General features: G+C 64.8%; 60 protein-coding genes, 2 tRNA genes and 1 pseudogene (2 of these 63 only partly in view). 16 read left to right on the top strand and 47 right to left on the bottom strand.

Annotated features, from left to right (window positions below; genetic code table 11):
• The 15 genes from AB7M16_RS22905 to AB7M16_RS22835 form a co-directional block, all read right to left on the bottom strand.
• Positions 1-2,552, bottom strand: partial view of a bifunctional diguanylate cyclase/phosphodiesterase gene (locus tag AB7M16_RS22905; RefSeq protein WP_172785136.1) — the 5' portion only. Its footprint begins 16 nt before the window's first position; the window shows 2,552 of its 2,568 coding nt (coding positions 1-2,552); its start codon is at positions 2,550-2,552; the stop codon falls past the left edge of the window.
• 354 nt (positions 2,553-2,906) lie between these two features.
• Positions 2,907-3,686 carry a DUF2182 domain-containing protein gene (locus tag AB7M16_RS22900; protein ID WP_453945307.1) on the bottom strand — a complete coding sequence of 260 codons (780 nt, stop codon included), beginning with the start codon at positions 3,684-3,686 and terminating at the stop codon, positions 2,907-2,909.
• A gap of 59 nt (positions 3,687-3,745) precedes the next feature.
• Complete coding sequence (locus tag AB7M16_RS22895; RefSeq protein WP_172785138.1) at positions 3,746-4,378, bottom strand: DUF1326 domain-containing protein; 633 nt, start codon at positions 4,376-4,378, stop codon at positions 3,746-3,748.
• A gap of 248 nt (positions 4,379-4,626) precedes the next feature.
• Positions 4,627-4,702: transfer RNA gene (locus tag AB7M16_RS22890), tRNA-Phe, on the bottom strand.
• Positions 4,703-4,888: 186 nt separating this feature from the next.
• Entirely contained in the window at positions 4,889-5,071 is a 183-nt protein-coding gene (yacG, locus tag AB7M16_RS22885) for a DNA gyrase inhibitor YacG (RefSeq protein ID WP_453947247.1), read from the bottom strand.
• Positions 5,072-5,226: 155 nt separating this feature from the next.
• Positions 5,227-5,856 (bottom strand): Maf-like protein, encoded by a 630-nt coding sequence (locus tag AB7M16_RS22880; protein ID WP_172785139.1) that lies wholly within the window; start codon positions 5,854-5,856, stop codon positions 5,227-5,229.
• 274 nt (positions 5,857-6,130) lie between these two features.
• A complete protein-coding gene (locus AB7M16_RS22875) occupies positions 6,131-6,598 on the bottom strand; it encodes an arsenate-mycothiol transferase ArsC (protein WP_172785140.1) in 468 nt (155 codons plus the stop codon).
• Positions 6,599-6,670: 72 nt separating this feature from the next.
• Positions 6,671-7,168 (bottom strand): UPF0262 family protein, encoded by a 498-nt coding sequence (locus AB7M16_RS22870; protein WP_172785141.1) that lies wholly within the window; start codon positions 7,166-7,168, stop codon positions 6,671-6,673.
• Entirely contained in the window at positions 7,165-8,460 is a 1,296-nt protein-coding gene (gene hisD, locus AB7M16_RS22865) for a histidinol dehydrogenase (RefSeq protein WP_453945306.1), read from the bottom strand. The genes AB7M16_RS22870 and hisD overlap by 4 nt, the downstream gene beginning before the upstream one ends.
• A gap of 145 nt (positions 8,461-8,605) precedes the next feature.
• On the bottom strand, positions 8,606-9,049 hold the full coding sequence (locus AB7M16_RS22860; protein WP_453945305.1) for a DUF2948 family protein: 444 nt from the start codon (positions 9,047-9,049) through the stop codon (positions 8,606-8,608).
• Between the two features lie 140 nt (positions 9,050-9,189).
• Positions 9,190-10,014 carry an alpha/beta fold hydrolase gene (locus AB7M16_RS22855; RefSeq protein WP_172785144.1) on the bottom strand — a complete coding sequence of 275 codons (825 nt, stop codon included), beginning with the start codon at positions 10,012-10,014 and terminating at the stop codon, positions 9,190-9,192.
• A 158-nt stretch (positions 10,015-10,172) separates the two neighbouring features.
• The gene (locus AB7M16_RS22850) at positions 10,173-10,682 is read right to left on the bottom strand and encodes a hypothetical protein (RefSeq protein WP_453945304.1); all 510 of its coding nucleotides are present in this window, start codon (positions 10,680-10,682) and stop codon (positions 10,173-10,175) included.
• A gap of 295 nt (positions 10,683-10,977) precedes the next feature.
• Positions 10,978-11,286, bottom strand: coding sequence for an EthD family reductase (locus tag AB7M16_RS22845; protein ID WP_172785146.1), 309 nt, complete (start codon positions 11,284-11,286; stop codon positions 10,978-10,980).
• A gap of 137 nt (positions 11,287-11,423) precedes the next feature.
• Positions 11,424-13,130, bottom strand: a complete 1,707-nt coding sequence (locus AB7M16_RS22840; RefSeq protein ID WP_172785234.1) for an FAD-dependent oxidoreductase — start codon at positions 13,128-13,130, stop codon at positions 11,424-11,426.
• 38 nt (positions 13,131-13,168) lie between these two features.
• On the bottom strand, positions 13,169-13,357 hold the full coding sequence (locus AB7M16_RS22835; RefSeq protein ID WP_172785147.1) for a hypothetical protein: 189 nt from the start codon (positions 13,355-13,357) through the stop codon (positions 13,169-13,171).
• Between the two features lie 314 nt (positions 13,358-13,671).
• Here AB7M16_RS22835 and AB7M16_RS22830 point away from each other — a divergent pair.
• The 5 genes from AB7M16_RS22830 (at position 13,672) to AB7M16_RS22810 (ending at position 18,250) form a co-directional block, all read left to right on the top strand.
• Positions 13,672-13,746: transfer RNA gene (locus AB7M16_RS22830), tRNA-Thr, on the top strand.
• 63 nt (positions 13,747-13,809) lie between these two features.
• Positions 13,810-14,160: a RidA family protein gene (locus tag AB7M16_RS22825; protein WP_212254004.1), complete on the top strand. Its 351-nt coding sequence runs from the start codon at positions 13,810-13,812 to the stop codon at positions 14,158-14,160.
• 848 nt (positions 14,161-15,008) lie between these two features.
• Positions 15,009-15,476 (top strand): nuclear transport factor 2 family protein, encoded by a 468-nt coding sequence (locus tag AB7M16_RS22820; protein WP_453945303.1) that lies wholly within the window; start codon positions 15,009-15,011, stop codon positions 15,474-15,476.
• Between the two features lie 186 nt (positions 15,477-15,662).
• Positions 15,663-16,991, top strand: a complete 1,329-nt coding sequence (locus tag AB7M16_RS22815) for an IS1182 family transposase (RefSeq protein WP_212257604.1) — start codon at positions 15,663-15,665, stop codon at positions 16,989-16,991.
• A 281-nt stretch (positions 16,992-17,272) separates the two neighbouring features.
• Positions 17,273-18,250, top strand: a complete 978-nt coding sequence (locus tag AB7M16_RS22810) for an ABC transporter substrate-binding protein (protein ID WP_453945302.1) — start codon at positions 17,273-17,275, stop codon at positions 18,248-18,250.
• Positions 18,251-18,763: 513 nt separating this feature from the next.
• Here AB7M16_RS22810 and AB7M16_RS22805 read toward each other — a convergent pair.
• From AB7M16_RS22805 to AB7M16_RS22770, 8 genes are all read right to left on the bottom strand, one after another.
• Positions 18,764-19,240, bottom strand: coding sequence for a Crp/Fnr family transcriptional regulator (locus tag AB7M16_RS22805; RefSeq protein ID WP_453945301.1), 477 nt, complete (start codon positions 19,238-19,240; stop codon positions 18,764-18,766).
• A 304-nt stretch (positions 19,241-19,544) separates the two neighbouring features.
• Positions 19,545-20,333, bottom strand: coding sequence for a class I SAM-dependent methyltransferase (locus AB7M16_RS22800; RefSeq protein WP_212259506.1), 789 nt, complete (start codon positions 20,331-20,333; stop codon positions 19,545-19,547).
• A 100-nt stretch (positions 20,334-20,433) separates the two neighbouring features.
• On the bottom strand, positions 20,434-21,072 hold the full coding sequence (locus AB7M16_RS22795; RefSeq protein WP_453945300.1) for a ferric reductase-like transmembrane domain-containing protein: 639 nt from the start codon (positions 21,070-21,072) through the stop codon (positions 20,434-20,436).
• Between the two features lie 13 nt (positions 21,073-21,085).
• The gene (locus AB7M16_RS22790) at positions 21,086-21,589 is read right to left on the bottom strand and encodes a peptidase associated/transthyretin-like domain-containing protein (RefSeq protein ID WP_172785153.1); all 504 of its coding nucleotides are present in this window, start codon (positions 21,587-21,589) and stop codon (positions 21,086-21,088) included.
• Between the two features lie 127 nt (positions 21,590-21,716).
• On the bottom strand, positions 21,717-22,478 hold the full coding sequence (locus AB7M16_RS22785) for a metalloprotease (protein ID WP_453945299.1): 762 nt from the start codon (positions 22,476-22,478) through the stop codon (positions 21,717-21,719).
• Between the two features lie 12 nt (positions 22,479-22,490).
• The gene (locus tag AB7M16_RS22780) at positions 22,491-23,036 is read right to left on the bottom strand and encodes a hypothetical protein (RefSeq protein ID WP_212259508.1); all 546 of its coding nucleotides are present in this window, start codon (positions 23,034-23,036) and stop codon (positions 22,491-22,493) included.
• 70 nt (positions 23,037-23,106) lie between these two features.
• Entirely contained in the window at positions 23,107-23,391 is a 285-nt protein-coding gene (locus AB7M16_RS22775; RefSeq protein ID WP_453945298.1) for a hypothetical protein, read from the bottom strand.
• Between the two features lie 3 nt (positions 23,392-23,394).
• The gene (locus AB7M16_RS22770) at positions 23,395-24,624 is read right to left on the bottom strand and encodes a hypothetical protein (RefSeq protein WP_453945297.1); all 1,230 of its coding nucleotides are present in this window, start codon (positions 24,622-24,624) and stop codon (positions 23,395-23,397) included.
• Between the two features lie 453 nt (positions 24,625-25,077).
• Here AB7M16_RS22770 and AB7M16_RS22765 point away from each other — a divergent pair, with 453 nt between their 5' ends.
• Positions 25,078-26,085: an LLM class flavin-dependent oxidoreductase gene (locus AB7M16_RS22765; protein ID WP_453945296.1), complete on the top strand. Its 1,008-nt coding sequence runs from the start codon at positions 25,078-25,080 to the stop codon at positions 26,083-26,085.
• 141 nt (positions 26,086-26,226) lie between these two features.
• Entirely contained in the window at positions 26,227-26,955 is a 729-nt protein-coding gene (locus tag AB7M16_RS22760; protein ID WP_453945295.1) for a helix-turn-helix transcriptional regulator, read from the top strand.
• A 73-nt stretch (positions 26,956-27,028) separates the two neighbouring features.
• Here the strand turns inward: AB7M16_RS22760 and AB7M16_RS22755 are convergent, their stop codons facing one another.
• Genes AB7M16_RS22755 through AB7M16_RS22730 form a run of 6 tightly spaced genes read right to left on the bottom strand, consistent with a single transcriptional unit; the run spans position 27,029 to position 31,646 of the window.
• Entirely contained in the window at positions 27,029-27,904 is an 876-nt protein-coding gene (locus tag AB7M16_RS22755) for an amidohydrolase family protein (RefSeq protein WP_453945294.1), read from the bottom strand.
• A 13-nt stretch (positions 27,905-27,917) separates the two neighbouring features.
• Positions 27,918-28,313: a RidA family protein gene (locus AB7M16_RS22750; RefSeq protein WP_453945293.1), complete on the bottom strand. Its 396-nt coding sequence runs from the start codon at positions 28,311-28,313 to the stop codon at positions 27,918-27,920.
• A 25-nt stretch (positions 28,314-28,338) separates the two neighbouring features.
• The gene (gene hpaH / locus AB7M16_RS22745) at positions 28,339-29,142 is read right to left on the bottom strand and encodes a 2-oxo-hept-4-ene-1,7-dioate hydratase (protein WP_453947246.1); all 804 of its coding nucleotides are present in this window, start codon (positions 29,140-29,142) and stop codon (positions 28,339-28,341) included.
• A 3-nt stretch (positions 29,143-29,145) separates the two neighbouring features.
• Positions 29,146-30,006, bottom strand: a complete 861-nt coding sequence (locus tag AB7M16_RS22740; RefSeq protein ID WP_453945292.1) for a fumarylacetoacetate hydrolase family protein — start codon at positions 30,004-30,006, stop codon at positions 29,146-29,148.
• Positions 30,007-30,059: 53 nt separating this feature from the next.
• Entirely contained in the window at positions 30,060-30,677 is a 618-nt protein-coding gene (locus AB7M16_RS22735; protein ID WP_453945291.1) for a flavin reductase family protein, read from the bottom strand.
• A gap of 3 nt (positions 30,678-30,680) precedes the next feature.
• Entirely contained in the window at positions 30,681-31,646 is a 966-nt protein-coding gene (locus AB7M16_RS22730) for a Bug family tripartite tricarboxylate transporter substrate binding protein (RefSeq protein WP_212259517.1), read from the bottom strand.
• Between the two features lie 132 nt (positions 31,647-31,778).
• On the opposite strand from AB7M16_RS22730, the gene AB7M16_RS22725 reads away from it, so the two are divergent.
• The 4 genes from AB7M16_RS22725 to AB7M16_RS22710 all read left to right on the top strand — a co-directional run bounded on the left by AB7M16_RS22725 (position 31,779) and on the right by AB7M16_RS22710 (position 35,498).
• Positions 31,779-32,579, top strand: coding sequence for an IclR family transcriptional regulator (locus AB7M16_RS22725; RefSeq protein ID WP_453945290.1), 801 nt, complete (start codon positions 31,779-31,781; stop codon positions 32,577-32,579).
• A 264-nt stretch (positions 32,580-32,843) separates the two neighbouring features.
• Positions 32,844-34,139 (top strand): O-acetylhomoserine aminocarboxypropyltransferase, encoded by a 1,296-nt coding sequence (locus AB7M16_RS22720; RefSeq protein ID WP_453945289.1) that lies wholly within the window; start codon positions 32,844-32,846, stop codon positions 34,137-34,139.
• 4 nt (positions 34,140-34,143) lie between these two features.
• Positions 34,144-34,926: an alpha/beta fold hydrolase gene (locus tag AB7M16_RS22715; protein ID WP_453945288.1), complete on the top strand. Its 783-nt coding sequence runs from the start codon at positions 34,144-34,146 to the stop codon at positions 34,924-34,926.
• Positions 34,927-34,994: 68 nt separating this feature from the next.
• Complete coding sequence (locus AB7M16_RS22710; protein WP_260381904.1) at positions 34,995-35,498, top strand: DUF6496 domain-containing protein; 504 nt, start codon at positions 34,995-34,997, stop codon at positions 35,496-35,498.
• 14 nt (positions 35,499-35,512) lie between these two features.
• On the opposite strand, the gene AB7M16_RS22705 is transcribed toward AB7M16_RS22710, so the two are convergent.
• From AB7M16_RS22705 to AB7M16_RS22695, 3 genes are read right to left on the bottom strand one after another with little or no spacing between them, the layout of a single operon-like run.
• Positions 35,513-36,466 carry an aliphatic sulfonate ABC transporter substrate-binding protein gene (locus AB7M16_RS22705; RefSeq protein ID WP_453945287.1) on the bottom strand — a complete coding sequence of 318 codons (954 nt, stop codon included), beginning with the start codon at positions 36,464-36,466 and terminating at the stop codon, positions 35,513-35,515.
• A gap of 21 nt (positions 36,467-36,487) precedes the next feature.
• On the bottom strand, positions 36,488-36,709 hold the full coding sequence (locus AB7M16_RS22700; RefSeq protein ID WP_260381902.1) for a hypothetical protein: 222 nt from the start codon (positions 36,707-36,709) through the stop codon (positions 36,488-36,490).
• A gap of 59 nt (positions 36,710-36,768) precedes the next feature.
• Positions 36,769-36,942 carry a hypothetical protein gene (locus tag AB7M16_RS22695; RefSeq protein WP_453945286.1) on the bottom strand — a complete coding sequence of 58 codons (174 nt, stop codon included), beginning with the start codon at positions 36,940-36,942 and terminating at the stop codon, positions 36,769-36,771.
• A 150-nt stretch (positions 36,943-37,092) separates the two neighbouring features.
• Here AB7M16_RS22695 and AB7M16_RS22690 point away from each other — a divergent pair, with 150 nt between their 5' ends.
• Positions 37,093-37,824, top strand: coding sequence for an SDR family NAD(P)-dependent oxidoreductase (locus AB7M16_RS22690; RefSeq protein WP_453945285.1), 732 nt, complete (start codon positions 37,093-37,095; stop codon positions 37,822-37,824).
• 233 nt (positions 37,825-38,057) lie between these two features.
• On the opposite strand, the gene AB7M16_RS22685 is transcribed toward AB7M16_RS22690, so the two are convergent.
• From AB7M16_RS22685 to phnG, 9 genes are read right to left on the bottom strand one after another with little or no spacing between them, the layout of a single operon-like run.
• Entirely contained in the window at positions 38,058-38,669 is a 612-nt protein-coding gene (locus AB7M16_RS22685; RefSeq protein WP_212259524.1) for a pyridoxamine 5'-phosphate oxidase family protein, read from the bottom strand.
• A 12-nt stretch (positions 38,670-38,681) separates the two neighbouring features.
• Entirely contained in the window at positions 38,682-39,293 is a 612-nt protein-coding gene (phnN, locus tag AB7M16_RS22680) for a phosphonate metabolism protein/1,5-bisphosphokinase (PRPP-forming) PhnN (RefSeq protein WP_453945284.1), read from the bottom strand.
• Positions 39,290-40,438 carry an alpha-D-ribose 1-methylphosphonate 5-triphosphate diphosphatase gene (locus AB7M16_RS22675; RefSeq protein WP_453945283.1) on the bottom strand — a complete coding sequence of 383 codons (1,149 nt, stop codon included), beginning with the start codon at positions 40,436-40,438 and terminating at the stop codon, positions 39,290-39,292. Before AB7M16_RS22675 ends, phnN begins: the two co-directional genes overlap by 4 nt.
• Positions 40,439-40,450: 12 nt before the next feature.
• Positions 40,451-41,149 carry a phosphonate C-P lyase system protein PhnL gene (gene phnL, locus AB7M16_RS22670; protein ID WP_172785175.1) on the bottom strand — a complete coding sequence of 233 codons (699 nt, stop codon included), beginning with the start codon at positions 41,147-41,149 and terminating at the stop codon, positions 40,451-40,453.
• A gap of 22 nt (positions 41,150-41,171) precedes the next feature.
• Positions 41,172-41,969, bottom strand: coding sequence for a phosphonate C-P lyase system protein PhnK (gene phnK / locus AB7M16_RS22665; protein ID WP_453945282.1), 798 nt, complete (start codon positions 41,967-41,969; stop codon positions 41,172-41,174).
• The gene (locus tag AB7M16_RS22660; RefSeq protein ID WP_453945281.1) at positions 41,962-42,858 is read right to left on the bottom strand and encodes an alpha-D-ribose 1-methylphosphonate 5-phosphate C-P-lyase PhnJ; all 897 of its coding nucleotides are present in this window, start codon (positions 42,856-42,858) and stop codon (positions 41,962-41,964) included. Before AB7M16_RS22660 ends, phnK begins: the two co-directional genes overlap by 8 nt.
• The gene (locus tag AB7M16_RS22655) at positions 42,855-43,970 is read right to left on the bottom strand and encodes a carbon-phosphorus lyase complex subunit PhnI (protein ID WP_453945280.1); all 1,116 of its coding nucleotides are present in this window, start codon (positions 43,968-43,970) and stop codon (positions 42,855-42,857) included. Before AB7M16_RS22655 ends, AB7M16_RS22660 begins: the two co-directional genes overlap by 4 nt.
• Before the next feature lie 4 nt (positions 43,971-43,974).
• Positions 43,975-44,583 (bottom strand): phosphonate C-P lyase system protein PhnH, encoded by a 609-nt coding sequence (gene phnH / locus AB7M16_RS22650; RefSeq protein ID WP_453945279.1) that lies wholly within the window; start codon positions 44,581-44,583, stop codon positions 43,975-43,977.
• 4 nt (positions 44,584-44,587) lie between these two features.
• On the bottom strand, positions 44,588-45,064 hold the full coding sequence (gene phnG / locus AB7M16_RS22645; RefSeq protein ID WP_453947244.1) for a phosphonate C-P lyase system protein PhnG: 477 nt from the start codon (positions 45,062-45,064) through the stop codon (positions 44,588-44,590).
• A gap of 119 nt (positions 45,065-45,183) precedes the next feature.
• Between phnG and phnF the strand changes: the two genes are divergently transcribed.
• Positions 45,184-45,912, top strand: coding sequence for a phosphonate metabolism transcriptional regulator PhnF (gene phnF, locus AB7M16_RS22640; RefSeq protein ID WP_172785180.1), 729 nt, complete (start codon positions 45,184-45,186; stop codon positions 45,910-45,912).
• Positions 45,913-46,034: 122 nt separating this feature from the next.
• On the opposite strand, the gene phnE (AB7M16_RS22635) is transcribed toward phnF, so the two are convergent.
• From phnE (AB7M16_RS22635) to phnC, 4 genes are all read right to left on the bottom strand, one after another.
• Positions 46,035-46,883, bottom strand: a complete 849-nt coding sequence (gene phnE, locus AB7M16_RS22635) for a phosphonate ABC transporter, permease protein PhnE (protein ID WP_212259533.1) — start codon at positions 46,881-46,883, stop codon at positions 46,035-46,037.
• On the bottom strand, positions 46,880-47,764 hold the full coding sequence (gene phnE / locus AB7M16_RS22630; RefSeq protein WP_172785182.1) for a phosphonate ABC transporter, permease protein PhnE: 885 nt from the start codon (positions 47,762-47,764) through the stop codon (positions 46,880-46,882). The genes phnE (AB7M16_RS22635) and phnE (AB7M16_RS22630) overlap by 4 nt, the downstream gene beginning before the upstream one ends.
• A 73-nt stretch (positions 47,765-47,837) precedes the next feature.
• Positions 47,838-48,773: a phosphonate ABC transporter substrate-binding protein gene (gene phnD / locus AB7M16_RS22625; RefSeq protein ID WP_453945278.1), complete on the bottom strand. Its 936-nt coding sequence runs from the start codon at positions 48,771-48,773 to the stop codon at positions 47,838-47,840.
• A 66-nt stretch (positions 48,774-48,839) separates the two neighbouring features.
• Complete coding sequence (gene phnC / locus AB7M16_RS22620) at positions 48,840-49,649, bottom strand: phosphonate ABC transporter ATP-binding protein (RefSeq protein ID WP_172785184.1); 810 nt, start codon at positions 49,647-49,649, stop codon at positions 48,840-48,842.
• Positions 49,650-49,824: 175 nt separating this feature from the next.
• Here phnC and AB7M16_RS22615 point away from each other — a divergent pair, with 175 nt between their 5' ends.
• From AB7M16_RS22615 to AB7M16_RS22605, 3 genes and pseudogenes are all read left to right on the top strand, one after another.
• Entirely contained in the window at positions 49,825-50,496 is a 672-nt protein-coding gene (locus AB7M16_RS22615) for a chloramphenicol acetyltransferase (protein WP_453945277.1), read from the top strand.
• Positions 50,493-51,686, top strand: a pseudogene (locus AB7M16_RS22610) (alpha-D-ribose 1-methylphosphonate 5-triphosphate diphosphatase). Before AB7M16_RS22615 ends, AB7M16_RS22610 begins: the two are co-directional and overlap by 4 nt.
• Before the next feature lie 18 nt (positions 51,687-51,704).
• On the top strand, positions 51,705-52,403 hold the full coding sequence (locus tag AB7M16_RS22605) for a DUF1045 domain-containing protein (RefSeq protein WP_453945276.1): 699 nt from the start codon (positions 51,705-51,707) through the stop codon (positions 52,401-52,403).
• Positions 52,404-52,532: 129 nt separating this feature from the next.
• On the opposite strand, the gene AB7M16_RS22600 is transcribed toward AB7M16_RS22605, so the two are convergent.
• Both AB7M16_RS22600 and AB7M16_RS22595 read right to left on the bottom strand, forming a co-directional pair.
• On the bottom strand, positions 52,533-53,120 hold the full coding sequence (locus AB7M16_RS22600) for a hypothetical protein (RefSeq protein ID WP_453945275.1): 588 nt from the start codon (positions 53,118-53,120) through the stop codon (positions 52,533-52,535).
• Between the two features lie 83 nt (positions 53,121-53,203).
• Positions 53,204-54,408 carry the 3' portion of a selenium-binding family protein gene (locus AB7M16_RS22595; RefSeq protein ID WP_260381885.1) on the bottom strand. Its footprint extends 196 nt past the window's final position, so only the last 1,205 of its 1,401 coding nucleotides appear in the window; its start codon lies beyond the right edge, outside the window; its stop codon occupies positions 53,204-53,206.

Below are 54,408 nucleotides of genomic sequence, written 5' to 3'. Positions count from 1 at the left end.
TTCCGGCGCGCCGTCGGGGCTTGCCAGGAGAGGTTTGCAACCGGCACGGGCTTGCTGAAGTGAAATCCCTGGCCGAGCGGTATACCGAGTGATTGGAGCAGCCTGACCTGTTCGGAGGACTCGACCCCCTCGGCGACGATCGACAGCTTCAGCGTCTTTGCGAGCTGCACGATGGATTTCAGCACGGCGACGGTCTCGCAGCGATCGATCCTGTCGATGAAGGATTTGTCGATCTTGACCTTGTCGAAAGGAAAGGCCGTCAAATAGGACAAGGACGAGTATCCGACGCCGAAATCGTCGAGGGCGATGGAGACGCCGAGCGCCTTGAGGCGCTGGAGCGTCCTGAGGTTCTCCTCGGTGTCGGCGAGAAATACGCTCTCGGTGATCTCGAGCTCGAGCCGGGTTTGCGGAAGCCCGCTCTGCGTCAACGCAAACGTCACGGTGTCGACGAGATTGGCGCTGGCAAATTGCAGGGCGGAGAGATTGACGGCGACCTTGACGTCGGCCGGCATGCTCATCGCATCGCGACAGGCTCTGGCGAGCACCTGTTGGCCGAGCTCGACGATCAATCCCCCCGCCTCCGCAACCGCAATGAACTCTGCCGGAGGGATGTAGCCCCTGGTGGCGTGATGCCAGCGCGCCAGGGCCTCGACCGATTTGACCTGACCGGTGCCAAGCTCGATCACAGGCTGATAATAGAGCTCTATCTCCTCGCGCCAGATCGCTTCACGCAGCTCGATCTCGAGCACGTTGCGCTGATCCGCTTCCGCCTTGAGCTCCGCTGAATAGACGTGGAAGCAACTTCGGCCGGCATTCTTCGACCTGTAGAGCGCAAGATCGGCATTGCGAAGGATCTCGTCGACCCGCGTGCCGTGCTCGGGCACGAGCGCAACGCCAATGCTACAGCCGATCACGACGGGATGGCCGTCGATGTGATAGGGCTCGGCAATGGCCTGGACCAGCCGCGCGGCCAGGCTTGCAGCGCCGTCGCGCATCGCCGCCCGGCCCGCTGCCACGATCACGGCAAACTCGTCGCCGCCGATTCGCGCCGCCGTATCGGCATCTCGGATCTGCGCCTTGATCCGGTCGGCGACCTGCTTCAGCAACGCGTCGCCGCATTGATGGCCGAGCGCATCATTGACCGACTTGAACTTGTCGAGATCGAGCAGGAGTACGGCGAACGCGGGCTCGATCCGGCGCGAGCGGGCCAGCGCCTCGTCGAGGCGCTCCTTGAACAGGTTGCGATTGGCAAGGCCGGTCAGGCTGTCGTAATGCGCGAGCCGCTCGATGCGGTCCGCCGACGCCTTGCGCTCGGTGATGTCCTCATGCGTGGCAACCCAGCCGCCGCCCTCGCGCCGGCCGTAGGAGATGTAGACGACCCGCCCGTCCGGAAACTGGACGGTGTTCGAGATCTGCTCCGACTGAGCGAGCCGGTTCTTCAAATCGACGAGGTACGTCTCGACGTCGAGCACGGCGGTCTGCTTCGCGAACACCTCCCGGAAGTCCATGCCGATCCGAATGTCTTCCGGCACGAGGCCATAGAGTTCGAGCCATTGCCCGTTGAACGCGATCAGGCGGTCCCGGCCGTCGAACATGCTCAAGCCCTGGGGAAGGTTCCTGAGCGCATCCTCGAACTTGCTGGCGAAATCGCGCCGCTCGCGGTGGGCGCGATCCAGCGCCTGCTGCCGTCGCCAATGGAAGGTCGTCGCGGCGAGGATGATGAACGTAAGCAGCAGCGCGCCACCGAGATAGACCTTCTGCCTGAAGGCGGAGCGGGAATAAATCTCCTGCTCCGAAACGCCGACGGTGAAGATGAGCGGAAACGCGCGCGACCTGCGCGCCGTGATCAGCCGGTCGCTGCGGTTCGGCCGGTTCTCGTTCCAATATTGCGCATAGAAGCCGTCGCCCAGTTCGCTCTCGACGCGGCTCGGCGCGCTTTGTCCCAGCACGGAGCCCTGGTCCACGCCCCGGGCAGCGAGCACGACGTGGTTCGCATTCCTGAGCATCAGCGTTCCTCCGACGCCGAGCTTTGCGGTGTCGTAGAACCTGCCCACGACGTCGACGCTGATCGAGCCGACAACCACGCCGACCGGCTTCCCGGCGAGGTCGAACAGCTTTCTCGCGAGCTGTATCGTCCATTTTTTGGACGCGCGGCCCAGCACCGGCTTCGCCACGTAAAGGCGATCGTCGGCCTGCGACATGGTATGAACGAAGTGCTCGCGATCACCGAGATAGAGCGGCGGACCGGAATAGCCCGCCGTCGTCTCGATCATGTATCCGTCCGATCCGATCAGAGCGAGCTGGACCACGTCGCCGGTGGCGATGCGGGCCTTTTCGGACCAGAACTTCAGGCGGAAGGTCAGCGGATCCTCGGCGTAGAGTGCCCGTACCACCAGCAACGACTGATCCACGCGCTCGAAGATGCGCTCGGTGTTCTCCTCGAACAATTCGGCGACGCTGTTGCCGTGCGACCGCGCTTGCTGGATCGCATCCATCCGCTCAGACGCGGTGATTGCGAAATAGCCGATCCAGACCAGGGGCAGAAAGAACAATGCGATCTGCAGCGGACCATTCCGCAGGATCGTTCTTCCGGCTTTGTGGACTGTTCCTGCGGGAATCACGGCGCGCGCCCCCGCTCCGGCCGCCAGGGCAGAACTGCGCTCGCTCGCAGTATTGGCATCGCCTTGTCTCCGCCTCGACTGCACAGGGACACCCGCGGCCGAAGGCGGCGCGCGGGTGCCGTTCATGGCGCAAAGGTAGCTGAAACAGCCTTAAGTTTCTGTTTGGACGTAGCTCAATTCTTCAGCTCAAATCATCCGTATCATCACGGAGGTCGGCCGGTTTTGAGCAATCAGGCACATGGGCACGTCAAAAGCGGCGCATTTTAACCGTCTTTGGACCGCTTTTCACATCGCGCGCGCAACGACGATCGTGCCGGACAGGATGAGGAGCACGCCTGCCGCATAACTCAGTCGTTGGCCGAACGGCAGCAGTTTCTCGCCGGCGACATAGAGCGCGATGCCGATGATCCAGGCGAGGTTCATCACGCCGCCGACGAACAGCAATACCATCAGAAACCAGCAGCAGCCGACGCAATAGCTGCCGTGGCGAAGTCCCATCCGGAATGCGCCGCGCGTGCCGGGCCGCCAATGTCGGCTGAGAAACAACAGCGGGCTCTCGCAATAGCGCAGGCAGGCCTGTTTGAGCGGCGTGAACTGATAGATCCCTGCTGCAATCAGAACGCCGCCCCCCAGGATCGCGCTGGTGCTCGCCATCGCCATCGACAGCAACCCGAAGCGTTCGAACGCTCCTTGCACAAGGACGGCAGCGAGACTGAACCCGGCCCAGGTCACGAGATAGCCGGCGAGGAAGGTCCAGCTATCGGTTGCGGCGCGGGAGGCAGTCTCTTGCCTGCGCTTGACGGTCGCATACAGGAGAACGGTGGGCACCGCGCTCGGCGCCATCATCGCGACCATCATCACCCACCACATCACGAACAGCAGCACGCCATAGAATGGCGTCCACGGCATCGGCGCCATGTCCGGCATGTCGGCCATCATCTCGGTGTCCATGCCGGCGCCCGCAGCGAGGTAGGCCCAGGCGAGCGCCACCACTGCGGCGGTCCCGATCGCGACGATCAGCCGGTCGCGGTGGAGCAAATGTTCCAGTATCGAGCGCCCCTGCATCGACTTGTCCATAGCGATGAGGAGCTGACACCGAGGTTTGTGTCGGTGTCAGCGCCGCATCATGCCGCAACGCCCTCCGGCGTCTGCACGACATTGGCGAGCGAGCTATGCGTACCGCGGGTCTCGAACGGGATCGCGCCGGTCGAGCGGATGTTGGCGGATGCGACCTCGGCCGCCCGATGTTCGAACCCCTCGGGCATGACCACCTGGATGCGGTGCGGATCACCGGTCACCGGATTCTTGATCGGCTCGACATCGGTCTCGAGCACGCCCCTGGCGAGGAGTCTTGCGATGCGTCCGTCCTTGTCGAAGGAGAACTCGAACGGCACAAACACCGGATCGTGGATCTTGGTGACGATCATGCTGACGATCTGGAAAAGCGTGCCTTCGGCCGAATGCTTGCCGGAAAAGATATCGAACAACGCCTGACGCTGCTCCGCCGTAGCGCGTTCGTCGATGATGGGCTGGATTGTCCCGTTGCCCTCATGCAGCGGCCCAGGGAAATCGACCGTGATCGCAAAGCAGAGACCATCGAGCCTGGTCCCTTCGAAATGTCCCTTGGCGATCCGCATGGCGACCAATCCCTTGCAATAGCCTTGGGTCGGCCGTGCGTTGAAATCGCAGGGGCAGCCAAACGCGCAGCTGCAGTTCTTCATCCATTCGCCTTCGAGACGCCAGTCCGATGCAGCCATGGCACATCTCCTGATGTGAGCGGGGACGCGGCAGCCGTTGACGAATTTGTTCAGCGTTCTTGTCGAGGCAAGGCGAAAGGCGCGAGCGGGATCGAGATCCGATCAGAAGGCCGGCATCGCAGAAAAAGTATGTGGCGAGCTGCCGTTTACCGTCCGAGGATCATATCAGCGGCCACCGGCCACGTATACCGAACGAGGGTAGTGCCTCAGGGGCAGCCACATCTCGGGGAGATCCGACGTCAGAGCCATGGTGCCCAGGGGCGGAATCGAACCACCGACACTGCGATTTTCAGTCGCATGCTCTACCAACTGAGCTACCTGGGCGTGCTCCAAGAGAGGGGCCAAAGCCCATCGAGCGGGCGGTTTATAGTGGGCCGAGAGCGGCCTGTCCACCCGGCTTCGCCAAGTGGCTGCGCCGGGCGCGGCCCTTCTGTGCACAAGATCGGGTGGGGTTGCTGCGGCTGGTGCGGGGCACCTCAGGAAGGCCATTAAGGCATTGATATAGATTGATTATTCGACGTCGTCCGTCTCGTCGTCGCGGCCAGGGATGACGTAGGAGCCCTTCAGCCAGCGGTTCAGATCGACGTCGCGGCAGCGCGAGGAGCAGAACGGACGGGTGGCCTGCGTCTGCGGCTTGCCGCAGATCGGGCAGGTTCTGAGCGAGCCCGTGGGCTTGGTGACCTGGTTGTCCATGGGTGTCGGCAGCTTACGCGGGGTGACGGAGTTCAAGAGTCTGTCGGGAAACGGGTTCCTGGCGCAGCCGCACATACGCCGCTGCGCGGACCGGCCGAGCCATTCTACTGTGCATGGGGTTGTTTTCGAGGTTTTTGTCGGCGCCTCACCGGGGCTCACACCGCGGTGGAGTTGAGCCAGCCGAAACGGATCGGGAAACCCTCGCCGCCGAGCAACGTGGTGGTTTCGTAGAGCGGCAGGCCGACCACGTTGGTGTAGGACCCCACCATCTTGACCACGAAGGATCCGGCGATGCCCTGCACGGCGTAGCCGCCGGCTTTGCCGCGCCATTCGCCCGAGCCGATATAGGCCTGGATGTCGTCCTCGGAGAGGCGCTTGAAGCGAACGCGGGTCTCGACCAGGCGCTGGCGGAACGCTTCGCGCGGCGTGACCAGGCAGATCGCGGTGTAGACGCGATGGTTGCGGCCCGAGAGGAGACGGAGGCACTGCGCGGCTTCGTCGACCAGATTGGCTTTGGGCAGGATGCGGCGGCCGACCGCCACCACCGTGTCGGCGGCGAGGATGAAGGCGCCGCGCAGCTCGTCGTCGAGCTGCACCGACTTCAGCGCGGCGTCGGCCTTGGCCCTGGCCAGCCGGTTGGCGCAGGCGCGCGGCAGCTCGCCGCGCTTCGGCGTCTCGTCGACGTCGGCCGGGCGGAGCGCATCCGGCTCGATGCCGGCCTGGTTGAGCAGCGACAGCCGACGCGGCGAACCGGAGGCAAGTACGAATTTGGGGCGGCCGAGCATCAGGTGATTTGGGGGATGAGGCAGGGGGTGAAATTGCGCGCGGAACCTATCGGAAGGGGGCTGATTTCACAACCCGGGAACCCGGACTTTGCTGATTCGAGGTTTCCGACAAGCGTGTGCCCTCGGTCTGTGACGCTCTCGTGTCCCGGACGCTGGCGCGGCATGAAATGCTGCGACGCTGAGCCGGGACCCACGGTCTTGCACATGCGGTGAGATGGGCCCCGGCTCTGCAGCGCATCGCGAAGGCGCGCTGCACTGCGTCCGGGGCACGAGATCACCCGCTCGCCGCGCCGACCTTGGCGAAGCGCCGGCGGATGCGCATCAGGAGCTGATCGCAGACCTCGCGATAGGCAGCTAACTTCTGGTCGCGGCTGCCTTCGATGGTGGTGGGATCCTGCGTCGGCCAGTATTCGACCTCGGCCGCGAGCGTTCGCGTCAGCTCCAGCGCCTTGTGATGCGCCTCGGGCGAGAGCGTGATGATGAGGTCGAAATTCAGTCCCTCCCAATCCTCCAGCTCCTCGAAGGTCTGAGGCTTGTGGGCCGAGATGTCCTGGCCGAGCTCGCCCATCACGGCGACCGCGAAGGGATCGAGATCGCCCTTCCTGGCGCCGGCCGACTTCACGTAGAGGCCTTGCGGAAACATGTGCTGCAACAGGCTCTCGGCCATCGGCGAGCGCACGCTGTTCATCGCACATGCGAACAGCACCGATTGCGGATCGCGTGCGCGTGGGGGCGCAGCCATCGCTTACGCTCTTTTGTTTTTGCGCATGATCCGATCCGAAAACCGGTTCCCACTTTTCGGGATCATGCGCGCTCACCCCTTCCAATGAAGGACGGTAATGAGCGTGAACAGGCGGCGCGAGGTCTCGAAGTCGACCCGCACCTTGCCTTTCAGCCGCTCCTGCAGCGTGCGCGATCCCTCGTCATGGATGCCGCGGCGGCCCATGTCGATGGCCTCGATCTTGTCCGGCGTCGCGGTGCGGATCGCCTGGTAGTAGCTGTCGCAGATCATGAAATAGTCTTTCACGATCCGCCGGAACGGCGTCAGCGACAACAGATGCGCGACGACAGGCGTGCCGTCCTCGCGGCGGATGTCGAACATCAGCCGGTTGCCGGTGATGCCGATATGCAGCGTGAACGGGCCCTTGCCCTCCGCACCCTCGGGCGCGAACAGGTTCTGCTCGATCAGATCATAGATCGCGATCGCGCGCTCGTGCTCGATGTCGGGCCCGGAACGGCCGATCGAGTCCTCGTCGAGCGTGACGCCGACGATGCGATTGGTCGAGTCGTCCTGTTCGGGCGGCTTTGTCATGACAGATTGAGGCGCAATCCAATCGAGCGCGAATGGGCGTCCAGCCCCTCCGCCTTGCCGAGCGTCATCGCGGCCGGCCCCAGCGCACGCAATTGATCGGGTCCGCATTTCAGGATCGAGGTGCGCTTCATGAAGTCGTGCACCGAGAGGCCGGAGGAAAACCGCGCCGAGCGCGCCGTCGGCAGCACGTGATTGGAGCCGCCGACATAATCGCCGATCGCCTCGGGCGTGTGCGGTCCGAGGAACACCGCGCCGGCATTGCGGATCTTCGCGGCGAGCGCGTCGGGATCGACGGTCATGATCTCGAGATGCTCGGCCGCGATGGCGTCAGCGAGCGGGATGGCGTCGGTGAGGTTCTTCACCATGATGACGGCGCCGAAATCGGCCCAGGACGCGCTGGCAATTGCGGCACGCGGCAGCGTCTTCAGCTGCGCTTCCACCGCCTTTTCGACGTCGGCGGCGAGGCGCGCCGAGTCCGTGATCAGGATCGACTGCGCGCTGGCGTCGTGCTCGGCCTGCGCCAGCAGGTCGGCGGCGATCCAGTCGGCATTGCCGGTGTCGTCGGCGATGACGAGCACCTCCGAGGGGCCGGCGATCATGTCGATGCCGACCTTGCCGAACACCAGCCGTTTGGCGGCAGCGACATAGGCATTGCCCGGGCCGACGATCTTGGCGACCGGCGCGATGGTCGCGGTGCCATGCGCGAGCGCAGCGACGGCCTGCGCACCGCCGACACGGTAGATCTCGGTGACGCCGCCGAGATGGGCGGCCGCCAGGACCAGCGGATTGAGCTTGCCGTCCGGCGAGGGCACCACCATCACGAGGCGCGACACGCCGGCGACTTTCGCCGGCACTGCGTTCATCAGCACCGATGACGGATAGGCGGCCGTGCCGCCCGGCACATAAAGGCCGGCGGATTCGATCGCGGTGTAGCGCCAGCCGAGCTCGACGCCGAGCGGATCGGTGAAGCGCTCGTCTTTCGGCAACTGGCGGCGGTGATAGGTCTCGATGCGGTCGCGCGCGAGCTTGAGCGCATCCAGCGTCGCAGGCTCGCAGGCCTTCACGGCGGCCTCGATCTCGGCGGCGGAGACGCGCAACGAGGACGCATCCAGCCTCAAGCGGTCGAACTTGGCTGTCGCTTCGAGCAGGCCGGCATCGCCGCGCCTGGCCACATCATCGACGATCGCGCGCGCGGCGGCCTCCACATCGGCCGAAGCCTCGCGCTTGGCGGCGAGGAAGGCGGCGAATCGCTGGTCAAAATCGGCGCTGCTGCGGTCGAGGCGAACGGGCATGTTTCGCTTGGCTTCCGGCTGGTCTTGAGGGGCGGGTCGGCGCACCAGGTCCCTGCTCAATGGCGCGGCGGGGAAGCTGCGTCAACCCTCGGGAGATGCCGTTCCGGCCAGGGCCGGAGCCCATTCGGCTGGTATACCGGCCGCTTCACCCCTCCCTTTCGACTCCCGTGCCCAGCGTGTCGGCGCCGAGGTCGGTCAGCTCGCATTCCAGGCACTCGACGTCCAGGCGAATGGCGCCGCCCTGGGCGAACAAAAGCAGGGCGCTGCCGCCGGGCTCCTCGGCGCGGCCATCCTGGGGGTGAAATTCAATGCCGACGAGATCCAGCACCTTGTCCGGCGCGGCGAGGTCGATGTTGCGCGACTTGCAGGCGAGCACACGGTCGAAACGCAGCGCGGCGACCAGCCGGCGCGGCTCGGTCTCGCCCTCCAATGTCTGCTCCCAGTCCAGCCGGCTCATTCCGACCACAAGCCGCTTTTCGCCCTGACGCCAGATGATGTCGGACGCCTGGACACGGGCGTCCTGGACATGGGTCGAGATCACGGCGAGATCGTCGGGGTCGAGCGCAATCAGTTTGAGCTGGGGCGACATCGCCGGCGCTTCTCCTGAAGTGGACGAGGCTCAACGCGCGCGAGCCCCGAAATTTCCACTCAAGTTAAGCCCTCGCCCGTCTCGCCGCTACGCGGCGAGCCACCCTTTCCCACAACAAGGGGGAGAGGGTCCGTGAAGCCTCACTCCTTGAAAAACGCCAGGAGATCCGCGTTGATGGTCTCGGCATGCGTGGTCGGCATACCATGCGGAAAACCCTTGTAGGTCTTCAGGATGCCTTTCTTCAGCAGCTTGGCCGAGAGCGGCGCCGAGTCCGCGTAAGGCACGATCTGGTCGTCGTCGCCGTGCATCACCAGCACCGGCACGTTGATCTTCTTCAGATCCTCGGTGAAATCGGTTTGCGAGAACGCGACGATGCCGTCGTAATGCGCTTTCGCGCCGCCCATCATGCCCTGACGCCACCAGTTTTCGATCACCGCTTCCAGCGGTTTTGCGCCGGGGCGGTTGTAGCCGTAGAACGGGCCGGCGGCGATGTCGCGGTAGAACGCCGAGCGTCCGGCGGCGAGCTGGGCCTGGAAATCGTCGAACACGCTCTTCGGCAGGCCGCCGGGATTGGCCGCGGTCTGCACCATCAGCGGCGGCACCGCCGAGAGGATCGCGGCCTTCGCGACGCGGCTCTCGCCGTGGCGGGCGATGTAGTGCACGACCTCGCCGCCGCCGGTGGAATGGCCGACATGGAGGGCGTTCTTGAGGTCGAGATGCGCGGTGAGCGCGGCGAGATCGTCGGCATAATGATCCATGTCGTGGCCGTCGGCGACCTGCGCCGAGCGGCCGTGGCCGCGGCGGTCGTGCGCGATGACGCGATAGCCGCGTGTGACGAAATACATCATCTGCGCGTCCCAATCGTCCGACGACAGCGGCCAGCCATGGCTGAACACGATCGGCTGGCCCGAACCCCAATCCTTGTAGAAAATCTCGACGCCGTCTTTGGTGGTGATGGTGGGCATGGTGGGGGCTCCTTTTAAGCTCGAGTCATTCCGGGACGCGCGTTTAGCGCGGACCCGGATTCTGGAGATTGTCAAATCGAGATTCTCATGTGCGCGATTGCGCACCTGAGTTCATCGCTGCGCGATGCCCCGGAATGACGAATGGCGCGCACAAACGGTCAGGCAAGCGCCATGGGCTTGTAGCGGCGCCAGGCGCCGATGGTCAGCACGACGAAAAACACCAGCACGATGCCCTGGACGACGGCGAACACCGGACCCGATGGCGGCGCCGGCGGCACGGCGGGCGCCAGCGCGGCAAGCGCGGGCACCTTCAGGAACGACTGGATCACCAGCACGAAGACGTTGAAATAGAGCGAGATCATCGCGGTCACGATGTAGACCGGGCGCCAGACGCCGGCGAGCTTCATGCCGTAGAGCGCAAAGCAGGCGACGGCGAGCAGCAGCAGCGAGATGATGCCGATGATGTGCGAGGGCAGCAGCTCCTTGAACGGAAACAGGAAGCCGGTGGCGCTGGTGAGGATGGTGAACAGCAGGAAGATCGCGGTCAGGCCCGGCATCGGCTTCGAGCCGAGCAGGCCGAACATCACGACGAGCCCGGCGACGATGGCAATCAGGCTGATGATGACATGGATCAGCGTGAGGGCGGGCAGACTCAACCCAAAGATCATGACATCTCTCCTACTCTCCGTTGAGGTGACGAGAGTAGTATTACGATCCTCATGGGATTGCCACCTGCGTTGTCGTCACATGCATGCGCGCAGCCATGCGTGATCGTGCGAAATCGAAGAACGCATGGCTGAACTTTTTGCAGCGCTGTCACAAACGACGGCAGCTTGGTTTTGGGGCCCGTATGGAGCGAAGCGAATTCCGACAATCGTGCCACAAGCAATCGCGGCCCCGGATTGCGCTTCGCGCCATCCGGGCTACGAGCTTGCAGGATTCAACGAAAGTTGAATCGATCCCTCACACGTCCTTGGTGTCGAAGATCAGGATGTCGGCGCCGCCGCTGGCGAATTTCGGCACATCAGCGCCGGTCGCCTTGCCTTCCGGGCTGGCGAAGGCCGCCTGAACGTCGGCCACGCTGTCGAAGGTGAGGATGGCGACGAGATGGATTCCGGAAGGACCCGCGGGAGAGGCGACCGGCCCCTTGCTGACGGCGTAGTTCTTCAGGCCGGGAAGTTTCTTGGCGAGCGGAATGTGGGTCTCGGCATAGTACTTGTCGAAGGCGGCAGCATCCTTGGGTGTCTTGTAGAGCACAACGACTTCAGCCATTTAGTCCTCCCGTTGAATCCTTGTTTTTTCCGCGCGCGATTGGCCTCGCGACGAGGGGATAGTCTGTAGTTGTCGGCAAGATGGCAAGCCGGATTCGGCTTGCCATTCCCTTGTATTGTCCTTGCTCTTATCCTTGCCTAAAGCGCCGGTTTTGCGGCGTCGCCGAGATAGCCGTGCAGCGAGGCGACGACCTGCGCGCCCTCACCGATGGCGCCGCCGACGCGCTTGACCGAGCCGGAGCGGACGTCGCCGACGGCGTAGACGCCGGGCACGGAGGTCTCCAGCGGCGCCACCAGCTTGCCCTGGTTCTGCTCGGACTGCGCGCCGGTCACGACGAAACCGCCGCGATCGAGCGTCACGCCGCAACCGTCGAGCCAGGACGTGGCGGGATCGGCGCCGACGAACAGGAAGAGATTGCGGATGTCGGCGGAATCCTCGTCATCCGACAGCCGGCTCTTCCAGCGGATGCGCCGCAGCAGCGACGCCTCGTCGCCCTCGAGTGCGGTGATCTCGGTGTTGAACATCAATTCGATGTTCGGCGTCGCTTCGATGCGCTCGATGAGATAGCGCGACATGCTGGCACCCAAGCCTCCGCCGCGGATGATCATCAGCACGCGTTTGGCGTGGCCCGACAGGAACACGGCCGCTTGGCCTGCCGAATTGCCCGCACCGACCAGGGCGACTTCCTCGCCCGCGCACAGCCGCGCCTCCACGGGCGATGCCCAGTACCAGACGCCGCGGCCCTCGAACGTGTCGAGGTTGGCGATGTCGGGGCGGCGATAGCGTGCGCCACTCGCGACCACCACCGAACGTGAGCGCAAGGGATCGCTGCCCTCCAACGCCACCGAAAATGCGCCGTCCTTGCGCGTGCAGTCGAGCGACTTCACCGTGACGGGAATCATGATGTCGGCGCCGAACTTCTGCGCCTGGGTGAAGGCACGCGCGGTCAAGGCCTGGCCGGAAATGCCGGTCGGAAAGCCCAGATAGTTCTCGATGCGCGCGCTGGCGCCGGCCTGGCCGCCGAAGGCGCGGGTATCGAGCACGGCGACCGACAGCCCTTCGGACGCTGCATAGACGGCGGTGGCGAGCCCGGCCGGTCCGCAGCCGACGACGGCAACGTCGTAGATGCGGTCGCCCTTGGCGCCGCCGATCATGCCGATGGCGCGCGCAAGCTCGGTCTCATTGGGGTTGCGCAGCACCGCGCCATCGGCGGTGACGACCAGCGGCCAGTCTTCGGGCTTGGGCGAATAACGCGCGATCAATTCGGCGCCGCCGCGTTCGCGATCGGGATCGAGCAGATGATGCGGCTGGCCGTTGCGGGTGAGAAAGCCCTGCAGCCGCACCAGGCCGACGGAGTTCGACGGTCCGATCAGCACGGGACCGCCGACGCCGCCCTGGATCAGATTGACCCGGCGCAGGATCAGCGCCCGCATGATGCGCTCGCCGAGGTCGGCCTCGGCGACCAAGAGCGCGCGCAGCCGGTCCGGCGGCAGCAGCAGCGTCTCGACCTCGCCCTCGGCGCGGCCGTCGACCAGCGCCGGCTGTCCCGAGAGCTGGCTGAGCTCGGCCAGGAATTGCCCCGGCCCCTGGTCGATCACCGGGATGACGTGACCAAGGCCGTCGCGCTGGCTGATGGCGACATGGCCCTTGAGCACGACGAACATGCCGGGCCCGGGCTTGCCGGTCTCGAACAGCAACTCGCCGTCCACATAGGTGCGGATTTCGCCGAAGTGTCTGATCCGTTCGATCTCGGCAGGCGTCAGCGCCGGAAAGGTCTGCTCGGGGCGGGTGAACCGCACCAGCTGCGCTTCACGGTCGGTTCGTTGTGTCTCGTCCTGCCCCATGGTCACTGCATGCACTCCAAATTTCCAGCCGCCGGCTTTCAACGACGGATCTTGCCGGCGGCCCCCTCATTTAGGGAACCATCCTCATTCTGCGAGGGGTCGGTGCTTGCGGCGCGTTCGCGCGCCTGCACCTTCCGCCGCTTCAGGTTTTCGCGGAGCGCCGATTTCAGCCGGTCGTCCCGGGACGCCCTCGCCTGCCTCGCGCTCTTGTCAGTCTCGTCAGCCATCGCGGCTCCATCACAGCAACCGGCAGCAGGATGCCATCGAAGTGTGGCAGCTCAAGAGGCAACGCGATACGCCCATGTGAGACGCGAGATGGATCGAATCCGCCCCCAGGCCAACTGACCTCTTGGGCAGGGATACCAGACCCCGAATCGGCGTGAAGTCGGTCAGTTCAGGCGAAACCGGGCATTTTGGCGCCGATATCGGCCCGATTTTCTCGTATTGGCGCGGCTAGCAAGCTTGCGCAGGAGGGGGGCTTGTGGCAGATATCGGCCCGCTTGGTAGGCCCCTCGGGCGGCCGATTCTTGTCCCAGCACATGCTGCCGTAGCTCAGTGGTAGAGCACTCCATTGGTAATGGAGAGGTCGACAGTTCAATCCTGTCTGGCAGCACCAGCTTTCCTCATCGACGCGAGCCCTCCGCCCGGCAGCGAGCCCGCAACAGCCACGGATGCCATCGTGATCACACGTTCCCTGCCCTATGAAGGACTGCTCCACGAGATCGTCGAGCATAATGGCGTGCTCTATCTCGGCGGCATCGTCCCTGAAGATGTCGGGCTCGACATCGCGGGCCAGGCCGACGATGTGCTGCGCCAGTTGAAGACCCTGCTCGAGGGGGCCGGCTCCGATCTGTCCTGCGTTCTGCAGGTGACGATCTACGTGGCCGACCTCACTGAGAAGGCCGCGTTCAACCAGGTGTGGAAGCGCTATTTCACCGCGGAGCATCTGCCGGCGCGTGCCGCGATCGGCGTTGCGGATCTCGGCCCGGGCGTCAAGCTGGAGCTGACGGCGATCGCCGCCCGCCGCTGACCCTCGAGCGACGGGTGAGGCGAGCAAGCCCGATCATTCCTGCGTTCGAACATGAAGCCGCGCTCTCGCGACGCAAGCGTCCGAGTTTTGCTGTTTTCCTTGCCCCTCCTCTGTGAAGAGGGCGCAGTGAAGGCCGGGTGCCGGCTGGCACCCATGATCCGCCGCGCGAAAAAATTTGCACACGCAAATGCGCAGGCGGGACGACAGGTGGGCCGGAAAACACCCGGCCTTCCCTGCGCGATGGTTTGACGGCTTATGCCTGCTCTCCCCGGAGCCGAGTTCCTTCCGGCCTCCGTCACCTCGCGAATTGATGCTTCCAGGCCCGGTTGAGCCCAAAACCATCTCCGCAAGGCTTGACCGTAGCAACGACGGTCAGGACCACACGGTTTTGCCGTACGCAGCTTCCGGCTCCGCCAAGAGGCTTCTCCGGATGTTGGCGCCGTCCGTTCCGCACACCGACCAGGACCTCACGAGGTTCATCTCGCCCTGGTCCCGCCACGCGTGCCCGACGCAGCCGCGTCCACCGCACCCTGGCCCACGTTCGTGACGACGTACGATCGCCCCTCTCCTTGGACCGGGATGTGCGATGGATACCGCAATTCCGAATTTCGGTAAAGTGGAATATTTTTGCAGAACGGGATTGACGGGGTTTGCGCGGAGGGGTGGTGTTTTGCCCGACGGGTTAGAAGCGTTGCGGTCGATCTCGGGTTTTGACCGGATGGGGAAATCCTACCACCGGCCATGCCGCCTGAAATCACGTGGTCTTTGGACCCTCGTTGGGGTAATTTTCTGTTGCAACTGATAATCGCGAGCGGATCATTTCGCCGCGGCATCAAGGGAGGACGATCATGACCTTCCGTGCACGAAGTCATCTTGCTTTCTTCGCTTCATTCTTGCTCCTGACTACGGCTGACGCGGTTCGCGCGGGCAGCGAGGACGAAGTGAAGGCTCTTTTCACAAGATTTGTTGCCGCACAAAACGCTCATGACCTCAAGGCGGTTGGTGAGCTTCTGCAAGACTCGGCTCAGTTCCTGTGGATCACGCGTGGCGCCCCTGTCTGGGGTCACGCTGCAGCAATCAAGCGCTTCGAGACCCTGTATCAGGGCACTTGGTCCCTCGACCCGAAAATGGACGAACTGAAGGTCATCGAATTGCAGACGGGGGTGGCGCAACTCTATGTGCCAGTAACCTTCATGATTTCACCGCCTGGACAGACGGCGCAGCCGACACGGTTCCTGATGAATCAAGTGCTGGTGAAAACAGGCGACGGTTGGAAGATAACAAGCATCCTTCCAATTCCTGCGCCTCAGCCATAGACCAGATTTATTCGTCGCATGCAGCTCGTAGGATGGGTAGAGCGAAGCGAAACCCATCAATGCGCTGCTCGGAGACGAAAGATAATGGGTTTCGCAAGTGCTCTACCCATCCTACGAGACTGTGAATCTTTTGTACCGCGCGTCAGACGAATGTGATTCTCTGGGCAGACTGATCTGCTGGAGAGGATGATGGCTGACGACGGACTTTTTGGTGAATTGCCGGAGCAGTCGGCACGAACCGAAGCGGTGCCGCAAGGCGCACCTCGGCTGCGCGAGCCTGTGCGCAATCAGGTCGAATTGCGAGCGGTCGATATCGACAGCCTGATCGGGCAGGATCATCCAGCGCGGGTGATCTGGGCTTATGTCGAAGGGCTGGACCTGAGCGAGCTGGAAGATCGCGTCAAGGCACGGGAAAACAGGCCGGGCCATCCGGCGCCATCGCCACGGTTGTTGCTGGCGCTTTGGCTGTACGCCGCGAGCGATGCCGTTGGCAGCGCGCGGGCGCTGGACCGGCTCTGCGACAGCCACGACGTCTACCGCTGGCTCTGCGGTGGCGTGTCGTTGAACCATCACGGGCTGTCGGACTTCCGGGTCGGCTGTGCCGACTTGCTCGACCGTTTGCTGGTTGAACATCTGGTGGCCCTGAACGAGGCAGGGCTGGTCGATCTGGAGAAGCTGACCCAGGACGGGGTGCGGATACGAGCGAATGCCGGGACCGGATCTTTCCGGCGGGAGGCGACGCTGGATCGGCAGATGGCGCAGGCCGAGGCCATTGTGGAAGAGCTCAAGCGCGAGGTCGATGCGGACCCGGAAGCCAGCAATCGGCGGATCCGGGCCGCCAAAGAGCGGGCGGCGCGCGAACGCAGCGAGCGGGTGCAAGCCGCGCAGGCCGCGCTGGCCGAGATCAAGCGCAAGCGAAAACAGCTCGACGACAAGGGCGGCAATGGCAAGAAGCCGAAGGAGCCTCGGGCCTCCACCACCGACCCGCAGGCCAGGGTGATGAAGATGGCCGATGCCGGCTTCCGTCCGGCCTATAATGTGCAGGTGGCTAGCGCGGCTGGCGAACTGATCGTGGTCGCGATCGATGTCGACAACAGCGGCTCAGATCGTGGCTTGATGCGCCCGATGCTGGAGCGAACGCGCGCTCGGCTGAAGCGCTTGCCACGCCGCTACCTCGCCGATGGCGGGTTCTGCACTGGCGACGACATCGAATGGGCGCATGGCGAGGGCATCGAGGTTTACTGTCCACCGCCCCAATCCAGGAGCGGTGTCGATCCCTTCTTACCCCGGAGCAGCGACGGTCCTGGCATAGCGGCCTGGCGTGCTCGCATGGCCAGCGAAGCCGGCAAGGCACAGTACCAGGCCCGTACCATCTGCGAATGCATCCATGCCCGCTGGCGCAACTGGGACCTCAGGCAACTGACCGTGCGCGGCATCGAGAAGGTCCGTGCCGTCGTGCTCTGGTACGCCCTCACCAACAACATCCTGCAAGGGCATCGTCTCGCAAAAGCATAGATAACCAACAGCCTGACGCCGCCGGCTTCCCCCATCAAGGGGCGATACCACCCCTTGATGCCGAAGCCGAAACAAAACGAATTGGCTCACAGGCTCTACGCACTGATGGTTCTATGTTCGATGGAGCGCGCCCGTCCTTGGTGAACGACCGGGCGGCTCATGTCTCTTTGGTCCTTGGTGGGCATCGCTTGAAGTCGGCTCGAGCCCCGAATCGGACGTTGAGCAACCCTGTGGCACGACGTAAGCTCTCACCCAGTTCGCTGGCTGAGGAGAAAGCGCTTATGAAGAGGCGCGACTTCATGGCAGGGTTGGGACTTGCGACTGCGCTCCCTGCTGCTTCACGAGCCCAACAGACATTCCCGACCATCGGTTTTCTCAGCACGCGTTCGCCCGATGAAGCCGCAACGCACACCAATGCTTTCAGGCGCGGCCTCGAAGAGATGGGTTACGTCGAGAACCGTAACATAAAGATCGAGTATCGCTGGGCGAAGGGTGACTACGGCAGCTTGCCGTCCTTCGCCACTGAATTGGTCAGCCATCCTCTTTCGTTGATTGTAGGAGCGGGTGATCCCGCTGCCCGCGCGGCCAAATCGGCGACCTCGGCGATCCCCCTTGTCTTTCTCGTTGGCGACGATCCCGTTCGCGCGGGCTTGGTGACGAGCATGAACCGCCCGGGCGTAGCAACTGGCGTGAACTTCTTCACAGGCGATTTGGGCGGCAAACGCCTGGAACTCATCTGCGCGATGGTCCCCACTGCCGGCGTCATCGGCTTGCTTGTCAATCCACGCTTTGGGAGTGAGGTTGTCGAGCAGCACCGGCAGGCGGTCGCCAACGCGGCCAAGTCCCTTGGGCGCGAACTTGTCGTGCAGGCCGGGACGACGGATGCCGAACTTGACGCGGCTTTCGGCGTGCTTGGCAAGGCTGGCGTCAAGGCTTTGGTCGTGCAGAACGATCCATTCTTCGACTCCCGGCGAAACCAGATATTGGCACTCTCATCGGAGCATCAATTGCCAGGCATCTTCCACATTCGAGAGTTTCCGGCCGATGGCGGCCTGATGAGCTACGGCGCCAGTCTTTCCGATACGTATCGCCTGCTCGGCGTCTATGCCGGCAAGATCTTGCACGGCGCGAAGCCCGACAATCTTCCGGTCTTGCGACCAACGAAATTCGAGCTCGTGATCAACATGAAGTCGGCCAAGGCATTTGGGCTTGCAGTGCCACAGTCCGTCCTTGTCGCGGCCGATGAATTGATCGAATGACTTTGACTCGGCCATGCCAAGCTTCGCCTCTAGGCGGGCCAAGGGATGCTGGCCAGTCCAAAGATCGCACCTTCGCGGACATCCGAGGTGCCGGATGTTTGACTGTGCCGCTCAAGCCTGCGGCCGTTGCAAACTGTGCTGGCGCGCCTTTTTGAAAAACTGCGGTCACACGGCACGTTGACCCCTCATTTCATGGTGATAGTCTTTCAGCTCGCGGCCTGTCCGGGAGGACACAATGGGATGGTTCGACCGCCTGTTTGGAAGATTGTCGGAGCCGACGACCCCTCTCTTTGCGAGATTTCGGCGGAAATCGAAGGCACCGACCGACCCTGATCTTCTGAAAATTGCCAAAGACCGGAAGGGGCATGTTTCCCGAAGGGCCGTCAGGGACGAATATAATCGGCTGGTCCTGGAGAAGTACGCGCACGACAAGTCGTGATGCGAGGACCCGTCGAGGCCGATCTCGGTGGCGAAACGTGATGGGTTCCCGACGGCTCTCTCTCTTGCGCGCTATCAATTGTCGCCATTCACCTGCAGTGCCGCGAAGCGATCATCGGCCCGGCGCAGCCGCCGGCACAGCTCGCGATTGACGTTCTGCAGGACGATCACGTAGGCGTGGATGTCGGCCTTGTAGCAGGCATAGAGCTTTTGGGCCGTCAGCTCGTACAGCACCGTCGGTGCCTCCGCGACCACCGTGGCGGAGCGGTTCTGCATTTCGATCAGCGTCATCTCGCCGAAGAAATCCCCAGGCTCCAAACGCGATATCGGGATGACGCCGCCCGCATGGGTCCGCTTGCTCACCGCGAGCCGGCCGGACTTGACGATGAACATCGAGCGCCCCGGCTCGCCCTCGGCCACGACGGTCGCGCCCACCTCGAAGTCGCGCTCGACCAGCATCGAGATCAAGAGGTCAAGGCTTTCGTCCGAAAGGCCACCGAAGAACGGCGTCGCCAGCAGGAACGCTTTCAGATCGGGGGCCGTGACGGTCATCGCGCGAGGTTACGCCCGGTCGATGGCTGCGGCAAGCTAAGCGGCGCAGCCAGGTTCCGTCATTGCGAGCCAACGGGTCCGCGCGAAGCGCGGCCCGATGACAGGCTCCGCGAAACAATCCAGGAATGTGCCCGCGGAAACAGTCTGGATTGCTTTGTCGCAAGGGCTCCTCGCAATGACGCGGCGAGAGATTTTCGCCTCTCGACTCTGGTCCACTGCCGCGCGAAGCGAAACCCATCAGGCTCGTTCGCTAACGGAGATGATGAGTTTCGAGAAGTGCTCTACCCGTCCTGCACAATGCGGGCTATTTGGGCCGGCGCCCCCTGATCGCGTGTGCGCGCGCACTGCAGGTGATGCGACCGTCCGCATGCGCCGGCAGGGCCGCACGCACCCGCGCGATGAGCGTCTCGACGTCTGCGGGCCTCATCGCGGCAACGGCAGGCCGGAGCGCGGGGGACTTCAGACTGATTGCCCAGAAGTCGTCGAAACCCGAAAACGTCCGTTGCACCGTGATCTCTCGCGTTTGCACGTCCTCAAGACCTGCTCCTCGCCACAGGTCCCGCAACGCTTCCATGCGAGAGGCGTCCATCCGTGGCGGGCGGGTTGCCGGAATGCCCATCGCCTTCATCTCGTCGTAGATCGGGTCGAGCGGAAAGCCGCCACCCAACATGTCCCACATATACGTCATGACCGTACCGCCGGGGACGACGACCCGCACCATTTCGCTGACGCCCCTGGCGGGATCCGGAACGAACACGAGAACCAACGCCATCACAGCCGCATCGAAGCTGCCATCGGCGAAAGGAAGTGCCATCGCATCGCCCTGGTGAAACTTTGCCACGCGCGCCGCAGGTCGCGTGCGCGCAAAGGCAAGCTGCTCTGCCGAGGGGTCAATGCCCTGGACCTCGACGGGGCTGCAGCGCTCGACCAGGAGTTCGGTGAAGGCGCCGTTGCCGCAACCGATGTCGATCCACCGCAAGCCGGGAGGAGGTGCCAGCCAATCAAGGAATATCTCGCCGGCGAACCGGCTCCAGATTCCCATCATCTGCTCGTAGGCAGCACCGTCGTCGAAGTGAATGGTCTGCTCTGCCAATGTCGAGATCCTCCCGGCCCGATGACGATGCTTGGCGCGCGCCATTCTGCTCACAAGAGATGGGACGGGGGAAGTCCCGAAGCTGACCTGATCCGCCGGATTACTGTCGCGCAATGCCCTCGCTGCGCAGCAGCCGCCGCTTTCGCCACACCTTCAGGTCAATCATGACTTTCACCGTTGCCGCGAGGACGAGCGCACACAGCGCCGCCTTGGAGATCGTCTCCATCGTTCCCTCGATCAGGAGACAATGGATCACGCTGCCCGTGACGATGACGATGGCTAGGGGAATATGGATGATGCGCCAGGTTCGCGGCCGCAAGCCCAATGGCCTTCGCAACAGAGCCAGGAGCGCAACGATGAAGATGGCCCACATCGCGGTCACGCCAAAGGGGGAGAACGGCGTCGGCGACGAGAATGTCAGCGCGTCGATCATATCGGGCGGGCTGGTGACCCAGAGGCCGGCGACGTGGATCACAATCGCCAGGGCAAGCGCGCCGCCGATCCAGTGATGGGCGCGCCTGTTGCGATAGGCCGACAATCCCGGCAGGTAGCCGCCGATCAGCAAAGGCTGCACGAGCACGAGACCGAGGGCGATGATCCCGGCGAAACCGGCGAGGATGTAGACAGGACCGCGCCAGGCGAGCTGCTCGCTGGCTGCGGCAGCGGCGACCGGCACGCCGATCGCCAAGGCGAGGGCGGCCCAGATCAGGGGCGTCCGGGCCGATCTCCATCCCTTCATCTGCAAATCGGGTTCAAGCCGGCTGCAGCACGAAGTGCGCCTCGAGGCTGGTCTCCTTGGCGCTCCGCATCACCGGCCGCAGGAAGACCGTCTTGAACTCGCCGCTGTCATAGGCGAGATGACCGTGCGGCTGGCCGAAGATCGGAATGATCTGCGGCATCTCCAGCCGGAACTTGCCGTCCTTGTCGGTGAGCGTGGCGCCGTGGCTCTGCGGCTCATGCTCCTGCCCTTCGACCGTGTGCGCCCAGATCTGGATGCGCTGCCCGGCCAGCGGAGCTCCGTCCCCGGCGCGGCGCACGGTGCCGCTCATCCAGAAACCGCCCTTGCCGATGCGATCCACGATCGCCGCGCCCTTGCGGTAATTGTTCGCGCCGCCCGACATCGACTCGGTCGGCGCGAGGCCGCTGGCGCGGGCCGGCAGCAGGAGGCCGGAAGCGCCGGTTGCCAAGACACCGGTCGTCAGGACGGAGGCGCCAGCGACGAGGAGATTGCGGCGGGTGAGTGCGACCGTGGTCATGTCGGTTCCTCCGGGCGAGCAGTGCAGTGGCACCAAAGAGACTACAGCAACAGACGCCAGACGCCCAGTTGCGATGAAGGGCGCCCCGGGTCGCAATAACGCTGTTGTGAAAGCAAATAGAGCCGCGTCAGAAGCTGTTCTTGACGAACTTCTCGCCGATATTGAGGGCGTCCAACAGCGACTTCCTGTCGTCGTGTCCGGTCTGATAACCCTTGACGATCGCCTTGCCGCGTTCCTCTGGGGTGCCGTGGTGTTTCGGGTGCTTGAGCATGTTGTCGCCCGCGTTGAATTGCGTCAGCGCAATCGCGGCGGCATTGAAGCTCGATTGCTGCAACTTGCGAACACCTGCGAAGTAGCCGGCCAGGAAATCCGCATGCAGTTCCACCCGTTTGACGGTGGGCTGCCCCTCGAGGAGAATTTCGTCCACCCCCACCTTCCACTGCAGCACGTGTCCAAACTCGTGGGCGCAGATGCCGGCGACCGCGGCATCTCCCGCCTCGGGGTCGGCCATCAATTGCTTCAGGAGTCGTTGGCCGAACAGCACCGTGCCATCGGTCTCGGCCACACGTTTCTCGCGCAATGCAAACGCATTCGGTGAGTCGAAGTCGTCGAAATAGGCGAAGCTCGGCGTGACGTTCAGACAGTCGGAAATCCGGACCAGCGTCTCTGCCAGCGCACGGTCGAATTCCTTGTCGCCCGATTTGGGAATTGACGGCCTCTCGCGCACGCTGCCGCCCTGCCCCTCAGGCTTGTTGCCGAGAATGTTGCCGGCTTCGCTCGCGGTCAGACTGCAGCCATAGGCCGGATTGTGGCGAGCGTCGGCGGCCACTGCGCCGATGCCGCCGAAGAGAAGAAGCCCGCAGCCGATGCAACATCTTCTTGTCAGCATCTGCATGTCTCCCTAGCAGAGATTTGGAAATCTTCGGCAGGCCTCCGAGGTGCCGCTTGTCTGGGGCGGGGCATTCGCCGGCGGATTTGGCACGCTTCCGGGAGTTGGAGCCGCGGTTTGCGGGAGCGGCACGGGTGGAGCCGGCAGGGACTGGGGCGTGGAGCCGATGTTGAAGTTCGCGTATTCGATCCGGTTGGTATAGAGGCTGATGCCCAACAGCCAGGTCGACACGCCCTGCTGATGCTGCGCGACCAAGGAATAGACCGGTCCCGCAGGGAGCTGGGTCTGCCCGTTCAGGACGACATTGGTCACCTGCCCGAGTTGGACCAGTTGCGGGTAGACGCCGCTGTTGCCCGTCTGCATCGCGATCGTCTGCCAGAGCTGCGGGCCGTACCAGGTCCAGTTCGGCGTGCCTGTCTGCAATTGCTGGATCACGGCCGTCAGGATTTGCCGCGGGTCCGCCTGCGCCGCCGCGATCCGCGTCCCCTGCGTCTGAAGCAGGCAGGCCAACACGGCCGCGATCAAAAACCGGATCGATCCCTTCGACATCATCTGCATTCCCCTGCACCCCAAACTACGAAGCCAAAGCCGCCAGATGCACCGGCATCTCGATCGGTCAGTCAGCCGATCACCTGTTGATCTGCCCGGTCGAACTCCTGATATCCGGCACCGTCGAGGGCACGACGATCGGCCGCTCCGGGACTAGACGATCGACATCAGGAGCAATCCTGAACGTACTCGACCCGCCGCCCGTGCCGGATCCCGACCCAATGTCGGAGCATTGGATCCTGCACGCCATCTTGCTTCGGTCGCAGGTGCAGCCTTCGGCGATCCGGCTGAACAACTCAGCGCGAGGCAGTTGAAACGCGATCAGCGCCAGACTGGCCAGCATCATTGTCTTGCGTGTGCTCATCCTTCACTCCACAGGCCTCAATCGAACGCTCTTGAAACCGACCACGACCGGGCGCGGCAGCAGCGTATCCGGCAACAGCACGTTCGACGTCGCGCGGCGCTCGAACGCGATCGCCCCGCCCGGCGCACCGTTCGGGCCAGCCTGCGGCGTCGGAGCGGGGGATTGCGGCTTGCCGTCGCCGCTCGCGCCTGCAGCCACGGGGGCCGCCTGCGCGGCCGCCGCCGGCAATACAGCCTGCTGGTTCACCCCCACGTTCCCCCGCGTACCGCCATCCTCGCCCATGCTGGTTTGAATCGAGCGTGCCAGGAACACGCGGCTGACAAGCGCGAGCTCGACCGAGAAGCGCGGCCGCTCAACGCCAGTCTTGCGATCCTTCACCTTGTCGTCGATCCTCTTGCCGATCAGGATCGAAAGCTGTTTGCGCAACCCTTGCTGCGTGCAGAACCCTTTCGTCGCGTCATCTTCGCAGAAGTCGAGCAGCCGAAGCTCCGCCGGCACCGCCGGAACACCATAGGTTTCGGTGGCTGAAAACCTGACCTCGACAGTTTCGGTCGAGCTTGCATCGGCACCAAATCCGCCGCCCAACAACTGGGACATCGCGCTGGCGCTGCCGCTTGCCCGCTTCACATTGGTGATGGTGAAGCGCGGGAACAGCACGAGCGGAAGGGTGGTCCGGGTCGCGGGCGGCTTAAACAGCGAGTCGGTGGCGACCGTCTGCGGCCAGACCTGTCCGTCATGGTCGGGACGGGCATTCGTGGCGGGGAATTGATAGACGGTCCGATAAGCATCCTCGATTTCCGAGGTCATATCGAGATGCAGCAATTTGATGGAGCGCCCCGCGAACGGCTCGTCCGTCGCCGAATCGCTGACCGCGTCGTCGGAGATCATCGCAAAGACATCGCCGACCTGGATGTCCTCGATGGGTGGATAGACCGGCTCGAAACCGAGTTTCTGGATCGCCTCGTTCCATTGCTTTGCGACCGAGAGCTTGGGCTGCTCGCCAGTCTCGGCCCAACGCACCAAAGCGAATGTCGCGGCTGCCACAACGATGAAGCCCGCCACCACAATCCAGGTCTTGAAACCGTTCCTTGCCGGGGCAGGCGTGCCGCTCGCCGGAGGAGCCACTTCGCCCGGAGGACCACCCATGATCCAACTCTCTATTGTGCGGCGCAGCCTGGGGCCAGGACGCCTTGCCAAAACATTTTCCGCGAACCCAGCTTTACTGGTGCTCACTCACGATGGCCGCTCCATCGACAATCAATCGCGTCTCAGGATGCGGCTTCGTTCACAAAACAGGCCTTCAAACAATACGTGTCACTAAACATGAATCTCGCGCTGGTTGCCACTGGCAATTCGCACAATTCCGGAGTTGGCGGTCCTGCCGCGCGGCTGGGAGCCGGGTCGTAATGACGCACGCAGGCCCTACCGTCGTCGTGGCCGTAGCTGGCCTGCAGGTTCCTGCTCCGCGAGAGGGAGCTGAGGCTCCACAATTATGCCGGCCAGCGCGCATCAGCGGCAACGCCAGGGACGCTTGCCAGACGCCTGAAAACGCCAGCTATTTCAATACGATCCGTATCCATCCATGCTTGACCGACATGGTCGACCGTTGCGCGGCGGCGCTAACATTCCCATCGACGGGCACTACATGTGAAGCCCAATGCGCATCCACTCACCGGTACCCTCCCCATGATCCCCTTCTCCGTGCTCGACCTCGCCCCCATTCGCCAAGGCGGCGACGCGGCGCAGGCCTTCCGCAATTCGCTCGATCTGGCCCAGCACGCGGAGAGGTGGGGGTTCAAGCGGTTCTGGCTGGCCGAGCATCACAACATGACGGGCATCGCCAGCGCGGCGACGTCGGTGGTGATCGGACACGTCGCGGGCGGCACGAAGACGATCCGCGTCGGCTCCGGCGGGATCATGCTGCCGAACCACTCGCCGCTGGTCATCGCCGAGCAGTTCGGCACACTGGAATCGCTCTATCCCGGACGGATCGATCTCGGGCTCGGGCGGGCGCCGGGCACCGACCAGTTCACCGCGCGGGCGCTGCGGCGCGACCTCGCCACCACGTCCGAGAACTTTCCGCATGACGTGCTGGAGCTGCAGGCGCTGCTCGGCGACGTGCAGCCGAACCAGGCGATCCGCGCCGTGCCCGGCATGGGGACCAAGGTGCCGCTGTGGATTTTGGGATCGAGCACGTTTGGCGCGCAGCTTGCGGCGATGCTCGGCCTACCCTTCGCCTTTGCCTCGCATTTCGCGCCGCAGATGATGATGCCGGCGCTGCGCGAATATCGCGCGCGCTTCGAGCCCTCGGCACAGTTCGACAAGCCCTATGCGATGGTCGGCGTCAACGTCTTCGCGGCCGAGAGCGACGCGGAGGCGCAGCGGATGTTCTCCTCGCTGCAGCAGCAGTTCATCAATTTGCGCCGCGGCACGCCTGGCCCGTTGCCGCCGCCGGTGGACGACATGGAGGCGCTGTGGTCGCCGGCGGAGAAGGCCATGGTCGGCCAGTCGCTGTCGTGCTCCGCGGTGGGCTCGCCCGATATGGTCGAAGCGAAGCTGAAGGCGCTGATCGCCGAGACCGGCGCGGACGAATTGATGACGACGGGGCAGATCTACGACCATTCCGCGCGGCTGCGCTCGTTCGAAATCGCAGCAGAGATTCGCGACCGCCTGGCGGCGCAGCCGGCCCGGTGATCACACCGGGGCCGGACGTCGGCGATGCCCTCCGAGCGTGGCAAATTCGCGCGGATTGCAGTTGCGGCCTTGGCGCCCTACACTCGGTGCCTGGAAGGGTAGCGTAGCGCCGATCCCTCAAAGCCTGATCGTAGGCCGCCGATGGACGTGGTCCGCAGTCGCGCATTCGATTTCGTCGAGACGGTGCGGCAGCTTCCGGACGCCGCGAGCATTCTGGATGCGATGAGCCGCACGCTCGGCCAGCACGGCTTCGACTATTTCTGCACTTCATATGTCGCCCCGCTGTCGACCGAACAGCCGCGCGAGGCGGTTCTCGCCGAACGGTTGCCGGCCGGCTTTCTCGATATGTATTCCGAGGCGCAGTATGTGTGGCACGATCCTGCGCTGCGTCATTGCAGGACAACGCTTCAGCCGTTCCGCTGGTTCAGGGAAGCGCCGTACGATCCGGAACGGGAGCCGCGCGCCGTCGAGCTCGTGCGACGCGCCCGCGATTTCGGCATGGTGGATGGCGTGGTGATCCCGGTCATCTCGCCAGCGGGCCGCACCGGCCAGGTGTGGTTCGGCGGCGCCGAGATCGACCTGCCGGAGCGCGATCTCCCCGCGCTCCACCTCATGGCGCTTTACGCCTTCGACCGGGTGCTGGCGCTGCGCGGCCGGCCCGAGGCTCCGCAGCTCGTACTGTCCTCGCGTGAGCGCGAGGTGCTGACGCTCGCGGCCGTCGGGCGATCCAGCGACGAGATCGCCGACGCCTTGACCATTACGGCACGCACCGTGAAGGCGCACATCAACAGCTGCTGCAAGAAGCTCGGCGCAGCCACCCGCACGCAGGCCGTGATGATCGCCATGCGCGACCGGATCATCTCGCCCTGATCCGTCGCGCTGCGGGCTGTTGTTTGCGCATGATCTTTTCGGAAAACCGCTTCGCACTTTTCCGGATCATGCTTTAGTCCGCAAAGCCGAACAGCTTGGCCGGATTGCGGACCAAAATCCTCTCCAGCTCGGCCTGATCCGGCGCGTAGCGGTACATCAGCTCGAGCAGATCGGCATCGTTCGGCGGCTGCTTCACCGAGACCGGATGCGGCCAGTCGCTGGCCCAGACGCAGCGATCGGGGGCGGCCTCGATATAGGCGCGCGCGATCGGGATCACGTCGTCGTAGGGCGCACCGGCCTTCGAGGTCTTCTCGCCGAGCGAGAGCATCACCCAGAAATTGCCCTTGGCCAGCAGCTCCAGCATCTTGCGCAGGTTCGGATCGTTCCTGCCGACCTCGGGGTCAGGCCGCGCCATGTGGTCGATCAGCACGGGCACGTCGAGATTCTCGTATTTGGCGACGCTCGACATGATGCCGTCCTTCTCCGGCTGGATCTTGACGTACCAGCCGAGCTCGCGGATGCGGGCGATGGCGCGGGCGAAATCGGCGTCCGACAGCACCGCGCCGAGTTCCTGGCGGAAGCTGAAGCGGGCGCCGCGCACGCCGGCATCGTGCAGCTTGGCGAGATAGGCGTCGCTCGCTTCCGCGAACACCAGTGCATTGGCGCAGCCGCGATAGTTCGGGCCCATCGCTTTGAGCCCGTCGAGCACGACGGCATGGTCGGCGCCGTAGGTCGTGGTCTGCACGATGATGCCGCGCTCGATGCCGAGCGCCTTGTGCATGCGCAGCGCCGCTTCCCACGTCGCGGTCGGCATCCGATAAGCGGCGCCGGGACGTTCCGGATATTTCTCGATCGGCCCCAGCACGTGGAACTGGCTGTCGATGGTCTTGGGCGGCGGCGCCTTGATCGGACGGCGCGGGTTGGGGTCGAACGGCAGATAGGTCGGCATGCGCTAGAACTCCTCAGTCGATCACGGCGGTGAAGTCGCACTGCACCAGCGCGCCGCCATCCATGTTGTCCATCGGCAGCGCATGGCGTGCGGGGCGCGAATGCTCGTCCGGAAACATTTTTAGCCATTCGACATTGAGGGGTCCGCGCTGCGAGCGGTCCTTCAGCCACACCGTCATCTTGATGATGTCGTCGGCGGTGCCGCCGGCGGCCTCCACCGTCGCCTTCATATGCGCGAACATGTTGGCGCATTGGGCATCCAGGCTTTCCGGCATCGCATTGGTCGCGGGATCGCGGCCGAGGATGACGCCCGACATCACGAGATTGCCGATGCGGCAGGCGTTCGGAATCGGGTTGACGTGCTTGAAGCCTCCGATGTGGATGCTCTTGCGCCACGTTTGGCCACTCATGGTGCGCTCCCTGCTTGTTATTGGTTCAGACGAACTGGCATGACACGGAGCCGAAGGCGCCGTAGTCGGCATGGAAGGTGTCGCCGCGGCGGATGTCGACCGGACGCGTGAACGATCCCGCCAGCACCACCTCGCCGGCTTTGAGATGTTCGTCATGCGGCGCGAGGCGGTTGGCGAGCCAGGCGATGCCGTTGGCGGGGTGATTGAGCACGCCGGCGGCGAGCCCGGTTTCCTCGACCTCGCCATTGCGGAACAGTAATGCGCCGATCCAGCGCAGATCCGCATCCATCGGGCGGATCGGCCGGCCGCCGAGCACCAGCGCAGCATTCGCAGCGTTGTCCGAGATCGTGTCCATGACCTTGCGCGTCTTGCCCGTTTCCGGGTCGACGCGGTGCATGCGCGTCTCCAGAATCTCCAACGCGGGCGTGACGTAGTCGGTGGCGTTGAGCACGTCGAAGATGGTGCAGTCGGGTCCGCGCAGCGGCGCCTTCAGCACGAAGGCGAGCTCGACCTCGATTCTTGGCGCGTGGAAGCGGTCGAACGGAACAGGCGTGGCATCGGCGTAAAACATGTCGGCGAACAGCACGCCGTAGTCGGGCTCGTTGATGCCGACCGCGTTCTGCATCGCCTTCGAGGTCAGGCCGATCTTGTGGCCCTTGATGATGCGGCCGCGGCCGAGCTGGAGCTTGGTCCAGGCGCGCTGGACGGCGTAGGCGTCCTCGATGCTGAAATCGGGATATTCCTTGGTGAACATCGGGATCAGCGATTTCGTGCGTTCGGCTTCATCGAGGCGGCCGGCGAGGCGTTCGATGGTGGCGGTATCCAGCATCATCTATTGCTCCGCGGCAACCGTGTTGCGCAGCACGCCGATGCGGCTGGACTCGACCTCGACGACGTCGCCCTCCTTGAGCCAGCGCGGCGGATCGAAGCGCGCGCCCGCGCCCGTCGGCGTGCCCGTCACGATCATGTCGCCGGGCTTGAGGGTCGCGAAGGTCGAGAGATAGGAGATCAGGAAGTCGAACGGGAACATCAGCCGCTCGGTTGTGTCCTGCTGCCGCACCTCGCCGTTGACGCGCGTGATGATGTCGTGGGGACCACGCGGGTCGAGCTCGTCCGCAGTGACGATCCACGGGCCGATGCTGCCGGAGCGATCGAAGTTCTTGCCCTGCGTGACGTTGAACTTGCCGTGGCGCAGCCAGTCGCGGATCGTGCCCTCGTTGCACAAGGTCATGCCGAAGATGTGCGACCACGCTTTTTCGCGCGGAATGTGGCGACCGCCCTGCCCGATCACGATGACGAGCTCGCCTTCGTAGTCGAGCTGGTCCGAGACTTTGGGCTTCTCGATCGGCTGGCCGGAGCCTGATATCGAGGACATGCTGCGCACGAACAGGCTGGGGTATTTGGGCAGGTCCGAATTGTCTTTGTATTCCGCATTGCGCTCGGCGTAGTTGACGCCGATGCACCAGAGCTTCTCCGGCGCCAGCACCGGCGGCAGCAGGACGAGCTGGTCCAGCGCATGGTCCGGCTTCTGTCCCGCGACGGCATCCTGCGCGTCGGCGCGTGCGTTGGCCGCGATCAGCGCCTTCACGTCCGAATAGTCGCGGCCGATGCGCCTGGTCAGATCGACCACGCCGCCGTCCACGGCCGCGCCATAGCGCGCCTCGCCGTCCAGGAGATAGCTCAGCAGTCGCATTGGATGTCCTCCGATGATCTTGGGGCGGGCGGCTGGCGATGAGCCCCGCGCGCTCAGTCTTTCGATTTGGGAGTCTGGAACACGCTGTTGAGCGTCACGATCTCGCCGAGCCGGGCGTAACGCGGGCCGCCGATGCGCGCGATCGGGTCGAGCGCCCTGGTCTCGACCTTGCCGTCGTTGACGAGGCCATCGCGCAAATGGAACAGCACGACCTCGCCGACGATGAGCCGGCTCTTGGCGTCACCGAATTCGAGACACTGCCGGAACCGGCACTCCATCGCGACCGGCGCGGCGGCGAGCCGCGGCACCTTGATGCGCTCGCTAGGGAGCGTTTCGAGCCCGAGATGCTCGACCTCGCTGATCTCAGGCGGATGCTCGACGGAGCTGTCGTGCAAGGCCTGCATCAGCGGGGTGTCGGCGATGTGGATGACATATTCCTCGGTATCGAGGATGTTGTGCGCGGTGTCCTTGTAGTCGGCGCCCTTGCGGCCGACGCTGATGGCGAGCATCGGCGGCTTCTGCGAGACGAAGGTGAAGGCGCTGAACGGGGCGAGATTGAGCACGCCCGTGGCTGACAGGCTCGTCACCCACGCGATCGGGCGCGGCACCACGATGCCGGTCATCAGACGGTAGATGCGCTCGGCGCCGAGCTCGGTGGGGTCGATCCGCATCGATCAATCCGCCCTGATATTGGCCTTGCGCACCACCGGAATCCACTTGGCGTCCTCGCGCTCGAGATAGGCCTTGAATTCGTCCGGCGTCGTCGGCGTGGCTTCGCCGCCGAGTTTTTCGAACTTGTCGATCACGGCGGGGTCCTTGAGAATCGCGACCAGCGTCTCGTGCAGCTTCTCGACGATGGGCGCCGGCGTGCCTGCTGGCGCGAACAGGCCGGTGAAAGTCTGGCCGTCGAAGTCCTTGTAGCCGAGTTCGGCGAAGGTCGGCACATCTGGCAGCGACTTCAATCGGTGCGGGCTGGTGACGGCGAGCGGACGGAACAGGCCGGCCTTGATGTGCTGGAGACTGACCGTGAGCTGGTCGAACGCGAACTGCACCTGGCCGCCCAGGAGATCGTTGATCGCCGGCGCGTTGCCGCGGTAGTGCGCCGTCACCCATTGCAGCCCGAGGCTGGACTGCATCAGCTCGCTGAGCAGATGGTTGGTGGTGCCCGGGCCGGGCGAGGCCATGGTCAGCTTGCCGGGCTCGCGCCTGGCGAGATCGAGAAACTCCTTGAGCGTGGTCGCCTGCACCGACGGATGGACCTCGAGCACCAGCGGCGTCATCGAGATCGTCGAGATCGGCATGAAGTCCTTTTTCCAATTATAGGCGTCGCGCTTGTTGATCTCGGTTGCGAACAGCACCGGGCCGTTGGCGCCGACGAACAGCGTGTAGCCGTCGGGCGCCGACTTGGCGAAGGCTTCGCCCGCGATCATGCCGCCGGCCCCGGCCTTGTTCTCGATGACGAAGGGTTGGCCGAGCTTTTCCTGGAGCTTGTCCGCGACGATGCGCGCGGCGCTGTCGACATTGCCGCCGGCGGGATAAGGCACGATCAGCTTGACGTTGCGCGCCGGCCATTGCTGGCCCAACGCGGGCCCGGCCAGCATCGCAGTAACGGCAGCTATGGCAATCCAGATTAATCGCATGTTAACCTCCCGGCGGCGCTTCCAATTCCATATCGGGTGCCGATGACTTTCGTGCATGGCATCCCGATCGAAGGGCAATCTCCAGATGCGCGCTTGCCCTGTCGAGGGAATTGTGGCGTTCTTGTCCATATTATGGACAGGAGACGTGCAACGAAACTCGCCCGCAGCGCCGTGGAACCGCGACAAGGCGCGCAGGCGATCCGGCGCGCGCTCGCGGTGCTGCGCATTCTTGCCGCGGGGCGCGAGGACGGTGTGCCATTGGCCGAGGTGGTCCGCACCACGGGCCTCACCCGCCCAACCGTGCATCGCATCGTCCACGTGCTGATCGAGGAAGGCATCGTCGAGCGGCATGGCAGGAGCGGCCGCTACGCGATCGGCAACCAGGTGCCGGAGCTGGCGCTGGCGCGCCCGCGGCCCTCGCGGCTCTTGGTCGCCGCAACGCCATCGCTCCAGCGCGCGTCTGCCGAGATCGGCGACACGCTGTTCCTGACCGTGCGCACCGGCAACGACACGCTGTGCGTCGATCGCCGGATCGGGGTCTATCCGATCCAGGTGCTGTCGATCGAGGTCGGCGCGCGGCGACCGCTCGGCGTCTCCAGCGCGGGCGTTGTCATCCTCGCCGCGATGCCGGCGCAGGAGGCACGAAGGATCGTCGCGGCGAACGAGAAGCGGTTCGAGGCCTACCGGACCGACGTCGCGACCGTGCTCGGCGAGGTCACCGCCGCACGGCGCCTCGGATACGGCCTGAGAGAGACCGGCCTGGTGCAGGGGACGAAATCGATCTCCACCTGGATCAAGACGCCGGACGGCCAACCGGCTGCGGCGATGACAGTCTCCGCCGTTCGCACGCGGCTCGGCCCCCGCCGCGAGCAGGAGGTCGCGGAGATCTTGCTGCGGGAAGCCCGGATCATCGAGCAGGCGATCGGGGGCTAGCGACGACACCGGACGGCATTTCTTCGCCTGTCCCCCCTTGCGGGGAGAGGCCGGAATTCGAGCGAAGCTTGAATTCCGGGTGAGGGGGAGTCTCCGCGAGTCTAACTGCCACCGTTTTCGCGGAGGCAGCCCCTCACCCCAACCCTCTCCCCGTAAGAACGGGGCGAGGGGGCGCACTGCCGCTGTCGCACTGTCAATGGCTGACTTGGCACACAGTTTTATGGCACAACGGCCGCCATCACCGACCGACCAACGAGGCCACGCATGCCCGCGCCGAAACCGCCTGCCTTCGAGACCCTGAGCCTGCATGCGGGCCAGCATCCGGATCCCACGACCGGCGCCCGGGCGGTGCCGATCTACCAGACCACGTCCTACGTGTTCCAGGATTCCGACCACGCCGCGGCGCTGTTCAATCTCGAACGCGCCGGCCACATCTATACCCGCATCTCCAATCCGACCACCGGCGTGCTGGAGGAACGGCTCGCCGCGCTCGAGGGCGGCGTCGGCGCGATCTGCACGGCCAGCGGCCAGGCGGCGCTGCATCTGGCGATCGCCACGCTGCTCAATGCCGGCGACCACATCGTGGCGTCGAGCTCGCTCTATGGCGGCACCATCAACCTGCTGGCGCACACGCTGCCGCGCTTCGGCATCACCACGACGTTCGTGAAACCGCGCGATCTCGACGCGTTCCGGTCGGCGATCAAGCCGAGCACGAGGCTCGTGATAGGCGAGACCATCGGCAATCCCGGGCTCGAGGTGCTCGACATTCCCAAGGTTGCGGCGATCGCGCATGAGGCAAAGATTCCGCTGCTGATCGACAACACCTTCGCCACGCCCTATCTCAGCCGCCCGATCGAGCTGGGTGCCGACATCGTCATGCATTCGGCGACCAAATGGATCGGCGGCCATGGCATCGCGATCGGCGGCGCCATCGTCGACGGCGGCCGCTTCGACTGGCGCGCATCGGGCAAGTTCGGCGTGCTGACGGAACCCTATGGCGGTTATCACGGCATCGTCTTCGACGAGCAGTTCGGCACGGCCGCCTTCATCATGCGCGCCCGCACGGAAGGCCTGCGCGATTTCGGCGCCTGCCTGTCGCCGACCAACGCATTCCAGCTGCTCCAGGGCGTCGAGACCCTCGGCGTGCGCATGGACCGGCATATACACAACACGCATCTGGTGCTGGAAGCGCTGAAGGCCAACAAGGCGGTGGACTGGGTGCTGCATCCCTCGCTCGAGGATCACACGGACTACCAGCTGGCAAAGACGCTGCTGCCGCGCGGCGCCGGCTCGATCGTGTCCTTCGGCATCAAGGGCGGGCGCCCCGCCGGGCGCAAATTCATCGAGAGCTTGCGCATGATCAGCCATCTCGCCAATGTCGGCGACGCCAAGACGCTGGTGATCCATCCGGCCTCGACCACGCATCAACAGATGGACGCCGAGCAGCTCAAGGCGGCCGGCATCGGCGAGGAGCTGGTGCGGCTCTCGGTCGGCATCGAGACCGCAAGCGACATCATCGACGACCTCAATCAAGCGCTGCGCATCTCGCAAAAGGCCTGACATCATGAAGCTCTCCGTCAACGGCACCGATGTGTTTGTCGCAACCGGCGGCCGCGACTTCGACAAATCCCTGCCCGCGGTCGTCTTCATCCACGGCGCCGGCTTCGACCATTCAACCTGGGCGCTGCATACGCGCTGGTTCGCCCATCACGGTTTTTCCGTTCTGGCGCCCGACCTACCCGGCCACGGCCGCTCTATTGGGCCTTCACTCGGCAGCATCGCCGAGATGGCCGACTGGACAGCAGCGCTGCTCGAAGCGGCAGGCGCTGCGAAGGCGCATCTGATCGGCCACTCCATGGGCTCGCTGATCTCGCTGGAAACGGCGGCGCGGCATCCGGACAAGGTCTCAGCGCTGAGCCTGATCGGTACTGCCGCGACCATGACGGTGGGTCCGGATCTCCTGAAGGCCGCCGAAGCCAACTCGCAGGATGCCAACGACATGGTCTCGATCTGGGGCCTCGGTTTCAATGCGGAGCTCGGCGGCAGCCTTGCGCCCGGTCTGTGGATGCATGGCGGTGCGCAGGCGGTGCTGAAGTCATGCGAGCCGGGCGTGCTGTTCAGGGATCTGTCTGCTTGCAACTCCTATACGAATGCGCTTGCCGCTGCAGCGAGCGTGAAGGTGCCGACAACGCTGATCCTGGGCGAAAAGGACATGATGACGCCGGCCAAGGCGGGCAAGGCGCTCGCCGCCGCGATCCCGCATGCAAAGACCGTCGTGGTGCCCGGCGCCGGCCACACGATCATGGCCGAGCGGCCGGACGAGTTGCTGGCAGCGCTGCGGAACTAAACGGATCCATCTTCCGTCTTGCGCGTTGCGGTCAGACATCCCTCTCACTCAAGAAGGGGAACTCGACCATGCCGAGACAGGAAGTCATTCGCAAAGCGAGGCAAGACAAGCGCGCCGGCAAGTCGGCCAGCACGCAGGCCGGCGAATTCGTCAAGGACGAGATCGACAGGATCCGCAAGGGCAAGCACGGCGCGCGCTCGACCAAGCAGGCGATCGCGATCGGCCTGTCCGAGGCGCGCCGGGCCGGCGTCGATCTGCCGCCACCGCGCAAGGGACGCACCAAGAAGGCGACGCGGCGCAGTGCCAAATATGCCTATGAGGTCGGCCAGGGCAAACGGACGCCGAAGCGGCGGCCGAAAGTATCGCGCGCCGTCACGAACGTCCTGAAGAAGGAGCCGCGATCGACCGCATCGCGCAGTGCGCTGTCGAAACAGGCCAAACGTGCCGCAAGCCGCCGAACCGCAGCGTCCCGCTCGGCCACGGCGCGGAAGGCGAGCCGCACCAAAGGCGCCAAGGTCCGCTCCGCTGCCGCCAAAAAGGCGGCGCGCACCAGGGCGCGCCGCCGGAGCTGATCAGTCGCGCCGGTTCAAGAACCCGGCGTCCATTTCCAGACGATGTCGGAGACGTTGACCGGCTTCGGGATCAAGCCCAGCTTTGCGAAGCGATCGGCGACCGCTTGCTGGCTCCTGACCACCTCGGCGTCGAGCGGCACTACGCGGAAGTTGGAGCGATCCACGAAACGCCTGACAGCCTCGATGTCAACGCCGGTCGCGTCTGCCTGGGCTTTGGCGACGTCCTCGTGGTGTTCGTTGGCCCAGACGCCTTCGGACGCGAAGGTCGTGTTGAGCTTCGCGACCAGCGCCGGATACTTCTCCACGAAATCCGTGTTGGCGATGTAGAACGCATTCGGCTTGTGCACGTCCTTGTCGAAGGCGATCACGCGCGCGCTCTCCTTCAATTCGGCGAGCGCCAGATAGGGATCCCAGATCGACCAGGCATCGACCGAGCCCTTGACGAAGGCTGCCGTCGCATCGGCCGGGGCGAGCGGCGCAGGCGTGATGTCGGACCAGGACAGGCCGGCCTTTTCGAGCGCGGCGACCAGCAGATTATGCGCGCTCGATCCCTTGCCGAAGGCGACGCGCTTGCCCTTGAGATCGGCGAGCGAGCGAATCGGCGAATCCTTCGGCACGATGATCGCCTGGGTGTTGCCGTCGGATTTCACCGCAGCGACGTAGCGGATCTTGGCGCCGCCGGCCTGCGCGAAGATCGGCGGGGAGTCGCCGACATAGCCGAAATCGACGCTGCCGACATTGATGGCCTCCAGCAGCGGCGGACCGAACTGGAAGTCGATCCACTTGATCTCGATGCCGAGCGGCTTGAAGGCGTTTTCCAGAGTCTGGCGCTGGCGCACCGCCGGGAAAAAACCGCCCTTCTGCGTGCCGATGCGGATTTCCGCCGGCTTGTCCTCGGCGTGGGCGGGTGCAGCCAGGGCCGTCGCAAGCAACAGCGTCGTAGCCAGAATGTGTCGTCGATTGATCATAACGCGGTCCTTTCGGTGGGATCAGTTGGCGAAAAGTTGCGAGCTCGCGCGACCGCCACGCTCGGAGAACACCGCACGGGCGGCGCGCTCGGCCTCGCGGGCCGAACGGAACTGGCGGCCTTCGAGGCTGTCGAACAGGCGCTCGGAGGAGAAGAAGCGGAAGCCGCGCTCATCACGCGTGATGATGCCGGCGGCGCGGTCGTGGATTTCGATGATGTAGGCGTTCGACTGGATCTGGGACATGACTGCTCGTTCGCCGAAGTTCGGCGTTTCTGTCTTGGGATTTTTGGTGTGAGGTGCTGCTAGGAAACGGTCAGCAGCAACAACAGGCGCCCGTGGCCGCCGAGAAACAGCGCCGCGTCATGCACGCATGCATGTCGTTCTGATTGCGCTGGCGATCGGTTTTCATGGTGCGGCTTGGGCTCGAGGAGCAGTTTCGACGCTCCGAATATCGAGCGATCGGCAGGATTGGTCAATGAAATGGCTATCCATATTTGCGGCGCGCGCGCTGGGCGGGTTCTCTCGCCGCGAGCATGGACAGACGGATTCATCTCGCGATGAGTTCAACGCGCGCGGGCAGCGGGCATGATACGCTCCCAACGCCAATGATATGGGAGGTTCCAGGCATGGCGGATGCTCTGAATGGGCGCACGGCGCTCGTGACCGGCGGCTCGCGCGGAATTGGCGCCGCCGTCTGTCATGCATTGGCCGAAGCAGGTGCAGCGGTTGCGATCAACTGCCGCGAGAGAATCGGGCAAGCCGAGCAGCTGGCGGGCGAGATCGGCAAGCAGGGCGGCCGCGCCATCGTGGTCGCCGCCGACGTCTCGCAGCGCGAAGCCGTGGCTGATATGGTCGAGCGTGTTACGGCCGGGCTCGGGCCGATCGACATCCTCGTCAACAATGCCGGCATTGCGATCACGCGCGGCGTCGACGATCTCACCGAGGACGATTTCGACCGCACCATCCTGGTCAACCTGAAATCCGCTTTCCTGTGCACGCAAGCGGTGCTGCCATCGATGCGCGCGCGGACATGGGGCCGCATCGTCAACATCTCCTCGGGTGCCGCGCGCGGTGCGGGCTCGATCGGCCCGCACTACAATGCGTCAAAGGCAGGCATGGAGGGCCTGACGCGCGGCTATGCGGCGCGGCTGGTGAAGGAGGGCATCACCGTGAACGCCGTGGCGCCATCGCTGATCGAGACCGACATGATGAGCGGCCAGCTCCAGCTCGTCGGCCGCATCCCCCTCGGCCGCTTCGGCACGGCGGATGAGGTGGCGAAGGCCGTGATGCTGCTGGTCGACAATGCCTACATGACCGGACAGACCATCGCGCTGAGCGGCGGGATGGCGTTTAATTAGAGGCACCATCGTTAGCGCGAGCGCCCCTCTTCACCTCTCCCCGCAAGAGCGGGGCGAGGGAGACGAGAGTGCCGTAGGGTGGGCAAAGCGAAGCGTGCCCACCATTTGCGTGTGATTGGTGAGAATTCGTGGGCACGGCGCAAATGCGCCTTTGCCCACCCTACGATTTTGGACTCGCGGAAAAACAGTCGCCCATCCGTCTCGCCGCTACCGCCTGACGAGAGAGCGCGGGCTCACCACATCGTCGCGGCGGCGCGCTCGGGCCAGATCCGGTCGTACTCCGCACCGCCGACCTTGTTGTCACTCATCTCCGCAAGAATCTGCCCCGGCGTCGGCAACGTCTTCGGATCGACGCGCTTGTCGGGATTCCAGAGATCGGAGCGAACGATGGCGCGGGCGCATTGGAAGTAGATCTCGTCCACGTTCATCACCATGACGCTGCGCGGCGCCTTGCCCTCGACCTCGAACGAGGCCAGCAGCTCCGGATCGATCGACAGATGCGCGCGGCCGTTGGTCCGCACCGCATTGCCGGAGCCGGGAATCAGGAACATCAACGACACGCGCGGGTCGCGCACGATATTGCGCAAGGAATCGACCCGGTTGTTGCCGCGGCGGTCGGGCAGCATCAGCGTCTTGGGGTCGTGGATGCGGACGAAGCCGGGCAGATCGCCGCGCGGCGAGCAGTCGATGCCCTCGGGCCCGATGGTGGCGAGCGCAGCGAACGGCGCCTTCTCGATGAAGATGCGGTAGAGCGGGGTGACGTGGTCGGCGACTTTCACGGTCGAGGCGTCATTGGTGGCGCCGTAGATGGCTTCCAGCTGTTCGATCGTTTCGATCACCGTCATTCCACACTCTCTCTATCGCGCCGACAACTCGTCTTGCCAGCCTTGATTCCTGATCACGCGCACCAGCTGGCGGCTGTGATAATCCGCGCTGCCGGCATTGAGAATGGTGACATCCGCCTGCGCCGACGCGTCGTCGACGCTGCGCGACAGCCGCTCGCCGATGTCGCCGTCGCTTTTCCGGGCGCGCGCGGCAAGCCGCTGCGCCAATACGTCCGGCGGCGCTGTGATCGCGACCACCACGACCTCGGCATAGGCCCGGCGCAAGGCTTCGATCACGGTGCGCGAGACGTTGACGACGATGGTGCGGCCCGCGCGGATGTCGTCGTTGATCTCGAGCGGCAGTGCATAGGAATGCCCATGCGCCTCCCAGTGCACGGCGAAGTCGCCGTGCTCGCGCGCGCGGCGGAATTCGTCGGGGCTGACCGCGATATTGTCTTCATCGGCCGAGGACGCACGCGTCACGATGCGGCGCGGGAAGACGATGTCGGGATCGTCGCTGCAGGCTGCTTGCGCCAGCCGCAGCAAGGTATCCTTGCCGGCGCCGCTGGGGCCGACCACGAGCACGAGCCGGCCGGGGCCGATCGCACCCGCCTCGCCCTGCGCCGTGGTCACCATTTCGCTCATGCCACGCGGTGTCCTTCGCGCCAGACGCTGCGGACCACGGGAACGTGGCCTGCGACATGGACGCGGATCAAATCGGCGCGCTTGCCTGTCGCGACCTCGCCGCGGTCGGTGAGGCCGACCGCCTCGGCGGGCGCCTTCGTCACCGTGCGAACCGCTGCCGGAAGGCTGATCGCGGGCACATGCTCGGGTAATTGCAGCGCGGCCATCAGAAGGCTCGACGGGATGTAATCCGACGACAGGATGTCGAGCAGGCCTTCGCGCGCGAGATCGACCGCGGCGATGTTGCCGGAGTGCGAGCCGCCGCGCACCACGTTCGGCGCGCCCATCAGGATGTCGATGCCGGCCTGGTGCAGGCCGCGTGCGGCCTCCAGTGTAGTCGGGAATTCCGCGACCGAGACGCGGTCGCGCACGGCGTCCGCGACGTTCTCCTCGGTGGTATCGTCGTGGCTCGCCAGCGGAATGTTGTACTCATGCGCCAGCGCCACGATCTCGCGCATGTTCACCGCGGCATAGAGCCTCTGATATTCGAAACGCTTTGCGAACAATTCGTCGAGCTCGGCATCGGTCTTGCCGCCGCCCTTGCCGCGATAATAGTCGCGCAGCTTGACCTCGTCGCGGAACTGGCGCTGGCCGGGCGTGTGGTCCATCAGCGACATCAGCTTGACGTCCGGACGGTCGATCAGCTCCTTGGCTTCCTCGACCACGCTCGGCATCGGGATCTCGCAGCGCAGATGCAGGAAGTGATCGGCGCGCAGCAGGTTGGCCTCGCGCGCATTGGTGATCGCGGCGGCGAGCACGCCGGCGCGGCCATCGACCTCCTCGGCGCCGTCCTCGCGCCAGACCCGGAGCGAATCGAATACGGTGGTGATGCCCGAGGTCGCAAGCTGGCCGTCATAGGAGATGACGGCGGCGACCGGATTCCAGAACACCTTTGGCCGCGGCACGTAATGCGCTTCGAGATGGTCGGTGTGGAGCTCGATCAGGCCGGGCATGATCAAGTCGCCGCCGGCATCCTCGGCGCCCGCGGGCGCCCTGCCCTCGCCGATCTCCGCAATGCGGCCGTCGGCAAGCGCGAGCCAGCCCTGCTCGATCACCCGGTCAGCCAGCACGATCCTGGCATTGGCGATCATGGATTCCTTCTTCATTTCCCCGTTCCTTCAGGCCGCGGCGGCAAAGCTGGTGACGTCAACGATGCGGTCGGCAATCAGATGACGGATTTCGTCGTCATGGACAATGGCGACCATGGCGACGCCCTGATGTTTCTTTTCAGCGACCAGCTCGACCACCACGGCGCGATTGGCGGCATCCAGCGAGGCGGTCGGCTCGTCCAGCAGCAGGATCGGCAGGTCCGAGATGAAGCCGCGCGCGATGTTGACGCGCTGCTGCTCGCCGCCGGAGAAGGTCGCGGGCGGCAGCTGCCAAAGTCGCTCGGGGATGTTGAGACGATGCAGCAATTCGCCGGCGCGCGCCTGTGCGTCGGCCCGGCTCATGCCGTTCACGATCAGCGGCTCCGCGACGACGTCGATGGTCGCAACCCGCGGCACGGCCCGCAGGAACTGGCTGACATAGCCGATGGTGGAACGGCGGATATTGAGCACCTGACGCGGCTCGGCGGTGGCGAGATCGACCACCTTGCCGCGATGGCGGATGCCGATCCGGCCGCTGTCGCAGCGGTAATTGCCGAAGATCATCTTCAGGATCGACGACTTGCCGGCGCCGGATGGGCCCGACAGCACGACGCACTCGCCGGGATTGACCTGGAAGGTCACGCCGCGCACCACCGGCAGCTCGATGCCGCCCTGCAGGTGCATCGTGAAGGTCTTGCCGGCGTCGGTGATGTCGATCATGGCGGTCATTGGAGGGCTCATATCGTAAAGTTCATGGCGGCAGGATCGAGGAGACGAGGAGCTGGGTATAGGGCTCGCGCGGATCGTCGAGCACCTGATCGGTCAGGCCGGTCTCGATGACGCGGCCGCCTTTCATCACCATCACGCGGTGCGACAGGAGGCGCGCCACCGCGAGATCGTGGGTGACGATGATTACGGCGAGGTTCAGCTCGGCGACGAGGCTGCGCAACAGGTCGAGCAGGCGGGCCTGCACGGAGACATCGAGACCGCCGGTCGGCTCGTCCATGAACACGAGCCGCGGCTCGGTGACGAGGTTGCGGGCGATTTGCAGGCGCTGGCGCATGCCGCCGGAATAGGTGCGCGGCGCATCGTCGATGCGCGCTGTGTCGATCTCGACGCGGGTGAGCCAGTCGGAGGCGGTGTCGCGGATGCGGCCGTAGTGATTCCATCCCACCGCCATCAGCCGCTCGCCGACATTGGCGCCGGCCGAGACCGCCATGCGCAGGCCCTGTGCGGGATCCTGGTGCACGAAACCCCAATCGGTGCGGAACAGGAAGCGCCGTTCGGCCTCGCCCAGCGTGGCGAGATCGCGGGTGACACCGTCGCGCATCCGGTACGAGACGTGGCCCGCGGTCGGCGTGAGCTGGCCCGACAGCATCTGCAGCAGCGTCGACTTGCCCGAGCCGGATTCGCCGACGATCGCCAGCACCTCGCCGGGATAGAGCGAAAACGACACGTCGCGGCAGGCATTGATGCGGCCGAACGACTTGCTGAGGGATGTTGCGACCAGCAGCGGCTCGTCGTTGTCGAGCAAATTGTGATCAGCCATTCGCGGCCTCCTGCGCCTTCTCCTTGTACGGCGCGGCACTGAGGCTGCCGTGATGGCCGGCGGCCTGGCGGCCCTCGCAATAATCGGTGTCCGAGCAGACGAACATGCGCCCGCCCTTGTCGTCGGTCACGATCTCGTCGAGATACGAATTCTCCGCCCCGCAGAGCGCGCAGGGCGCGTTGAAGCGGTAGGGCTCGAACGGGTGATCCTCGAAATCGAGCGATACCACCTGCGTATAGGGCGGGATCGCGTAGATGCGTTTCTCGCGGCCGGCGCCGAACAATTGCAGTGCCGGGCTATTGTCCATCTTGGGATTGTCGAATTTCGGCGTGGGCGACGGGTCCATCACGTAGCGCGCATTGACCTTGACGGGATAGGCATAGGCGGTGGCGATATGACCGAAGCGGGCGATGTCCTCGTAGAGCTTCACATGCATCAGGCCGTATTCGGCGAGCGCGTGCATGCGCCGCGTCTCGGTCTCGCGCGGCTCGAGGAAGCGCAACGGCTCGGGGATCGGCACCTGATAGACCAGCACCTGGTTCGCACGTAGCGCCGTCTCCGGGATGCGGTGGCGGGTCTGGATCACGGTTGCCTCGTCCGTCGCCGTGGTCGTCGCAACGCCCGCGGTCTTGGCGAAGAATTTGCGGATCGAGATCGCGTTGGTGGTGTCGTCCGAACCCTGGTCGATCACCTTGAGCACGTCCTTGGGCCCGAGGATCGCGGCGGTGACCTGCACGCCGCCGGTGCCCCAGCCGTAGGGCATCGGCATTTCGCGGCTGGCGAACGGCACCTGATAGCCGGGGATCGCGATTGCCTTCAGGATCGCACGGCGGATCATGCGCTTGGTCTGCTCGTCGAGATAGGCGAAGTTGTAGGCGGGCGCGTTCATTCCGCGGCCTCCTTCATGGCATCGGGCGTGTTGGCATCGGCGAACGCTTTAGAGAACTCTTGGCGCAGCTTGCGCAAGAGGCCGAGCTCGGACTGGAAATCGACATAATGCGGCAGCTTCAGGTGCTCGACGAAGCCGGTTGCCTGGACATTGTCCGAATGCGACATCACGAACTCTTCGTCCTGCGCGGGGGCAAGCGCCTCCTCGCCGAGCTCACGGGCGCGCAACGCGCGATCGACCAGCGCCATCGACATGGTCTTGCGCTCGCTCTGGCCGAAGGCGAGGCCATAGCCGCGGGTGAAGCACGGCGCCTCGGTCGCGGAGCCCTTGAACTGGTTGACCATCTGGCACTCGGTGAGCTCGATCGCGCCGAGCGGCACGGCGAAGCCGACGTCTTCCGCGACAAATTCGACCTCGACCTCACCGAAGCGGATCTCGCCGACAAAGGGGTGGTTGCGGCCGTAGCCGCGCTGGGTGGAATAGCCCATCGCGAGCAGAAAGCCTTCGTCACCGCGCGCAAGGTTCTGCAGGCGCAAATCGCGGTCCGCGGGGAAATTCAGCGGCTCGCGGGTGAGATCGCCGACGCTGGCACCGTCCTCGGTCGCCGGCGATGATTCGATCAGCCCGTCGCGGCCGAGAATGTCGGTCACGCGCGGCGTCGGCGCAGTCGAGGCTTCGGCCGCAGCCGGCCTCTCCGGCACAAAGCCTTCGGCGAGCGAAGGGTCGAGCAGGCGGTGCGTGTAGTCGAAGGTCGGCCCCAGGATCTGGCCGCCCGGAATGTCCTTGAAGGTCGCCGACACCCGCCGCTGCACCCGCATCGCGCCGGTGTCGACCGGCTCGCTGGCGCCGAAACGCGGCAGCGTGGCGCGAAAGGCGCGAACCAGGAAGATCGCCTCGATCAAATCGCCGCGCGCCTGCTTGATCGCAAGCGCCGCGAGCTCGCGGTCATAGAGCGAGCCTTCGCTCATGACGCGATCGACGGCAAGGCCGAGCTGCTCCGAGATCTGGTCGAGGGCGATTTCCGCAACGTCTTGGTCGCCACGCCGCTTATGCGCGAGCAAGCGATGGGCGTTCTCGATGGCGCGTTCGCCGCCTTTGACTGCGACATACATGCTTTCAGCTTCCCTTGCTTACGACGCGCGTGGTGCGGGGGATCGCGACCACGGCGTCATCGGCGACCAGCACCACATCGATACCGCGCGGAAACAGCGCTTCGTTGATGTGCAGGCGCTCGAACAGGTCGAAAGGCTTGATCGACGCCCGCAGCGTGGCGGTCCCATCGATGCCGGGGCCACGCAGCTCGAAGCTCCGGCCGGAGGCGAGGCTGTCGACCTGGATGATCACGGTCGTCGACCGGTCCGGATACTCGCTCGTGCCGAGCGCGAAGCGCTCGAGCGAAGGCAGCGCACCGCCGTCGCCGATGAGCGCGAACGAGGCGATGGATGAATCCTGCACGACCGGCGCGCCGGTGTGGAACTTGACCCACTTCGTCACGTCCGCGCTCTCCGCCATCCGCGCATCGAGCCAGAGCGGCGTGTCGTGATCGAACAGCGTCAGCGCGATCGCGGCGGTGCCGCGCATCATCGTATCAGGCGCCCCCGCCATCGGCACGATGCGCTGAACCGAGCCCGGCCGCGCCATGGCATCCATGACCGAGCGAAAGGTCGATTGCGCCGACAGCACCTTGTCGGCGAACCCCGGCGGCAGTTCCGCAATCGTGGTCATGATCTCACCCCTCACCGCGCACCATGGTGTAGAAATCAACCTTCGTCGCGGCGGTCGCTTGCGCCGCCTGCTTGCGCCTGACCATAAGCTGCTCGCGCAACGGCGCGATAACGTCGCGCTCCACCGCTCCGCCGAAATCGCGGGACTGCACCAGCGCATCGCAGAGCGCGATCAGCCGCGCCTTCTCACCGTCGCGGCCGAGCGTGTAGCCGAACCCGACCTCGCCGCTCGCAAGCCGCACCGCGGCGCGCGACACCGTGGCTTCGCCGAGATTGAACGGCGCGCCGTCGCCGCCGACCCGCCCGCGCAGCATGACGAGGCCGTTCTCCGGCGTGCGCAGGTCCTGATGGTCCGGCAAAGGCAGGTCCGAGGCCAAGTTGCGGAGGCGAGCGGCGATCTCGCCCGCCTCCGCGTGCGCCAGCACCGCCATTGCGGCCTTGCGCTGGGCTTGCTGGTTGTTGTGCTGGGTCACCTGGTCCACCGAACCTTTTGACAGAACTTGCCGCATCGAAGTTGTCTATGATAATAGACAACTTCATAAGGACGCGCCATGACTGTTTCGTGACAATGCTGTGATTTCTGGAGTAGGTTTCCCGCGACATGAGCATGCAGGACACAGCCTCGTCGGGCGTCGCGCTATGGCGCCTCGTTGCCGACGGCATCGAGCGCGGCATCGCCGACGGCCGCTTTGCGGCCGGCGACAAATTGCCGGGCGAGATGGAGATCGCCGAAACCTATCGCGTCAACCGCCACACCGTACGGCGCGCGCTCGCGGCACTTGCCGAGCGCGGCCTGGTGCGCGCGGAGCGCGGCAGCGGAACCTATGTCGAGGCACAGAAGCTCGCTTATCCCTTGCGCTCGCGCACGCGCTTCTCCGAGATCGTCGGCGCGGATGGCCGCGAGCCGCATGGCCGGCTGATCGAGGCGACCGATGACGTCGCGACGCGCGAGCTCGCGCGGGAGCTGGGACTAAAGACCGGCGCGCCCCTGGTGCGGATCGAGGCGATCCGCCTTGCCGACCGTACGCCGATTTGCGTTTCCACGACGTGGCTGTCGGCGGACCTGTTCCCGGGTGCCGGCGCCGTGTTCGCGGCGACGCGCTCGATGACGAAGCTGCTGGAGCATTTCGGCGTCCGCGACTATCGCCGCGGCGCAACCCGAATCACCGCGGGCATCGTGGACGCGACCGATGCGGCACGTCTCGATCTAGCGCTGGGGCGGCCGATCCTGGTGGTGGACGCCACCGACCACGATCTCACGGGTAGGCCGCTGGTGACCAAGCACTCGCGGTTTGCGGCAGAGCGGGTGGAGTTTTTGGTGGAGTCGTAGCTCTCTCCACGACACCGGACCTGTAGGGTGGGCAAAGGCGCCCTTGCGCCGTGCCCACGATCTTTCTCGATCGTCAGAGGTGGTGGGCACGCTTCGCTTTGCCCACCCTACGGCACCTTTGCTCAGGCCACAGCCCTTCGCCCAATGATCGCAAAGCGCAGCTTGCCCGAGATGAAATCGATCGCGGCGACCGCGACCAGGATCATCAGGATCAGGAACGACACTTTCTGCCATTCCAGCACGCGGATCTGCTCGGCGAGCTGGAGGCCGATGCCGCCGGCGCCGACGATGCCGATGATGGTCGCCGAGCGCGTGTTGGATTCGATGAAATAGAGCACCTGTCCGGCAATCACGGGCAGCACCTGCGGCAGCAGGCCGAAGCGGATCTCGTGCAGCGCGCTGCCGCCGGAGGCGCGGATGCCTTCGACCTGCTTCTGGTCGGCGCCCTCGATCGCCTCCGAGAACAGCTTGCCGAAGGCGCCGAAATCCGACACCGCGATGGCGAGCACGCCGGCGAACGGGCCGAGGCCGACGACGTTGATCCACACCAGCGCCCAGATCAGGGTGTCGACGCCGCGGATCGAATCCAGGAAACGACGGACCGGGAAGCGCAGGATGTTCGACGGCACGATGTTGCGCGCGGCCAGCAAGCTCACCGGCAGCGCGAACACCGCTGCCAGCGTGGTGCCGAGCAGCGCGATCGAGAGCGTCTCCCCGAGCGCCTTCAGATAGACCGGCAGGGAGGAGCCGGGATCGGGCGGGATCATCATCAGGCTAATCCAGCCGAGCTGGCTGAGGCCGGCGAAGAAGCGCGACGGCGAGAAATCGAGATCGACGAGGCCGTAGATGAGAATCGCGAACGCCGCGACGATCATCGCGGGCGTCGCGAGCCGCGCCGAGGCCGGCCGATCGAACACATCGGGGTAGCGTGCACGCATCTCGCGCGTATCGACCTCCTGCGGCCTCGTCACGTCCGCGCCTCCTTGCCGAACAGGCGGCCGCGCAGCCAGCCGGTGGTGATGTCGATGATGAAGACCGTGACGATGATGGTGAGCAGGATGGCGCTGACGTCCGAATAGTAGAACTTGCGGATCGCGACGACGAGCTCCTGGCCGATGCCGCCGGCGCCGACGAAGCCCATGACGGAGGCTTCGCGGACATTGATCTCGAAGCGCAGTAGCGCGTAGCTGGCGTAGCCGGCGGTGACCTGCGGCACGATGGCGAAGCGCATGCAGGAGAGCCAACTCGCCCCGGTCGAGCGGATGCCCTCGACCGGCTTCATGTCGGCATTCTCGACGATCTCCGAGAACAGTTTTCCGAGCGCGCCGGTGGAGTGGATCGCAATCGCCAGCACGCCCGCCATCGGCCCGAGCCCGAAGGCGATGACGAAGACCAGCGCGAAGACGATGCCGGGAACGGTGCGGGCGAATTCGAGCAGGCGCCGCACGGTAAAGCGCAGCCAGGGCGCGGGCGAGGTGTTCTCGGCCGCGAAGAAATTGAGGGCGAAGGCGAAGGTCGCGCCGATCAGCGTGCCGACATAGGAGATCAGCAGCGTCTCACCCAGCATCTTCAGCCATTTGCGCCAGCCCCAGAACCACTCGCCGACATCGGTCCAGACCCGCTGGCCGCTGTCGAGCGTGAGGATGCGGTCGAAATAGCTGACGAAGTTGCCGAAATAGGTGAACAGCGTGCGCAAATTCACTTCGGCGCCGATCGCGGCGAGAGCCAGCGCGGCGGCAAACACGCCCGCTCCCAACAGGAGACGAAGCCGCCTGCGTGAAACCGCCTGGCGATAGGCAGCGTTGAGCGCGGCGAGCTGCTGCTCGGGGAGGATCGAAACCGCTGTCGTCATGGGGTCGAAACAGGTCCCGTCAAAGAAAGAGCCGGGTCTTTGGGACCCGGCTCAGGTGCATCGTCCCGAAGACTCAGGACGCCTTCTTCTTACGCAGTGCGTCGACGAACTTGATCAGCTCGATCGTGCCATCCCAGTCCTTGGTGGTGGCGGGATGAAAGCCCTTCTTCTGGCCGTCGGAGAGACGGTCGAACGCGGCCTTGTCCTTGGCCGGCGCGTCGAAGAACGCCTTGGCAATGGCGGTCTTGGCGTCTTCCGGCAGGTCGGAATTGTAGGCATAGGGGCCGTTGATGATCGGCGCCGATTTGTGGATGATGCGGAAATCGTCCTTCTTCATCGCCGAGCCGTCGGCGTTCTTCAGCATCCCCTTGGTCAGCATCTGCGCCAGCGTGGAATCGTCGTCGCTGGTCCACTGGTTGGCAGCGACTTCGACCGTGCCCTGCGCCAGCGCCAGCATCGCGTTCTCGTGGCTGCCGGTGAAGACGACCTTGCCGAAATAGGCGTCGGCATCGTGGATGCCCATCTTGTCGAGCTCGAAGCGCGGCACGTTGTTGCCGGAGGTCGAGTTCGGGTCGACGAGGCCGAGGTTCTTGCCCTTCAGGTCGTCGATCTTCTTGTAGGCGCTGCTTGCCTTGACGAAGAACACGGAATAGTAGCCGGTCGAGCCGTCGGCGTTGATGTCGTTGGCGAAGGCCTCGGCCTTGACGCCGGTCAGGCGGGCACGCGCGAACGCGGCCGAGCCGTAGCTGGCGATGTGGATATTGCCGGCGCGCTGGCCTTCGATCACCGCGGCATAGTCGTTGGCGATGCGCAGCGTGACCTTTACGCCGAGTTCTTTCGATAGATAAGTCATGAACGGTGCCCAGCGCTCGGTGACGCCCGACGCGTTCTCGGCCGGAACGACCGCAAAGGTCAGCTCGGGGTATTTGGCCTTCCAGTCGTCGGCCGAGGCGGAGGCGGTGAAAGCGAGCGCAGCGGCGCCAGCCAGGATTAATCTGCGAGTGATCATGATACCCTCTTCATCGGTTGGGGGTCGGTTGACGCAAACTGGCAATTGAACAGGTGCGATGCGGCTTTAGGCGGCCGCGGCGGTTCCGAGCGCCGGCACGCCCTCGGGCGCCGGGACAGGCAGGCCACCCACGACGTCGGCAGCTTCGAGATCGTAGAGCTCGCGCGCGACGTGATCGGTCAGCGCGGCCGGCGCGCCGTCGAACACCACGCGACCGGCGGCCATTCCGATCAGGCGGTCGCAATAGGTGCGGGCGAGATCGAGCGAATGCAGGTTGCAGAGCACCGTGATGCCGAAATGCTTGTTGATACGCAAAAGCGCATCCATCACGATCTTGGTGTTGCGCGGATCGAGCGAGGCGATCGGCTCGTCGGCGAGGATGATGTCGGGCTGCTGCACCAGCGCGCGGGCGATCGCGACGCGCTGCTGCTGGCCGCCGGAGAGCTGGTCGGCCCGCTGGGCAGCGAGCGAAGCGATGTCGAACTGCTCGAGCGCCGACATCGCCAGCGCCTTGTCCTGCTCGGGCCAGGCCTGCGACAGCGAGCGCCAGGCTGGCATCGTGGCGAGACGACCCATCAGGACATTGGTGAGCACGTCGAGCCGACCGACCAGATTGAACTGCTGGAAGATCATCGCCGAGCGGGCGCGCCACTGCCGCAGCTCCTTGCCGCGCAGCAAGGTGACGTCGACGCCGTCGAACAGGATGCGTCCCCCGGTCGGCGTCACAAGGCGATTGATGGTCCGCAGCAACGTCGACTTGCCGGCTCCGGATCGCCCGATCACACCGACGAAGCCACCGGGGGAAACTTGAAACGAAGCGTCGTCCACCGCGGCTTTCGCGCCGAAGCGACACGTCAGGCCTTCAACCACCAGCATACAGGGGCTCCAGAGTAGCTGGAGCCAACCGCTAACGCCCGTGCTTAACACTTGTGTGACACACGCGCTGCGATGCGGCGATCCTACGCACGTCATCCCCTGTCATCTCGTTGTCATGACATCGTCATCCAGCCGCTCGAAGAAAAACGCCCCGCCCTCGCACTTCGGATGCAACATGGCCGCCAAAGCTCTTTCGGTTCAGCCGACCGTCGATCCCTCGGCCAAGCTGCACGAGACCAGGCTCGGCGCCTATACCGAGGTCGGCGCCCGCACCATCCTGCATGAAGTGGCGATGGGCGATTACTCCTATGTCGTGAACGACGCGCAGATCACCTACACCACCATCGGAAAATTCTGTTCGATCGCGGCGATGACCCGGATCAATCCCGGCAACCATCCGATGCATCGCGCCACGCAGGCTCACTTCACCTACCGCTCCAGCGCCTATTTCGAGGGTGCGAGCGACGATTCCGAGTTCTTCGACTGGCGGCGCCAGCATCACGTTCATATCGGCCATGACGTCTGGATCGGCCATGGCGCGATCGTGCTGCCGGGCCGCAACATCGGCACCGGCGCGGTGATCGCCGCCGGCGCGATCGTCACCAAGGACGTGCCGGCCTACACCATCGTCGCCGGCAACCCAGCCCGTATCGTACGGCGGCGGTTCTCGGAGGAGATCGCCGGACGCCTTGCAAAGCTTGCCTGGTGGGACTGGGATCACGACAAATTGCGCGAGGCGCTGCCCCATTTCCGCAAGCTCGGGATTGAAGATTTCCTCTCGACATACGAAGCACGGGCAAGCTCACTCGCCAATTCCCCTGCCAGCAAACGAAGCGCGGTCGCGTGACAGACATATTCATCGAAGGCGGCCGGGCCTTGATCGGCGCCGAGCTCGCCGAAACCTCTCTTCTCGTCTCCGGAACGGACATTGCAGCGATCGATGCCTCTCGCGGCCGGGCGCGGCTGGCGCTCGACGCGCGTGACTTGCTGGTTCTGCCCGGCATCGTCGATCTGCATGGCGATGCCTTCGAGCGGCAGATGATGCCGCGCGCCGGCGTCGACTTTCCGATCGACGTTGCGCTCGCCGACAGCGACCGCCAGGCGATCAGCAATGGCATCACCACCGTGTTTCACGCCACGACCTGCTCCTGGGAGCCGGGCCTGCGCAGCGCCGACAATGCGCGCGGCCTGATGGAGGCGATCGAGCGGCAGCGCCCGCAATTCGCCGCCGACACCCGCTTCCACCTGCGGCACGAGACCTACAATCTCGATGCCGAGGCCGAGATTGCACAATGACTCAGCGAGGGCCGCGTCGACCTGTTCGCTTTCAATGATCACATGGACGGCACGGTCGCCGACATGGCCAAGCCGCGCAAGCGCAACCGCATGGTGGAGCGCACCGGGCTGTCGAGCGAGGATTTTGACAAGCTGGTCGAGCGCGTGGTCTCGCGCGCCGCCGAGGTGCCGGCTTCGGTATCACGGCTGGCCGCTTTTGCCCGCGCAGCCGAGGTGCGGATGCTCTCGCATGACGACGCGAGCCCAACGATGCGCCGGGACTTTCGCGAGCTCGGCGCCTTGATCGCGGAATTTCCGATCAACGAGGAAACGGCGCGCGCTGCGGCCAGCCACGGCGATGCCATCGTCTATGGCGCGCCGAACGTCGTGCGGGGCGGCAGCCACACCGGCTGGACCAGGGCCTCCGACATGATCGCCAAAGGGCTCTGCTCGGTGCTGGCGTCGGACTATTACTATCCGGCGCAGCTGCTCGCCGCGTTCCGCCTGGCCGCCGATGGCGTGGTGCCGCTGGCTCAGGCCTGGGATCTGGTCTCCGCCGGCCCGGCGCGCGCAACCGGCCTCACCGATCGCGGCCTGCTCGCGGAGGGACGCCGCGCTGACATTCTCCTCGTCGACGACAGCCTGGAGCTGCGGCCGCGGCTGATCGCGGTGATCTCAGGCGGCAAGCTCGTGCATCTCACCGACGCGACGCGGCTGCTCACCACGGCAGCAACGCCGCGCGAGGCTATCGTTGCGGCATGAATTGGTTATGCTGAGGTAATGACAGGTTTCCCCCGCTACGCGATCTATTTTGCCACCGGCAGCGACAGCGCCCTCTCCCGCTTCGGCGCCGAGCTGCTCGGCTATGACGCCTATACCGGAGACGAGCTGCCGTTTCCGCGACAAGCGCTGCATGTCGCGCCGGACTGGCGCGAGGTCAGCGCCGATCCCCGCAAATACGGCTTTCACGCCACGCTGAAGGCGCCGATGGCCCTGGTATCGGGCAAGACCGAGGTCGATCTGAAGGCTGCCTGCGCGGCCTTCGCCGCCGAGGCGCGGCCGCATCCCGTGATCTCGCCAATTGTGGATTCCATCAGCGGCTTCATTGCTGTTATTCCGGCCGCGCCGGTCGAAGCTCTGCAGCAACTTGCCGCCGATTGCGTTCGCGAGTTCGACCCATTTCGCGCCGCGCTGACGGCGGAAGATCGCGCCCGGCGCAAGCCGGAGAAGCTCAGCGAGCGGCAGCGGGACTATCTCGACCGCTGGGGCTATCCCTACGTGATGGAAGAATTCCGCTTCCACATGACGCTGACGGGGCGCCTGGATGCGGAACGGCGCGGGCCGATCCTGGCGATGCTGCGGGAGCGTTTTGCGGCGCTGAAGCTCGACGCGCTAGCGGTCGACCGCATCGCGCTGTTCAAGCAGGATGATGCCAAGGCAAGATTTCGCATCACCGGCGAGTGGGCTCTGGCAAGATAGTTCACCACGTCCTCCGTCATTGCGAGGAGCGAAGCGACGAAGCAATCCGGACTGTTTCCAGAGGGAAAATCTGGATTGCTTCGCTTCGCTCGCAATGACGTTTGAAAGACATACTCAACCAAATTAGCGCTAGCTCGCAAGATTGAAAGCGAGCGCCACCGCGCCAACCACAACGAGGCTGGTCGCCCAGACTGCATCCAGGTTGAACCAGCTTCGCGAGACGAACCTCAATCCCAGATGGCGGTAGACCAGCCACGCCAGACATCCGCCGGCGCCGACCATGGCGGCAACGTGCACCAGGGACACCAGCACCGCCATCCCGAGATTTGCCTTCATCAGCGCGCCCGCCGCCTCATGGCCGGCATCGAGCTCGAAGGCCTTGCAGAGCCCGAGATAGATCGGCACGAGCATCAGGGCGGCGCCGTGAGCGATGGCGACGGCAAATGACCAGAGCGCCAATTGCGTCGGCGGAATTCGTGCCAGCGTGCGCGGATGACGCCGGTCGATCAGCCGATAGACGCCAAAGCCGATGACGAGAAGGCTCGCGACGATCTGGATCGGGCGCTGCCACGCGGCCAGCACGAGCAGGAAGGCGAACGGCAGCAACACGAGAAGTGTTGCCAGCAGATGCCCGGCCGCCAGAGCCCACAATGCACGGAAGAGCGCGCGCGGGCTCTTGTCCATGAGCCCGGCCGAAACGGCGAGCGGCCATCCCATTCCCGGATTGACCCCGTGGTAGAGGCCGCTCGCAACAAGCGCGAGCCACAGCCAGCCAAGGGCCGGGCTCGCATGCGTCCCATCTAGACCGACGGGTAGCAAAAGGAGTCCGTCGAACAGTCGCCGCCCTCGAGCCTGATCTGGTGCGCACGATATCCGTCGGGGAAACTCACGAAATAGTTCTTGTCGAGCTCGAGGCCACCGTTGCGACCGACATTCGCCATGACTTCCACGCCCGGAACCCCGTCGGGATAGAACTGGTCATCCCAGGTGGAATAGAGCGAATTGGTCCAGTACACGCGCCGGCCGTCGCGGCTGATCTCGACCATCTGCGGACCTGCCGCAAAGGCCTTGCCGTTCGGATGGGGCGTGCGCCGCGCGATACCGCCGATGTGGACTGAGCCCGCAAGCTTCGGCTTTCTGGGATCGCTGACGTCGTACTGGCGCATCTCACCCGTCCCCCAGCACGAGACATAGAGAAACCGGTCATCCATCGACAGGTCGATGTCCGTCACCAGCGGCGGCACGGCGCCAAATCCCTGCAGCAGCGGCGGCAGCTGCTCCTTGGGCGCGGGTTCAGGAGGAATCGTCGCCGTCTTCTCGGCATGGAATTTTCCATCCTCGCGCCACCAGGTCCAGATCGATGCTTCGAGGTTGGTGGTGTCGACCACCACACCGACGAACCCGTACTCGCGAACCGGATCGTGCGCCGGCCGCACCTCCAGCGCCATCTGATGATTGGCGCCGAGGTCGATGGTCTGGACGTTGCGACGGGCGCGAAGGTCCCAGAAGTGGAGACGATGGCCATATTTGTTCGCAAGCAGATCTTCCGGGACGATCCCGTTCTCGAACTGCGGCGGCAACGCCCATTCGCTCGTCACCATGTAGTCGCGCGGCAGATTCCACCAGAAATCATAATGCAGCGTCTGCGGGCCACGGTCGATCTCCCATCGTCCAAGAACTTCGAACGTCTCGCAATCCATGATGAAGACGCCCGGAGGTCCGTTGGTGCCGTCCTTGCCGCCGCCGCCCAGCGTGCTCACGTAAATGCCGTCCGGCCCGCAATGGATCGTGTGCGGCCGCGAGTAGCCGGTTTTCTTGAAGACCTCCTCTGGCTCGATGATCTTGTGGATCTTGGCTTGGGTCGGATCGGGCTTGGTGTCGATGACGTAGATCCGCGACGAGCGCAGCCCGGGGATGATGAGATAGCGCCGCTCGATGAAGGCGTGTCCGGCGAGCGGCGACAGAGCGGAGGAGCAGGCATTCCAGCCGAAGTGATGAAACTCAT

It is taken from the genome of Bradyrhizobium sp. USDA 372, assembly GCF_053629095.1.
This window is presented reverse-complemented; position numbering and strand designations above follow the sequence as displayed.

Bases quoted from the DNA above. Each gene is read 5' to 3' on its own strand.
- AB7M16_RS22900 (WP_453945307.1), bottom strand. From the start codon at position 3,686: ATGCAGGGGCGCTCGATACTGGAACATTTGCTCCACCGCGACCGGCTG.
- AB7M16_RS22895 (WP_172785138.1), bottom strand. From the start codon at position 4,378: ATGGCTGCATCGGACTGGCGTCTCGAAGGCGAATGGATGAAGAACTGC.
- yacG (WP_453947247.1), bottom strand. From the start codon at position 5,071: ATGGACAACCAGGTCACCAAGCCCACGGGCTCGCTCAGAACCTGCCCG.
- AB7M16_RS22880 (WP_172785139.1), bottom strand. From the start codon at position 5,856: ATGCTCGGCCGCCCCAAATTCGTACTTGCCTCCGGTTCGCCGCGTCGG.
- AB7M16_RS22875 (WP_172785140.1), bottom strand. From the start codon at position 6,598: ATGGCTGCGCCCCCACGCGCACGCGATCCGCAATCGGTGCTGTTCGCA.
- AB7M16_RS22870 (WP_172785141.1), bottom strand. From the start codon at position 7,168: ATGACAAAGCCGCCCGAACAGGACGACTCGACCAATCGCATCGTCGGC.
- hisD (WP_453945306.1), bottom strand. From the start codon at position 8,460: ATGCCCGTTCGCCTCGACCGCAGCAGCGCCGATTTTGACCAGCGATTC.
- AB7M16_RS22860 (WP_453945305.1), bottom strand. From the start codon at position 9,049: ATGTCGCCCCAGCTCAAACTGATTGCGCTCGACCCCGACGATCTCGCC.
- AB7M16_RS22855 (WP_172785144.1), bottom strand. From the start codon at position 10,014: ATGCCCACCATCACCACCAAAGACGGCGTCGAGATTTTCTACAAGGAT.
- AB7M16_RS22850 (WP_453945304.1), bottom strand. From the start codon at position 10,682: ATGATCTTTGGGTTGAGTCTGCCCGCCCTCACGCTGATCCATGTCATC.
- AB7M16_RS22845 (WP_172785146.1), bottom strand. From the start codon at position 11,286: ATGGCTGAAGTCGTTGTGCTCTACAAGACACCCAAGGATGCTGCCGCC.
- AB7M16_RS22840 (WP_172785234.1), bottom strand. From the start codon at position 13,130: ATGGGGCAGGACGAGACACAACGAACCGACCGTGAAGCGCAGCTGGTG.
- AB7M16_RS22835 (WP_172785147.1), bottom strand. From the start codon at position 13,357: ATGGCTGACGAGACTGACAAGAGCGCGAGGCAGGCGAGGGCGTCCCGG.
- AB7M16_RS22820 (WP_453945303.1), top strand. From the start codon at position 15,009: ATGACCTTCCGTGCACGAAGTCATCTTGCTTTCTTCGCTTCATTCTTG.
- AB7M16_RS22815 (WP_212257604.1), top strand. From the start codon at position 15,663: ATGATGGCTGACGACGGACTTTTTGGTGAATTGCCGGAGCAGTCGGCA.
- AB7M16_RS22810 (WP_453945302.1), top strand. From the start codon at position 17,273: ATGAAGAGGCGCGACTTCATGGCAGGGTTGGGACTTGCGACTGCGCTC.
- AB7M16_RS22805 (WP_453945301.1), bottom strand. From the start codon at position 19,240: ATGACCGTCACGGCCCCCGATCTGAAAGCGTTCCTGCTGGCGACGCCG.
- AB7M16_RS22795 (WP_453945300.1), bottom strand. From the start codon at position 21,072: ATGAAGGGATGGAGATCGGCCCGGACGCCCCTGATCTGGGCCGCCCTC.
- AB7M16_RS22790 (WP_172785153.1), bottom strand. From the start codon at position 21,589: ATGACCACGGTCGCACTCACCCGCCGCAATCTCCTCGTCGCTGGCGCC.
- AB7M16_RS22785 (WP_453945299.1), bottom strand. From the start codon at position 22,478: ATGCTGACAAGAAGATGTTGCATCGGCTGCGGGCTTCTTCTCTTCGGC.
- AB7M16_RS22780 (WP_212259508.1), bottom strand. From the start codon at position 23,036: ATGCAGATGATGTCGAAGGGATCGATCCGGTTTTTGATCGCGGCCGTG.
- AB7M16_RS22775 (WP_453945298.1), bottom strand. From the start codon at position 23,391: ATGAGCACACGCAAGACAATGATGCTGGCCAGTCTGGCGCTGATCGCG.
- AB7M16_RS22765 (WP_453945296.1), top strand. From the start codon at position 25,078: ATGATCCCCTTCTCCGTGCTCGACCTCGCCCCCATTCGCCAAGGCGGC.
- AB7M16_RS22760 (WP_453945295.1), top strand. From the start codon at position 26,227: ATGGACGTGGTCCGCAGTCGCGCATTCGATTTCGTCGAGACGGTGCGG.
- AB7M16_RS22755 (WP_453945294.1), bottom strand. From the start codon at position 27,904: ATGCCGACCTATCTGCCGTTCGACCCCAACCCGCGCCGTCCGATCAAG.
- AB7M16_RS22750 (WP_453945293.1), bottom strand. From the start codon at position 28,313: ATGAGTGGCCAAACGTGGCGCAAGAGCATCCACATCGGAGGCTTCAAG.
- hpaH (WP_453947246.1), bottom strand. From the start codon at position 29,142: ATGCTGGATACCGCCACCATCGAACGCCTCGCCGGCCGCCTCGATGAA.
- AB7M16_RS22740 (WP_453945292.1), bottom strand. From the start codon at position 30,006: ATGCGACTGCTGAGCTATCTCCTGGACGGCGAGGCGCGCTATGGCGCG.
- AB7M16_RS22735 (WP_453945291.1), bottom strand. From the start codon at position 30,677: ATGCGGATCGACCCCACCGAGCTCGGCGCCGAGCGCATCTACCGTCTG.
- AB7M16_RS22730 (WP_212259517.1), bottom strand. From the start codon at position 31,646: ATGCGATTAATCTGGATTGCCATAGCTGCCGTTACTGCGATGCTGGCC.
- AB7M16_RS22725 (WP_453945290.1), top strand. From the start codon at position 31,779: ATGGACAGGAGACGTGCAACGAAACTCGCCCGCAGCGCCGTGGAACCG.
- AB7M16_RS22720 (WP_453945289.1), top strand. From the start codon at position 32,844: ATGCCCGCGCCGAAACCGCCTGCCTTCGAGACCCTGAGCCTGCATGCG.
- AB7M16_RS22715 (WP_453945288.1), top strand. From the start codon at position 34,144: ATGAAGCTCTCCGTCAACGGCACCGATGTGTTTGTCGCAACCGGCGGC.
- AB7M16_RS22710 (WP_260381904.1), top strand. From the start codon at position 34,995: ATGCCGAGACAGGAAGTCATTCGCAAAGCGAGGCAAGACAAGCGCGCC.
- AB7M16_RS22705 (WP_453945287.1), bottom strand. From the start codon at position 36,466: ATGATCAATCGACGACACATTCTGGCTACGACGCTGTTGCTTGCGACG.
- AB7M16_RS22700 (WP_260381902.1), bottom strand. From the start codon at position 36,709: ATGTCCCAGATCCAGTCGAACGCCTACATCATCGAAATCCACGACCGC.
- AB7M16_RS22690 (WP_453945285.1), top strand. From the start codon at position 37,093: ATGGCGGATGCTCTGAATGGGCGCACGGCGCTCGTGACCGGCGGCTCG.
- AB7M16_RS22685 (WP_212259524.1), bottom strand. From the start codon at position 38,669: ATGACGGTGATCGAAACGATCGAACAGCTGGAAGCCATCTACGGCGCC.
- phnN (WP_453945284.1), bottom strand. From the start codon at position 39,293: ATGAGCGAAATGGTGACCACGGCGCAGGGCGAGGCGGGTGCGATCGGC.
- AB7M16_RS22675 (WP_453945283.1), bottom strand. From the start codon at position 40,438: ATGAAGAAGGAATCCATGATCGCCAATGCCAGGATCGTGCTGGCTGAC.
- phnL (WP_172785175.1), bottom strand. From the start codon at position 41,149: ATGACCGCCATGATCGACATCACCGACGCCGGCAAGACCTTCACGATG.
- phnK (WP_453945282.1), bottom strand. From the start codon at position 41,969: ATGGCTGATCACAATTTGCTCGACAACGACGAGCCGCTGCTGGTCGCA.
- AB7M16_RS22660 (WP_453945281.1), bottom strand. From the start codon at position 42,858: ATGAACGCGCCCGCCTACAACTTCGCCTATCTCGACGAGCAGACCAAG.
- AB7M16_RS22655 (WP_453945280.1), bottom strand. From the start codon at position 43,970: ATGTATGTCGCAGTCAAAGGCGGCGAACGCGCCATCGAGAACGCCCAT.
- phnH (WP_453945279.1), bottom strand. From the start codon at position 44,583: ATGACCACGATTGCGGAACTGCCGCCGGGGTTCGCCGACAAGGTGCTG.
- phnF (WP_172785180.1), top strand. From the start codon at position 45,184: ATGAGCATGCAGGACACAGCCTCGTCGGGCGTCGCGCTATGGCGCCTC.
- phnE (WP_172785182.1), bottom strand. From the start codon at position 47,764: ATGACGACAGCGGTTTCGATCCTCCCCGAGCAGCAGCTCGCCGCGCTC.
- phnD (WP_453945278.1), bottom strand. From the start codon at position 48,773: ATGATCACTCGCAGATTAATCCTGGCTGGCGCCGCTGCGCTCGCTTTC.
- phnC (WP_172785184.1), bottom strand. From the start codon at position 49,649: ATGCTGGTGGTTGAAGGCCTGACGTGTCGCTTCGGCGCGAAAGCCGCG.
- AB7M16_RS22615 (WP_453945277.1), top strand. From the start codon at position 49,825: ATGGCCGCCAAAGCTCTTTCGGTTCAGCCGACCGTCGATCCCTCGGCC.
- AB7M16_RS22605 (WP_453945276.1), top strand. From the start codon at position 51,705: ATGACAGGTTTCCCCCGCTACGCGATCTATTTTGCCACCGGCAGCGAC.
- AB7M16_RS22600 (WP_453945275.1), bottom strand. From the start codon at position 53,120: ATGGGATGGCCGCTCGCCGTTTCGGCCGGGCTCATGGACAAGAGCCCG.